Origin of the sequence: Domibacillus antri, from assembly GCF_001936625.1 — a bacterium.
GTDB lineage: Bacteria > Bacillota > Bacilli > Bacillales > Domibacillaceae > Domibacillus > Domibacillus antri.
In genome coordinates, this window is the sequence record NZ_MSDU01000026.1 from 1 (window position 1) to 47,865 (window position 47,865).

General features: G+C 40.9%; 59 protein-coding genes, 1 other RNA gene and 3 pseudogenes. 46 read left to right on the top strand and 17 right to left on the bottom strand.

The genetic code is table 11. The features are described from left to right. The first annotated feature begins 91 nt into the window (after positions 1-91). The 9 genes from BTO30_RS11695 (at position 92) to BTO30_RS11725 (ending at position 4,863) form a co-directional block, all read left to right on the top strand. Positions 92-697: a hypothetical protein gene (locus BTO30_RS11695; RefSeq protein ID WP_075398913.1), complete on the top strand. Its 606-nt coding sequence runs from the start codon at positions 92-94 to the stop codon at positions 695-697. Between the two features lie 20 nt (positions 698-717). Then, positions 718-849, top strand: a complete 132-nt coding sequence (locus BTO30_RS17870) for a hypothetical protein (RefSeq protein WP_281248613.1) — start codon at positions 718-720, stop codon at positions 847-849. An 87-nt stretch (positions 850-936) separates the two neighbouring features. After that, complete coding sequence (locus BTO30_RS11700) at positions 937-1,302, top strand: hypothetical protein (RefSeq protein WP_143331955.1); 366 nt, start codon at positions 937-939, stop codon at positions 1,300-1,302. Between the two features lie 14 nt (positions 1,303-1,316). After that, on the top strand, positions 1,317-1,559 hold the full coding sequence (locus BTO30_RS11705) for a phage holin (protein WP_075398915.1): 243 nt from the start codon (positions 1,317-1,319) through the stop codon (positions 1,557-1,559). After that, positions 1,556-2,362 (top strand): N-acetylmuramoyl-L-alanine amidase, encoded by an 807-nt coding sequence (locus BTO30_RS11710; RefSeq protein ID WP_075398916.1) that lies wholly within the window; start codon positions 1,556-1,558, stop codon positions 2,360-2,362. Before BTO30_RS11705 ends, BTO30_RS11710 begins: the two co-directional genes overlap by 4 nt. A 144-nt stretch (positions 2,363-2,506) precedes the next feature. Further along, positions 2,507-3,370 (top strand): ATP-binding protein, encoded by an 864-nt coding sequence (locus BTO30_RS11715; RefSeq protein ID WP_075398917.1) that lies wholly within the window; start codon positions 2,507-2,509, stop codon positions 3,368-3,370. Between the two features lie 71 nt (positions 3,371-3,441). Further along, entirely contained in the window at positions 3,442-4,002 is a 561-nt protein-coding gene (locus BTO30_RS11720) for a helix-turn-helix domain-containing protein (RefSeq protein ID WP_075398918.1), read from the top strand. A 221-nt stretch (positions 4,003-4,223) separates the two neighbouring features. Beyond that, positions 4,224-4,388 carry a hypothetical protein gene (locus BTO30_RS17245; RefSeq protein ID WP_158023595.1) on the top strand — a complete coding sequence of 55 codons (165 nt, stop codon included), beginning with the start codon at positions 4,224-4,226 and terminating at the stop codon, positions 4,386-4,388. 55 nt (positions 4,389-4,443) lie between these two features. After that, a complete protein-coding gene (locus tag BTO30_RS11725) occupies positions 4,444-4,863 on the top strand; it encodes a hypothetical protein (RefSeq protein WP_075398919.1) in 420 nt (139 codons plus the stop codon). 595 nt (positions 4,864-5,458) lie between these two features. Here BTO30_RS11725 and BTO30_RS17690 read toward each other — a convergent pair. Both BTO30_RS17690 and BTO30_RS11735 read right to left on the bottom strand, forming a co-directional pair. Continuing rightward, a complete protein-coding gene (locus BTO30_RS17690) occupies positions 5,459-5,842 on the bottom strand; it encodes a tyrosine-type recombinase/integrase (protein WP_075398920.1) in 384 nt (127 codons plus the stop codon). 9 nt (positions 5,843-5,851) lie between these two features. After that, positions 5,852-6,295: a cell wall hydrolase gene (locus BTO30_RS11735; RefSeq protein ID WP_075398963.1), complete on the bottom strand. Its 444-nt coding sequence runs from the start codon at positions 6,293-6,295 to the stop codon at positions 5,852-5,854. 755 nt (positions 6,296-7,050) lie between these two features. On the opposite strand from BTO30_RS11735, the gene sstT reads away from it, so the two are divergent. Continuing rightward, entirely contained in the window at positions 7,051-8,286 is a 1,236-nt protein-coding gene (gene sstT, locus BTO30_RS11740) for a serine/threonine transporter SstT (protein WP_075398921.1), read from the top strand. A 188-nt stretch (positions 8,287-8,474) separates the two neighbouring features. On the opposite strand, the gene BTO30_RS11745 is transcribed toward sstT, so the two are convergent. Further along, complete coding sequence (locus BTO30_RS11745) at positions 8,475-9,299, bottom strand: methyl-accepting chemotaxis protein (protein WP_075398922.1); 825 nt, start codon at positions 9,297-9,299, stop codon at positions 8,475-8,477. A gap of 166 nt (positions 9,300-9,465) precedes the next feature. Between BTO30_RS11745 and BTO30_RS11750 the strand changes: the two genes are divergently transcribed. The 3 genes from BTO30_RS11750 (at position 9,466) to BTO30_RS11760 (ending at position 11,271) form a co-directional block, all read left to right on the top strand. Further along, positions 9,466-9,825 (top strand): hypothetical protein, encoded by a 360-nt coding sequence (locus BTO30_RS11750; RefSeq protein WP_075398923.1) that lies wholly within the window; start codon positions 9,466-9,468, stop codon positions 9,823-9,825. Between the two features lie 520 nt (positions 9,826-10,345). Then, positions 10,346-10,762 (top strand): DUF1648 domain-containing protein, encoded by a 417-nt coding sequence (locus BTO30_RS11755; RefSeq protein WP_281248614.1) that lies wholly within the window; start codon positions 10,346-10,348, stop codon positions 10,760-10,762. A gap of 215 nt (positions 10,763-10,977) precedes the next feature. Then, entirely contained in the window at positions 10,978-11,271 is a 294-nt protein-coding gene (locus BTO30_RS11760; RefSeq protein ID WP_075398925.1) for a hypothetical protein, read from the top strand. Between the two features lie 58 nt (positions 11,272-11,329). Here the strand turns inward: BTO30_RS11760 and BTO30_RS11765 are convergent, their stop codons facing one another. From BTO30_RS11765 to sspK, 3 genes are read right to left on the bottom strand one after another with little or no spacing between them, the layout of a single operon-like run. After that, positions 11,330-11,518, bottom strand: a complete 189-nt coding sequence (locus BTO30_RS11765) for an H-type small acid-soluble spore protein (RefSeq protein WP_075398926.1) — start codon at positions 11,516-11,518, stop codon at positions 11,330-11,332. Between the two features lie 28 nt (positions 11,519-11,546). Then, positions 11,547-11,720 (bottom strand): YfhD family protein, encoded by a 174-nt coding sequence (locus BTO30_RS17400; protein ID WP_169829353.1) that lies wholly within the window; start codon positions 11,718-11,720, stop codon positions 11,547-11,549. 18 nt (positions 11,721-11,738) lie between these two features. Continuing rightward, complete coding sequence (gene sspK / locus BTO30_RS11770; protein ID WP_075398927.1) at positions 11,739-11,894, bottom strand: small, acid-soluble spore protein K; 156 nt, start codon at positions 11,892-11,894, stop codon at positions 11,739-11,741. 178 nt (positions 11,895-12,072) lie between these two features. On the opposite strand from sspK, the gene BTO30_RS11775 reads away from it, so the two are divergent. Next, on the top strand, positions 12,073-12,198 hold the full coding sequence (locus tag BTO30_RS11775) for a DUF4023 family protein (protein ID WP_075398928.1): 126 nt from the start codon (positions 12,073-12,075) through the stop codon (positions 12,196-12,198). Positions 12,199-12,281: 83 nt separating this feature from the next. On the opposite strand, the gene BTO30_RS17405 is transcribed toward BTO30_RS11775, so the two are convergent. After that, positions 12,282-12,443, bottom strand: coding sequence for a hypothetical protein (locus BTO30_RS17405; RefSeq protein ID WP_169829354.1), 162 nt, complete (start codon positions 12,441-12,443; stop codon positions 12,282-12,284). A 287-nt stretch (positions 12,444-12,730) separates the two neighbouring features. Here BTO30_RS17405 and BTO30_RS11780 point away from each other — a divergent pair, with 287 nt between their 5' ends. Further along, positions 12,731-13,045 (top strand): DUF3892 domain-containing protein, encoded by a 315-nt coding sequence (locus tag BTO30_RS11780; RefSeq protein ID WP_075398929.1) that lies wholly within the window; start codon positions 12,731-12,733, stop codon positions 13,043-13,045. 127 nt (positions 13,046-13,172) lie between these two features. On the opposite strand, the pseudogene BTO30_RS11785 reads toward BTO30_RS11780, so the two are convergent. Beyond that, positions 13,173-13,538, bottom strand: a pseudogene (locus BTO30_RS11785) (hypothetical protein); the annotation flags it as partial. Positions 13,539-13,978: 440 nt separating this feature from the next. Here BTO30_RS11785 and BTO30_RS11790 point away from each other — a divergent pair. After that, on the top strand, positions 13,979-14,677 hold the full coding sequence (locus tag BTO30_RS11790; protein WP_075398930.1) for a TerC family protein: 699 nt from the start codon (positions 13,979-13,981) through the stop codon (positions 14,675-14,677). A gap of 452 nt (positions 14,678-15,129) precedes the next feature. On the opposite strand, the gene BTO30_RS11795 is transcribed toward BTO30_RS11790, so the two are convergent. Further along, positions 15,130-15,825, bottom strand: coding sequence for a YetF domain-containing protein (locus BTO30_RS11795; protein WP_075398931.1), 696 nt, complete (start codon positions 15,823-15,825; stop codon positions 15,130-15,132). A 237-nt stretch (positions 15,826-16,062) separates the two neighbouring features. On the opposite strand from BTO30_RS11795, the gene BTO30_RS17250 reads away from it, so the two are divergent. The 4 genes from BTO30_RS17250 (at position 16,063) to BTO30_RS11805 (ending at position 18,166) form a co-directional block, all read left to right on the top strand. Beyond that, positions 16,063-16,221, top strand: a complete 159-nt coding sequence (locus BTO30_RS17250) for a hypothetical protein (RefSeq protein ID WP_158023597.1) — start codon at positions 16,063-16,065, stop codon at positions 16,219-16,221. 37 nt (positions 16,222-16,258) lie between these two features. Beyond that, entirely contained in the window at positions 16,259-16,849 is a 591-nt protein-coding gene (locus BTO30_RS11800) for an STAS domain-containing protein (RefSeq protein WP_075398932.1), read from the top strand. A 67-nt stretch (positions 16,850-16,916) separates the two neighbouring features. Next, positions 16,917-17,060 carry a 3-methyladenine DNA glycosylase gene (locus BTO30_RS17060; RefSeq protein WP_143331957.1) on the top strand — a complete coding sequence of 48 codons (144 nt, stop codon included), beginning with the start codon at positions 16,917-16,919 and terminating at the stop codon, positions 17,058-17,060. Positions 17,061-17,278: 218 nt separating this feature from the next. After that, complete coding sequence (locus tag BTO30_RS11805) at positions 17,279-18,166, top strand: TRM11 family SAM-dependent methyltransferase (protein ID WP_083632399.1); 888 nt, start codon at positions 17,279-17,281, stop codon at positions 18,164-18,166. Between the two features lie 316 nt (positions 18,167-18,482). On the opposite strand, the gene BTO30_RS17945 is transcribed toward BTO30_RS11805, so the two are convergent. Next, the gene (locus BTO30_RS17945) at positions 18,483-19,037 is read right to left on the bottom strand and encodes an AAA-type ATPase lid domain-containing protein (RefSeq protein ID WP_425429464.1); all 555 of its coding nucleotides are present in this window, start codon (positions 19,035-19,037) and stop codon (positions 18,483-18,485) included. Continuing rightward, positions 19,023-19,934 (bottom strand): annotated as a pseudogene (locus BTO30_RS17695) (sigma 54-interacting transcriptional regulator); the annotation flags it as partial. The gene BTO30_RS17945 and the pseudogene BTO30_RS17695, both read right to left, overlap by 15 nt. 260 nt (positions 19,935-20,194) lie before the next feature. Between BTO30_RS17695 and BTO30_RS11815 the strand changes: the two are divergent. The 11 genes from BTO30_RS11815 (at position 20,195) to BTO30_RS11865 (ending at position 30,192) form a co-directional block, all read left to right on the top strand. Further along, positions 20,195-20,827 (top strand): GntR family transcriptional regulator, encoded by a 633-nt coding sequence (locus BTO30_RS11815; protein WP_158023598.1) that lies wholly within the window; start codon positions 20,195-20,197, stop codon positions 20,825-20,827. 59 nt (positions 20,828-20,886) lie between these two features. After that, positions 20,887-21,303 (top strand): riboflavin kinase, encoded by a 417-nt coding sequence (locus BTO30_RS11820; RefSeq protein ID WP_075398935.1) that lies wholly within the window; start codon positions 20,887-20,889, stop codon positions 21,301-21,303. 292 nt (positions 21,304-21,595) lie between these two features. Beyond that, positions 21,596-22,447 carry a 3-isopropylmalate dehydratase large subunit gene (locus tag BTO30_RS11825; RefSeq protein ID WP_083632395.1) on the top strand — a complete coding sequence of 284 codons (852 nt, stop codon included), beginning with the start codon at positions 21,596-21,598 and terminating at the stop codon, positions 22,445-22,447. After that, the gene (locus BTO30_RS11830) at positions 22,448-22,945 is read left to right on the top strand and encodes a LeuD/DmdB family oxidoreductase small subunit (RefSeq protein WP_075398937.1); all 498 of its coding nucleotides are present in this window, start codon (positions 22,448-22,450) and stop codon (positions 22,943-22,945) included. Positions 22,946-22,968: 23 nt separating this feature from the next. Then, positions 22,969-23,862: a hydroxymethylglutaryl-CoA lyase gene (locus tag BTO30_RS11835; protein ID WP_075398938.1), complete on the top strand. Its 894-nt coding sequence runs from the start codon at positions 22,969-22,971 to the stop codon at positions 23,860-23,862. Positions 23,863-23,971: 109 nt separating this feature from the next. Continuing rightward, on the top strand, positions 23,972-24,994 hold the full coding sequence (desA, locus tag BTO30_RS11840) for a Delta(5) desaturase DesA (RefSeq protein ID WP_075398939.1): 1,023 nt from the start codon (positions 23,972-23,974) through the stop codon (positions 24,992-24,994). Between the two features lie 96 nt (positions 24,995-25,090). Continuing rightward, entirely contained in the window at positions 25,091-26,224 is a 1,134-nt protein-coding gene (locus BTO30_RS11845; protein WP_075398940.1) for a sensor histidine kinase, read from the top strand. Further along, on the top strand, positions 26,221-26,820 hold the full coding sequence (locus BTO30_RS11850) for a response regulator transcription factor (protein WP_075398941.1): 600 nt from the start codon (positions 26,221-26,223) through the stop codon (positions 26,818-26,820). The genes BTO30_RS11845 and BTO30_RS11850 overlap by 4 nt, the downstream gene beginning before the upstream one ends. A gap of 407 nt (positions 26,821-27,227) precedes the next feature. Then, positions 27,228-27,614, top strand: a complete 387-nt coding sequence (locus BTO30_RS11855) for a sporulation protein (RefSeq protein WP_075398942.1) — start codon at positions 27,228-27,230, stop codon at positions 27,612-27,614. 38 nt (positions 27,615-27,652) lie between these two features. Next, a complete protein-coding gene (locus BTO30_RS11860; protein WP_075398943.1) occupies positions 27,653-28,420 on the top strand; it encodes a TerC family protein in 768 nt (255 codons plus the stop codon). Positions 28,421-29,322: 902 nt separating this feature from the next. Next, the gene (locus tag BTO30_RS11865; RefSeq protein WP_143331960.1) at positions 29,323-30,192 is read left to right on the top strand and encodes a VCBS repeat-containing protein; all 870 of its coding nucleotides are present in this window, start codon (positions 29,323-29,325) and stop codon (positions 30,190-30,192) included. Between the two features lie 115 nt (positions 30,193-30,307). Here the strand turns inward: BTO30_RS11865 and BTO30_RS16890 are convergent. Next, positions 30,308-31,182 (bottom strand): annotated as a pseudogene (locus BTO30_RS16890) (potassium transporter TrkG); the annotation flags it as partial. 121 nt (positions 31,183-31,303) lie between these two features. On the opposite strand from BTO30_RS16890, the gene BTO30_RS17410 reads away from it, so the two are divergent. The 4 genes from BTO30_RS17410 (at position 31,304) to BTO30_RS11900 (ending at position 33,878) form a co-directional block, all read left to right on the top strand. After that, positions 31,304-31,477, top strand: coding sequence for a hypothetical protein (locus tag BTO30_RS17410; RefSeq protein ID WP_169829355.1), 174 nt, complete (start codon positions 31,304-31,306; stop codon positions 31,475-31,477). A 154-nt stretch (positions 31,478-31,631) separates the two neighbouring features. Further along, positions 31,632-32,465 carry a GDSL-type esterase/lipase family protein gene (locus tag BTO30_RS11890; protein ID WP_075398947.1) on the top strand — a complete coding sequence of 278 codons (834 nt, stop codon included), beginning with the start codon at positions 31,632-31,634 and terminating at the stop codon, positions 32,463-32,465. A 257-nt stretch (positions 32,466-32,722) separates the two neighbouring features. Then, complete coding sequence (locus BTO30_RS11895) at positions 32,723-33,370, top strand: TerD family protein (protein WP_075398948.1); 648 nt, start codon at positions 32,723-32,725, stop codon at positions 33,368-33,370. Positions 33,371-33,401: 31 nt separating this feature from the next. Beyond that, complete coding sequence (locus BTO30_RS11900; RefSeq protein WP_075398949.1) at positions 33,402-33,878, top strand: glutathione peroxidase; 477 nt, start codon at positions 33,402-33,404, stop codon at positions 33,876-33,878. 130 nt (positions 33,879-34,008) lie between these two features. Here BTO30_RS11900 and BTO30_RS11905 read toward each other — a convergent pair whose 3' ends face one another. Beyond that, positions 34,009-34,425 (bottom strand): hypothetical protein, encoded by a 417-nt coding sequence (locus tag BTO30_RS11905; RefSeq protein WP_143331959.1) that lies wholly within the window; start codon positions 34,423-34,425, stop codon positions 34,009-34,011. A 157-nt stretch (positions 34,426-34,582) separates the two neighbouring features. On the opposite strand from BTO30_RS11905, the gene asnB reads away from it, so the two are divergent. From asnB to ppnP, 3 genes are all read left to right on the top strand, one after another. Beyond that, positions 34,583-36,418, top strand: a complete 1,836-nt coding sequence (asnB, locus tag BTO30_RS11910; protein WP_075398965.1) for an asparagine synthase (glutamine-hydrolyzing) — start codon at positions 34,583-34,585, stop codon at positions 36,416-36,418. Between the two features lie 58 nt (positions 36,419-36,476). After that, positions 36,477-36,776: a hypothetical protein gene (locus BTO30_RS11915; protein ID WP_075398951.1), complete on the top strand. Its 300-nt coding sequence runs from the start codon at positions 36,477-36,479 to the stop codon at positions 36,774-36,776. A 136-nt stretch (positions 36,777-36,912) separates the two neighbouring features. After that, positions 36,913-37,227, top strand: coding sequence for a pyrimidine/purine nucleoside phosphorylase (gene ppnP / locus BTO30_RS11920; protein ID WP_075398966.1), 315 nt, complete (start codon positions 36,913-36,915; stop codon positions 37,225-37,227). Between the two features lie 93 nt (positions 37,228-37,320). Here ppnP and BTO30_RS11925 read toward each other — a convergent pair whose 3' ends face one another. Next, positions 37,321-38,304, bottom strand: a complete 984-nt coding sequence (locus tag BTO30_RS11925) for an LLM class flavin-dependent oxidoreductase (protein ID WP_075398952.1) — start codon at positions 38,302-38,304, stop codon at positions 37,321-37,323. A gap of 108 nt (positions 38,305-38,412) precedes the next feature. Between BTO30_RS11925 and ssrS the strand changes: the two genes are divergently transcribed. From ssrS to BTO30_RS11940, 3 genes are all read left to right on the top strand, one after another. Beyond that, positions 38,413-38,611: non-coding RNA, 6S RNA (gene ssrS, locus BTO30_RS11930), on the top strand. Between the two features lie 117 nt (positions 38,612-38,728). After that, the gene (locus BTO30_RS11935; RefSeq protein ID WP_075398953.1) at positions 38,729-38,968 is read left to right on the top strand and encodes a phage holin; all 240 of its coding nucleotides are present in this window, start codon (positions 38,729-38,731) and stop codon (positions 38,966-38,968) included. 349 nt (positions 38,969-39,317) lie between these two features. After that, entirely contained in the window at positions 39,318-41,009 is a 1,692-nt protein-coding gene (locus BTO30_RS11940) for a methyl-accepting chemotaxis protein (RefSeq protein WP_075398954.1), read from the top strand. 310 nt (positions 41,010-41,319) lie between these two features. Here BTO30_RS11940 and BTO30_RS11945 read toward each other — a convergent pair whose 3' ends face one another. Next, positions 41,320-41,487, bottom strand: coding sequence for an aspartyl-phosphate phosphatase Spo0E family protein (locus BTO30_RS11945; RefSeq protein ID WP_075398955.1), 168 nt, complete (start codon positions 41,485-41,487; stop codon positions 41,320-41,322). Between the two features lie 210 nt (positions 41,488-41,697). Here BTO30_RS11945 and BTO30_RS11950 point away from each other — a divergent pair, with 210 nt between their 5' ends. Next, positions 41,698-42,951, top strand: a complete 1,254-nt coding sequence (locus BTO30_RS11950) for an ATP-binding protein (protein WP_075398956.1) — start codon at positions 41,698-41,700, stop codon at positions 42,949-42,951. Here BTO30_RS11950 and BTO30_RS11955 read toward each other — a convergent pair. Next, positions 42,941-43,318, bottom strand: coding sequence for a nucleotide excision repair endonuclease (locus tag BTO30_RS11955; protein WP_075398957.1), 378 nt, complete (start codon positions 43,316-43,318; stop codon positions 42,941-42,943). The two genes, BTO30_RS11950 and BTO30_RS11955, sit on opposite strands and share 11 nt — an antisense overlap. Before the next feature lie 69 nt (positions 43,319-43,387). On the opposite strand from BTO30_RS11955, the gene BTO30_RS11960 reads away from it, so the two are divergent. After that, on the top strand, positions 43,388-43,870 hold the full coding sequence (locus tag BTO30_RS11960) for a DUF456 domain-containing protein (RefSeq protein WP_075398958.1): 483 nt from the start codon (positions 43,388-43,390) through the stop codon (positions 43,868-43,870). Between the two features lie 148 nt (positions 43,871-44,018). Here BTO30_RS11960 and BTO30_RS11965 read toward each other — a convergent pair whose 3' ends face one another. Continuing rightward, a complete protein-coding gene (locus tag BTO30_RS11965; protein WP_075398959.1) occupies positions 44,019-44,249 on the bottom strand; it encodes a cold-shock protein in 231 nt (76 codons plus the stop codon). Positions 44,250-44,547: 298 nt separating this feature from the next. On the opposite strand from BTO30_RS11965, the gene BTO30_RS11970 reads away from it, so the two are divergent. From BTO30_RS11970 to BTO30_RS11980, 3 genes are all read left to right on the top strand, one after another. Further along, complete coding sequence (locus BTO30_RS11970) at positions 44,548-45,555, top strand: LacI family DNA-binding transcriptional regulator (RefSeq protein ID WP_075398960.1); 1,008 nt, start codon at positions 44,548-44,550, stop codon at positions 45,553-45,555. Positions 45,556-45,736: 181 nt separating this feature from the next. Continuing rightward, positions 45,737-46,552, top strand: a complete 816-nt coding sequence (locus BTO30_RS11975) for a sugar phosphate isomerase/epimerase family protein (RefSeq protein WP_075398961.1) — start codon at positions 45,737-45,739, stop codon at positions 46,550-46,552. Positions 46,553-46,577: 25 nt separating this feature from the next. After that, complete coding sequence (locus tag BTO30_RS11980; protein WP_075398962.1) at positions 46,578-47,741, top strand: substrate-binding domain-containing protein; 1,164 nt, start codon at positions 46,578-46,580, stop codon at positions 47,739-47,741. The last annotated feature ends 124 nt before the right edge of the window (positions 47,742-47,865 follow it).

A 47,865-nucleotide genomic window follows, 5' to 3' on the forward strand; every position in this document is an offset into this window, starting at 1 on the left:
AGGTCGCTATAGGACCATAATACGTCGTAACTTGATCTTACAATAATAAGCAGTAAGTGCTAAAATAAGAAAAAAACAGGAGAAATGGCGAATGAATGAAGATGGCACTGAACTGTATAAGGAGTTGTATTACAAAGAAATGGAAAGGAAAGAACAAATTAATGCTAGGGTCCAAATTCCTCTAGGACTCATTGTAGTACTGATTAGTGGAATTTTTTATTGTGCTAATAGTATGCACCAAGTTCCCGAATCCGGAAGAATTGCATTCTTGTTCTTTCTATCTGTTTCTTTAATTTCTCTATTTGTTGCAATTTTTTTTATTAACAAATGTATTTTTAGGAATAAATTTGGCTATTTTCCTTTACCTTCAGAAATTAAAACCTATCAAGATAGTCTTTACGAACATTATCAAAAAATTAAAGAGAAGTGCGATGTAGATGCTGAAACTTATGTTAATCAGAAAATATCAAAGTTTTTAATAGAATCTTATATTATTGGAACAGACAATAATATCCGAACTAACGATAGTAGAACTAAATTTTTGCAAAAAAGTTCTTTAGCTGTAAGTGCGTCTGTTATTTTTTTAGTGATAAGTTTTTGTTTTTTCATTCCTGATTTGTTAGCTGGAAAGGAACCAACGCAAAAAATAGAAATAATCAACGACAAAATCCAAATAGAAGATACTCAATTAAAATGATATTAAAAGGAGGTGTTATGATGTCTGATCAGGAAAAAGATACTCAGAAAAAAGATACTCAACTAGTTGAGCCGAAACCACCAGAGCTAAGGTGGATATATGAAGGGTTTTCCAGAAAACCAAAAGACACTGATAAGAAGAATAATGATTGAAATGCCTAATTAGAGCATCCATACGGGTGCTCTTTTTTATATAGAAATCCAGGAGAGCGAGGGGGCAAACCATTGGAGGCGTTAAATGTGGAAGAAAAAATTCAGAATCATGAAGAACGCATTTCAAAGCTTGAAACAAGCTACGCAAAAGTAGATGAAAAACTAAAAGAAGTAACCGATCAGCAGCAAAAAACTCATTCAGCGCTTGAAAAAGTAAATAGTAACGTATTGGCAGAAAGTAACTCACAGAAGGAGTTGCTGGGCCGGCTAATCGATCACCATTTCAGTCTGAAAGCTCAAGAATTAAATGGAACAAATGAAGTGAGAAAGCAAGAAATCACAGGGAAGCTTGAAGTCAGCAAAATTAGATGGCAGACCGTGACAGGGCTGCTCGGTACTGGCGGTGGGCTAATTTTAGCTCTACAGTGGATCTACGACACTTTTTTGAGATGAGGGAGGAAAACATCATGCAAATCAATTGGAAAGTACGAGTACGGTCGCTGCCATTTTGGGTGGCGATTTTTGCGTTGGTCGGATTTATTTTAGGTGAGTATGGCGTGTACGATGCAGGCCGGTACCAACTGCTTGTGGATTTGATTCTTGGTATCTTGATCACAGGCGGTATCATTATTGATCCGACTACATCGGGTGTGGAAGACAGCAACCGGGTTATATACTATCAAAAACCACGAAAGGATGAAGAGCGATGAGTATTAAAGGAATTGAACTTCATCCAGGGCACTGGAAAAATCCCGGTTCAGGCGCAAGCAGTATCATTAATGAAGTCACGGAAGCGCGGCGGGTAACAAAGCGTGTGTACGACATTTTGAAAGCGTACAAGGTGCCTGCCGCGTATTTTGAGGATAATACATCAAGCAACCAGGCGCAGAACTTAAACACCCTGGTTAAACATCATAATCAGGACCGTGACGACCTGATTGTCTCCGTACATTTTAACGCATCAAAAGGCGTGACAGACAGCGATATCGGCACGGAGGTACTCTACTATAACCAGGAGACGTTAGCGGCTAAAATTGCAAAGGCTATCAGCGACGCAAGTGGCTTAAAAGATCGAGGAGCGAAGCAACGGACGGGCCTGGCCGTGCTGTCAAAAACGTATGAGCCGGCTGTTTTGATCGAGGTATGCTTTGTCAATTCCCGGTCGGATGTGGACAAATATCGGAAGCATTTTGAAAAAATCTGCTTTGCGATTGCACAGACCTTAGCGGCGCATGTCGGGTATACAATTAAAGCAGCAGGGAGTACTTCATCCACAAGTACTGCACCAAAAAAGGAGGAACCTACATTGGCATCTGAATTGTATCAGCCATCAAATACAGCAATTAAAAATTCAACGCGGACCGTCTTAAATCGTCTTGTGCAAAAAGATCCGGGTGGGATTGATCCGTCCTGGATTAAAAAACTGGATGAAGGCACGCTTACTGAATCCGATGCACTGGGTTTGATCTTTGTGGCTATTGAGCGTGGATTGATTCAAGGTCAAAAAGAATAAACAGAAAAAATCCCCGGTTTTGGACGGGGATTAAACTTCAATATTAGTCATTTTCAACCACTATATTTGCAATATTAAATGTTAAGTTTTACAATTAAATTGAATTTTTTGATCTATCAATTTAATTGAACATGGGGTATGGCAATGAATTTAATCTTTCCGGAGTATTTAAACTGTAAATCGGTTGAATCCTTATTATCTTTTTTAAATAAGTGTGATGGCAATTTTGAAGCTATAGATTTAAGTAATATAAAATTTGTATTTCCATACGGACTGAATATGATGCTTCATGTTTTAGAACAAGTAGAGCATTTTGAGGATATTATATTTCCAAGTGATAAAATAATGTCTTATTTGATTAGAATGGATTTTTTCAAAAGACTTGAAGATACATGGGAACTACCAGAAGAAATTTTATATGATATATCGCTTCATGATTATGGCAAAAATGAAGATAATAAAACATTGCTAGAATTAACTAAAATAGAGCATTTCACTCATGTTTTCCCTGTGTTGCAAAAGGTCGACGAAAAAGTGGGAGTAATTTTAAAAGCTCAGTTGGGATATACAGATAGAGATGTGAAAAAATTCAAGGATATATTAGATGAACTTTGTCAAAATATTAGTAGGCATTGTCAATCGCATGGCTACGTTTCAGTTCAGTATATCCCTTACTACTTTTCTCAATCACGAAGAAAATATGATTGGCCAGTAAAAATTGGGATAACAGACACTGGAATTGGTTTTGCAGCAACATATAGTGAAAACTTTGATGATGAAACAGCCCTTAAAGAAGCAGTCATCGAAAATAGATCCAGCAAATTAAAAGGAGGGATGGGCCTAAAGTACATTAAAAATTATATTAAAGAATTTGAAGGAGAATTGTTTATTAGATCAGGTACCGCTTGTTATTATCAAGAAGGGAAAAAAGGATATTCTACACTAGAGACTAATATGCCTTTTTTCAAAGGTAGCCAGATAGATATTACTCTCCCATCAAAAAAATAATTGACAGCCAATTCACACTATATTATTCTAGACATAGGGTTTTTATTTTTTTTATAAAAGGGGTGTGGTGCATGAGAGAAATTGACATTTTAGCGATTACTGAAGAGATGTGCTCTACTAATCTTTTTGTAACGCGTGAATTTGGTCAAATCTTAACACCACGATTTGAGGAGATTTTAAAAAACTCAACTGAAAAAGTTTTTGTTTTCAATTTTTCAGATGTTCTCTATGTAGACTTTTCTTGTCCCAATGAGGTTTTTGGAAGTTTGATACCTAAATTAAAAAACGATGCTGATATGTTTATTTTCTTAAAAGGTCTAAACGAAAGTAAACGCGAAAACATCGATATTGCTTTATCTGAAGATAAGTTAACTATGCTTGAAATAGAGCAAGATGAAATTCAGATAAGGGGTCACTTACCCGAATACTTATCTGAAATATTAGAACGTATCATTCACAATGAAGAGAAACTGACAGCGCGTCAAATAGCTGATGAGACTGGTACAAAAATAAGTACTGCAAGTTCGAAATTGCTAACTTTATGGAAGCAAGGACTGTTAGATAGAGAAGAAGAAGTAACGGAAGAAGGTAAAAAATACATTTACACTTCCGTACTACCGCTTATAAAATAAGAGGCATTGCCTCTTTTTAAAACAAAGGGTTTTTAGAAAAAAAATAAAAAAGGGGGGTAAAAATGAACGAAAAAAATAGCCCTTGCAGAGGGCCGACGTAAAGTGTAGCAAAACAAGAGTGTTGCCGCTACAGAAATATAAAATCCTGAGAAAATTTAATATTACTGTATCACTCTTATCGGTCCTTTGCAAGAGAAAATTATGCGAAGGCGGTAATAATGATGGAAAAAACTAATCTAAAATGGTCTGAATATCATCAAGCATATGGGATTTTTCGTGCTTGGAGGAAGCATCCTAAAACTCAGCAGATTTTGTGGGCAAAAGCCTATGGAAAAAAAGCATGGTTCATCCCGTTGGATGAATTAGAACAGGAGCAAGCGAATTAAAATTTGATAAAAGAAACCCGCGGCAGGTTTCTCATTAATTTCAGGAGGTAATCCAATGGGTATTTTATCAGTATATAGAAATCGGCCATTGCTAACTTTTATTACCATAATTTTCTGTATTATTGGTGTTCTAACATTGTTCTTTTTTCAAGAATTTGAAATGCCAAAACTGACGACTTTTATTGAGTATCTTATGAGTGGGCAGGACAACACCCAACTATACTCTACATGGGGAATGAATTTAGCAAGCGGTGTTATGTTATTCGGTAACGGGATTGCATGGATCAAAGGTGCTGTACAAGGTAGCAGTTTTTATGATGAAGACGATATAATATCTCGAATCGTTTGTTTAATCACTGGAATTGCATTGATTTTCTTGTCTATGGTGTTTGTGAATTTTGTTTTAACTAAATTATTGGGTATTGCAATTGCGGTTATTATAATATGGGCTTGGATAAATAGTGATAAAAGATAAAGACCAAAAATGCACTCGAAATTAGCGGGTGCATTTTTATTTTGAAAAAGACCGGCCGCAGCCAGTCTTAAATACTTCTTTGCCATCTGTTTAAAATCCCCTTGATCAATCACAGACTCACCCGATAATGGCCACGCCCCGCAGTAAAGATGTACGACGGAATGAATTTGCGATATACCGACGTACTCATCGTCTTTGATAATGTTCCCGCAGGAAGGGCATGTCATTTTGATTTCAGTCACTTCATCACTCCTGTTCCTTTTGGGGACGCGGGGGACGGATTGGGGACGCAATTCCTCAGAACGTCCCCAATTTTGCCCGAAACGTTCCTATTTACACCTTGATAAAACATTGATGTATCAACGTATTTCAGATAATTTCCCGAACGTTCCGGAGGCGGAATTCACTTTGACAGGGTAGAGGTCGCTGGTTCGAACCCAGTAGGAATCATAGGGTGCCAAACCCACGGAAACCCTTATGGAACAAGGGTTTCGACGGAAAAGACCACTTCTTCGGAGGTGGTCTTTTTTAAGTATTAAAGTAATAAAGCGGGTTTGGTGTCGAAACCAGTTATTTTGATTTTGAGAACAGCGCATCAATTTGATTTCAGTCTCTTCCTGCATGTTAGGAAGCACGTACGAATAAAAATGTCCAAAGTCGCTTTGATGTTACTGTGACCTAGCCTTCCAGAAATTTCTTTCGCGTCTATCCCCTGTGATAGGAGCCTAGCAGCACGAGTTTGACGCAAATCATGGAAGCGGATTTTTGGAACACCAGCTGCTTGAATTAGCCGAACATAAGACTTTTTCAAGTTTTCAGGATTAACAGGATTTCCTGCCTCTGTGCAAATAATTAAATCATAATCCTGGGATGAAGGACCAGTTTTTAGCTTTTCTATTGCAGCTGCCGCTTTATGGATGAATCTGCAACTCCAGAGAAGGTACTTGATCCTGGCTGGAAAGGTTAAAAGCTTACTCAAAGAGTAAGCTTATCTTCCAATATAAACACTATCACATGTTCCAGGTTTTGGTTCATAAAAACAATGACTTTTAAATTGACCAGAAAAAGGTTGATCGTACCATGTTGGAGGGCACGGAGCATATGGATTAAAATACCAAAGAGCATATTTCGCTGGGTGTTGTCTCCAATAATCCAAATTCTGTTTTGCTAATCTTTTTTCAGCAGTTCTCGCTTTTTGATAAAATAAAGTTCCTTTTTGAACAGCTTCAAAGGAATAATTGCTTCCTTGTATTTGATAAATAACATGGGGAACTGTTCTTAAATTTTTAAAGTCAAGACAATTTGCATTAAGACGATTAACAATTACATTTCCAACATATAACATCCCCTGTTTTCCTTCTCCTTCGGCTTCTGCTCTCATCATCCTTGCCATTAAGTCAACGTCCGAACTTCGGTAACTAACTCTTGGCATTTTTTCACCCCAAAAATATAGTATGAAAAAAAGCCTGCATTGGTGTAGCCTTTTCTCAAATAAAATCACCTTTCATCCGACGTCTAAATATTTTTAGGATGCCCTTCTTGTTATACTATTTCCTTACTAAATAAAGCACTGTAGCTATCGTAATAAAAAAGCACGGTCGGAAACCTGGATTGACTTGAAGCAGCTCGATATTTTGTTCCATTTCAAGTGGATCTGTAGTTGCTTCGTACCACTTAATGACGTTTCCTTTTTTATCAACAAGAAACTTCGTAAGTTCCATTTAATCGAGTCGCAAAATAGATAATCTTCATGTTTTTCTTTTAATCTTATGATGGGTATTTTCACCAAGATAGGGTAATATATTTTAGTTATCTTATTCATAATGGTGATGCGTCTAACTTATAGTTACATTTTTTTAAAAAAATTATCATAATGGAAGAAATTTTTGATATGTATGTCTAATCTTATTTTTATGGGAATGTTCTAATAATTACAAAGTTTTTTAATAACAGACTAAGTATTGTAATATATCAAAAACGTATTATAATACTACTTAGTAGAAAGACAGTTGTCTTTGTCAGGTGGAATATAATGAGAAATAAATCATCTTAAAACTAATTTCTAATAGTTGTGTCTTTGGAAAGATTATATGGCTCGATCGTATCTACTTGTATTCGGCTTCATTCTATCGCCTGGTTATAAGGAAAGCAATGTGATTTTCATCTTAAACTAATGGGGGAACATCTATGAAAAATATACTGCAGAAGTGGAATCAGGTGAGCCTGGTCAAACAAATCATTGTCGGTTTGATGATTGGCATTATCCTGGCTGTCACGATTCCAGAAGCAGCAAAACCGCTTGCGATTTTAGGCACTTTGTTTGTCGGTGCTTTAAAAGCTGTGGCGCCTGTTTTGGTACTCGTCCTGGTGATGTCGGCCATCGCTCAGCATAAAAGCGGCCACAAAACGAATATGAAATCGATTATTGGCTTATATCTTTTAGGAACGTTTTTAGCAGGTTTAATCGCCGTTATTGTCAGTTTTATTTTTCCTGTTAGCTTATCGCTTGCTGACGGTGCTGAAGGTGTCACGCCTCCTAGCGGTGTGACAGAAGTGTTGAAAACATTATTGCTGAACGTTGTCGATAATCCGGTAAATGCCATCGTGAATGCGAACTATATCGGGATCCTAGCTTGGGCGATTGTTCTTGGTTTGGCGCTAAGAAATGCCGCTGACACAACAAAAACGCTTATTTCGAATTTTTCGGATGCGGTAGCGAAAATGGTTGCATGGGTGATTATGTTTGCCCCGCTGGGAATCATGGGTCTAGTGATTGAATCGATTACAACAAACGGACTTGAGTCGCTGCTCAGCTATGGAAAACTGCTAGCCGTTTTGATTGGCTGCATGGTTTTTGTGGCGCTCGTTGTGAATCCAATCATTGTGTTCGCCATGATCCGTCAAAACCCTTACCCGCTTGTTTTTAAATGCTTAAAGGAAAGTGGGATTACCGCGTTCTTTACACGCAGCTCAGCTTCCAATATTCCAGTTAACATGAGATTATGTGAAGATTTAGGCTTGGATAAGGATAATTATTCCGTGTCCATTCCATTAGGTGCAACGATCAATATGGCTGGTGCCGCTGTTACGATTTCTGTATTGACACTTGCAGCAGTTCATACGCTAGAAATTCAAGTAGATCTTCCAACAGCAATCCTCCTTAGCGTAGTTGCAGCTATATGTGCTTGTGGTGCTTCAGGAGTTGCTGGTGGATCCTTATTACTGATTCCGCTGGCATGCAGCTTGTTTGGAATCCCGGCTGATATTGCGATGCAAGTCGTTGGGGTAGGATTTATCATAGGTGTTTTACAAGATTCGTTTGAAACATCACTTAACTCATCCACAGACGTTCTTTTCACGGCAGCAGCTGAATATAAAGAGTGGCGTAGAGAAGGGAAGGAAATAAGTATTCATAGAGCGTGATAAAAAGAAATCCTTTGATCTGTAATTGAACGGCCCCACCAACTGTTTGTTTAACAATTGGCGGGGTTATTTTTGGAAAAAAATAACATCTTTCTTCACGACAATCTCTGTATGTTTCTTAATGCCGACAACTGCCGACCAAATGATGTTATTTACTTATACAGGTTGAGGTTCTACTTGTTAGTTAACTATTTAGTAACCCCTTCAAATACTTCCATCGTCTCATTAATTTTAGATTCGGTTGAAATGACACTTTTTTGTGAACTTTCGGTTAACTCACTAACTTTCCTTACGTCTTGTGTGATGTTTTCTACGTTTATATTCATTTTTTTAATTGCTTCGTCAACATTACTCGCTAATTTACGAACTTCATCAGCAACAACCGCAAATCCTTTTCCGTGTTCACCAGCTCTTGCAGCTTCAATTGCTGCATTCAATGCCAATATATTCGTTTGTGCGGAAACATTTCGTATAGATTTAGATAGTTCACTTATTAAATTGGTTTGTTCCTTCAATGATTGAATGGCTATTAAATTCTCATTAGAGTTATCCGTAACCATTTTCCCTAAGTCTTCAGATAAATTTTTAAGTTGAGAAACAATTTCTATTGTTTTATTTTCACGTTCCGTAACGTCTGTTGCAATTTTAAGCACAGCATTTACTTTACCTTCTTCGTTTAGAATAGGAATATAAGTCGCTTCAAGCCAAATTAAATTCCCCGCTTTACCAACCCTTTGAATTTTCTCTTGAAACTTGTTCCCTTTCTCTAGATTATTCCATAGTCCAGCATATTCCTTGCTGTTTTGAAATTCCAAGGTGCAAAATTGCTTATGTATCATATTTTTCATTTCGTTAACGCTATACCCTAAAGTCTGTGCAAAATTTTCATTTACCCATATAACTTTCCTATCCAGATTGAATTCTATCATGGCTAAATTAGACTCTAGTGAAGCTAAAACACATCTTTCATCCAATACTTGGGTGCTCATATTAATATTTGCATTAATGTTCATGTACCACTTCCTTTTTAATAAAGATTTTTTTCGGTTCTTATAAAACAAATTCAAATTCCCTAATAGTGTTATAAATTATACCATGTTATTCAACTGTCCTGCTCCATTAGTTGAATAAGGATCTGTTCCTCAACTCAGAAGTATTGACACCGATTTTGAACTATATATGAGCGGAGGGAATGGCAATGGGGTCGTGTGGGCGATCCCGCAAGATCGGGAACTGCCGCCGCCGGCTGAAAGCATCGTTTTAAAAGACCGTTTTTTATCTCCTCCCAAACCGCTTTTTGCATTGGATGATTTTATGAAAGAAATTGACGGAGACCACATGCCGATGTCCTATTTGCAAGCGGCCATTGCCTTTCACGAGCTGCATGAATTTGGAGCGGTGTGGCACGGGGTTTCCTGGGGAAGAGACACGGTTTTGCCGGCAGAAGGTGGTGAAGAGACAACCTTTCCGGCTGGAGAGTGGGCTATGATCGAAGAAGAACCGGAGATCCTCGAACCTCACTTTTTTTACATTCAGTAAGTACGCGTACACGTTACATGTAGAACGGATCGTGATTGCGGAAGGAGGTCCGGGAATTATTTTTTAATGGAATGAAGAGACGGAAAAGCGCAGGGGCTGTCCCGCATGTATGGGGGGAAGGCCGGATTCTGAACCGTTTAGGCCAATTTATCCATATGAGAGCCGGATTTAACCTCTTGAAGACCGAATTTACAGGAAACCGGCCCAAAGTGCAAGAAATCCGGCCATAGAAATGAAAAGGGGTATCATATTAAGCTTTTGAGACATCAGCTAAATATATAAGTCATTCGATGATAAAATGATCGTCATAATTCTTGATCCGGTGCTCCTTGTTACTGAATAAAAACAGTTGAAAAAACGGGCAAAATACGAAAGGAAGCTGCCGGATTGAACTCATTCACTGGAGGATAAATACGGTTAAGCAGAAAGGAAGCGAACGTATGATTGACCAACGTCCAAAGTATAACCTGAAGAAGACGAATCTTGAAAAAAACTGGATGCGGCGGCTATTGTTTCTTTTATAGCGAGTGTAATGTATTTGGCCGTTCAATATGTCTCTCTGCCGGAACGTGTGCCGACTCATTTCAATGCGTTTAATGTGCCGGACGGCTGGGGGCCGAAGTGGATGATGTTGATTCCGCTTGTGATCGGCTTTGCCATCTGGATTGGATTGCATGTGCTGGAGAAGTTTCCGCACATACATAATTACCTTTGGCTGACGGAAGAAAACGCCCGGCGGCAATATAAAAATTCTCAGCTGCTTTTAAATTCGATGAAAAATATCATTCTCGTGTTCTTTTCATTTATGACAATTGAAACGGTTCGAATTTCGTTCGGTAAGCCGTCTCTGCTCGGTGTGTGGGAAATGCCGATTTTTCTTTTTGTCTTGTTTGGCACAATGGGCTGCTTTTTGTTTCGCTCCTATCGTTTGAGATGAGCGGACAGGATATTCCACATTTTTTTGAGCGCCTGCAGCTAGACCATTCGGCTATTGGGAGCCGTACAGCGGAAATGATGACATCGAGACGATTGACCGGTATGCACGGAAACTGGAGTTATGTGCCGAATCAAAATGGAGGCTTTTAAGGGTTTTGGTGGGCGAGGAATCCAAATAGTCCATATTATCTCCAAATTGAAGAAGCACGTCTCTGCATGAAATTTGTCGAAGAACAGAAGGGAAAACAACGGACCCCCCGCAAAAATGCGGTTGAATTTTTACTGAGTCTGCCTCAAGTAAACGCTTTGTCGTTTTGGAAGCCATCTAGAGCAGGCATCGGGAAAACGATGACTGTCCTTGTTACAGACGACTACTTGCAGATAGACAAAAAAGGCATGATTGACATCCAAAAAACAATTGAGCTTTTAAAAGAGCTGTCTGTTTGTTGTTTCTTTATAGAAAAAGGAGATGTCTTAAGCGTTTATCGAGACACATCCTTCTTATTTTGATGGCCGGATTTTCACTTAATCCGGCCATCAGCAGCCAATGGGACAGCCATTTTATTTCTTAATGAGTCACTTCTTGAAGATCGGCAATCCCCACTTCAGTCCGTTCTTCCCACGGTCCGCGTAAATGGACAGTGGCCGTTTTCCCATCGTTATGGACTTTATCAATCCATACGGAAACACCGTTAAATTGGACTTCCACATCAGATGATGGCGTTGAAACAATTTGTTTTGCCCGTTTCCATTCCATGAGATTACCTCCTGAAGATGGCTTTATTTTATTTTTTTGGCTGTTGATTTCGCTGCATCCGTTTTTGTCTCAGGATGGCAAGTTCAGCCAGCTCACGGGCATATTCTTCGTTTACGGTGTCCGGAGTAATTTTTGAATTTTTGGGTGTTTGCGGCAAAGAATTTGTGCTGCGGCTGCCTGTTTTATGCTCATCTCTTCCCATCATAAAACCCCCTTTCCGTTAATTCGTTCTTTCTGTTGACGCTCTCATTCGTTCCTGAGGATGAGTGTTGATGGTGCCATCTGCCCGCTTGGAAGCATACTCTGCTTTAGCTCTTGCTTTTCCGGCTTCCCCTTTCATCGAGGTAATCGGGAAATCCTTTGCTTTGTTTCTCATTATTTTTCCTCCAGACACGTATGAGATACACGCGTTTTACGTGCATGATTAGTATGGGGAAAAGAAACAAAAATATCATGGGCCGTCTTGTGAAATATTTGGAAAAAAACGTATGTGCATGTTTGTAAAGATTTTGGCTACATTAACATTATTCTTCATAAGCAAGGAGGCCAAAGTGGTGAAAAATGAAAGCACACATGAGTTTGTCGAGAAATTAGCTGAGACAAAGAAAAAAGATGAGCAAAATAAAAAGAAGCAGGGGAACGGTCATCCTGAGAAAAAATTACCGAATCACCAGCACTGATCTTTTACAAAAAGCGACCACTTCCAAAAAAGTGGTCGTTTTTATACGGAAATGAAAAGGAAGTTTTCATCCAATTTGCTTTTTTATTCGTTTAGATGGCTCCGCGGAACGGGTTTATTTTTAAACGTTCGTAAATACCCCATCGACGCAGCAAATGCGGCTGTTCTGGCTGGAACTCCTTTTTTCATTAATTCGTCCACCGCATATTGAATCTTCTGGCCAGCATCTTCATTAAATTGGTTCAACAAAAACGCCTCCTTTGTTAAGATCACTGCCTGTGTATTTTGCCGTCGAAGCAATGGGACTATACAAAATGGCTTTCATTTGTTTTTTACATGCATAAGAAGGATTTACTTTGAAGGTAAAAAAAGAACAGCATAATCATCCGTAGAGCTTGTAAAGATAATGAAGAGGCGGGTGAGGGGAAATGAAGCGAACAGAAAAGCAGCAATTGTTTTATGATGTGGCAGATTCTACTTATTTCATCCCATTTTAAAATTGAATGACGCAATACGGAAAAGGAGATAACCGCATGACACAAGACCGATTTGAACAGGCCTACGCTCAGTACAAGCAGCAAAGCCAGTTACAGACACTTCACGAAAGCGGCATACAGGAGACAGCCAATCAAGAACAGATCATTGCTGTCCGTAAAAACAATGAGGGAGATATTATTGCCTTTAAAACAAACAGTGGCAGAGAACTCGATTACTTAGAAGCATTGAGCGAGGCCAAACAAGGGAAACTTGCCTGCGTGGATGTGTTCCATCGTTATGGACGGGAGATTCTTCGAAGTGAACCGGACGGTAATAAAGAAAATAATTTGGATAATCTGGACACTTTTTAGCGCCTGACTGTTACTCTTTTGTAAACACTGTCTCATAAAGAGTTATTCTTGATAATTTTTGGCCGGATTCATCAAAAAATCCGGCTATTGAAATAAGAAGGGAACATTTCCTTTGCTCCATTTTAAATTAAAACATCGCCACAATCGTTGTCACTATTAACCCGATGGTCACAGGCTTTACATTTCGTCTGGCGACTTCAAATGGATCGACGCCGCAAATTGCCGCAGCCGGAATTAATGCCCATGGGACGAGTGTTCCGCCGCCCACCCAGATGGCTGCAATTTGCCCGAGCGCCGTAAGGGTTGCTGCACCTGCACCAATGGCTGTACCAAATAAATTGGCGATGGAACCCATCAGTGAAATTCCTGAGAAGCCGGAACCATCAAGCCCTGTAATGGCACCAACAGCTGTTAAGGTGATAGCGCCGATTTCCTTGCTTAATGGGACAACAGAGGCCAGTGCCACCCCGAGGTCATTTACGATTCCAAGCGAATCCTTATTTTTAAAATAGGTAACTATCCCTCGGGATGTAATACAGAATATGTACAGAATAGAGAGTGGTGAAGGGAATTTTTGATTGGTGAAATAAATATAACCACAGCCGGAAAGCCTGATTCTGGCCGGTTGTGTTCATACCTGTCTTTTTCTGATCTTAAAGCATGTTACGATCAAATTTGTCGATACTTGTCGAACGATTTTGAGTGCGAAAAGAGAAGGGAAGATATATAATAATAAAAGCTTCCATCAAAAACAATTTCATATTCCTTAATCCCGTAAAGGGGAGTAGCGTCAGGAATATCCTGAAATAAAGTCGTCATGACGTGGACTGAATCCACCGGCTTTATTGGCCTAATTATTTAGTGTTCAGCGAGACCTTTGCCATTTATGGCGGAGGTCTCTTTATTTTTTGATAAAAAGAAGGAGGATGTAAAATGGAATTTTTATCAGCGGAATTTTTTACAGCTTTATTTGCCATTATTATGATTGATTTAGTTCTCGCTGGCGACAATGCGATTCTTATTGGTCTCGCAGCAAGAAAACTTCCAAAAGAGCAGCAGAAAAAAGTCATTTTGTGGGGAGCAATCGGAGCGATTGTCATCAGGATTATCGCAACACTTCTCGTTGTCTGGCTTTTAGAAGTACCAGGCCTGCATTTAATCGGAGGTTTGCTGCTTGTATGGATTGCGTATAAGCTCCTTTTGGACGAAGAAGAGCATGAAGTAAAAGCGGCTGATTCCATGTGGGCAGCCATTAAAACAATTATTATTGCGGATGCCTTAATGGGATTGGATAATGTGCTGGCGGTTGCAGGAGCTTCTCATGGTAATTTCGTCTTGGTTGTCATTGGATTGCTTGTTTCCATTCCGGTTGTGATGTGGGGAAGCACGCTGATCCTTAAATTGATCGAGCGTTATCCGGTTATTATTACCGTGGGTGCCGGAATTTTAGGATGGACCGCTTCTAAGATGATTGTGGGAGAGCCTTTCATGCATGACTATTTCGCAAATCCATTTGTCAAATATGGTTTTGAAGCATTAGTCGTCGCATTAATTTTGCTGGCCGGGAATTTGAAGAAGAAAAAAGTAGAGCGTGAGAAAAATAAAGTCACGCTGGAACAAAAGGTTCTTTAAATTGCACGAGAGTGGCTGTTCCATCAGTTTATAAAATGGTGGTGGCGGGTCGAATTCTGCACCATGCAGTCCGGATTCACCGAAATGAAAAGGAAATGTCTCGATGTACTTTTGAGACGTTTCCTTTTTTTATTTAGCTGAAACATGACACTCTCTTGCCTTTGAACCATTGTTGTATCACCTGATTTTTCTTAGGAAGAGGGCTTAGGATAATATTATTTAATAAAGTTGAGAATTAGGAAATGAAATGTAAAGACAAGCTGTCCGAACGAAAGCAAGGTGGACATAATGCTTACAAAGTGCCCGATTTTCCTATAGGGCTGTCAAAGCGATCGGCACAGCCACAAGTGATGCAGATGAGACGCCCGATTTATTCTGCAATCTGAATACGGACTGATGACGATGCATGCATTATGGCGGGGAAGACGAGTTCTTATGCATGCGCCAATTCGTCATGAATGTTCCTTTTTATAGTCAATAAAAAGTGTACCATCTTGCTGAACTTCCGCATAAAAGACATCTGAAATTGCTTTGACACCGGCTTGTTGTAATTGCTGGTTGAGCCACTCTTTCGTAAGGTTCAACTGTACTAAATTATTCATGTTGATTATGCCGTCTGACACGACCTCCGTCATAATAGGAGATAGCTGCTTTTGTGCATGTGCGATTTTCAAATCCTCTTTTGTCACCGGCAGCTTGCTCTCTTTTTTCATCACGGAAAGTTTACCGGTAGTTTCAAAAATGGCATACTCAACCTCCGTAATGGAAAAGATGTTTTTTTGTCTCAGCAAAGCGTTAAGCGCATCTAAATCTAAACTTGCCTTTTGAAGAGGCTTTTTCATTATCTTTCCATTTTGGATGACGATTAATGGTTCGCCATTAATGATTTTCCGTGCTTTCTTTGATTTGATGACAATCAGGCCAATGATAATGGTCAATAAGCTCCATGCAACTAATGAAATTAATCCGTTACGAATGCTCTGATGCGGATTGGAAACGAGATTTCCGGCTATGGAACCGATCGAAATGGCCGAAGAAAAGTTAAAAAAGGTCATTTGTGCAATTTCTTTTCTTTCCATTAGTTTGGTTAGACATAGTAAGCTTAGGAATGATACCAAGACCCTAATAATGACTTCAAAAATCCCCAATTTTATCCCGCCTTTTCAATTTATTATTTCCTGAGATAGGAGTAATATTCTGTATCGATAGAGACTGAAATATAGACGTTTAATTTCTTTGAAAAACGGGTAGTGGATAGCTAAAAATTTAGAATGGTTAATCGATTTTGTGGCTTACATGGATATAGAAGCGACAAAAAATATAGAAAAGAGAGGGAGCTTACAAAAGAGGCGATTGAGCAGCTTTATTAAGCAATGGAGGGTATCATGTTTTCTTTTCAGACAATAGGACAGTTCATTATTGAAAAAAACATTGATTTATCAGGAAATATCAGTCAAAAACTGGCGGGGGATTATACAGCTTTTCTAAATAAGAGCGGTCTTGAGGATGAAAGCTTATTCAATATGTGGGGGAAGCTGTTTTAACACAGGGTGAGACTGCTGGATTGGAGCAGGTAACAGATTGGACCAGGAAGGGGCCGTTCAATTTGGGATTGAGATTGTTGAGTTGATGAAAACTATTAGATTGTATCGGGAAGTTATCTGGGAATTTGTTGAAAAAGAACTGGAAATAGACAACATGGTCTCATCATCTATTTTGAAAATCAACCGAATCATTGATGCGGTTCTTGATCAAACAACGTACGTATTCTGTGTTTCATACGTAAAGCATCATGCAAAAACAATCGAAGCCGCACAAAAAGCGGTTCATGATATATCATGTCCGGTCGTTGCCATCTCAAACGATGTCGCTGTCCTTCCATTAATCGGAGAACTGACGGAAGAACGAGCGGGCATATTAATGGAGACAGTCTTGCATAAAAGTGTAGGTTTAAGGATTCGTGAGTTGATTATCGACTTATCCGGTGTTCCGGTAGTTAATAGTATGGTCGCCAATGCCCTTAATCTTATTGGAGTAGCCGCAACCTTTACGGGCATTCGGCCGGATATTGCCCGGACGATGTTCAGTTTAGGGATTGATTTCGAAAAGTATCGTGTCAAAGGCACATTGAAAAACGCCCTTTTAAAGAGTGATATTCATGTCATCAATTGATTATGTTTAAATTTGGCTGAAAGCGGCAAGTATGAATACATAACAACCATTGTCAGGAGGTCTATACATGTTTCAGGAGAATAAAGGGAAAAGCAACGATTCGATCGAGCAGGAGGAAAAGAGGAAAAAAGGACAGGATATTGAACCGCAGAGGGCACAGGATAAAAAAGAGCCCGAGCCAAAAGACAAAAATCCCGATGATCTTGAGTAACCGGCCGTAACCCATCCGTGAAAACACCTGTCAGAATAGACGATTCACTCTCTAGTCTGACAGGTGTTTTTTTTCTCACACATATCAAGTGAGTCAATCATTGCATTTTTGTCCTTTTCCATATATGGTGTGAGAGGAAAAACTTGAAAAGGGATGGAGATCGATTGACATTTATTTATACATATAATTACAGCGAAGAAGAGCGCTCCTTATGCCATATGGAGATGCGCGCCCTTTTTGGCGTCGAGCCCGAATCAGCTATTTTAAAAAGTGATGTCGAAATAGACCCGAGCCGAAGTCCGTTTATAAAGGGGCGGATTGACATCATGTATGAAGGGGAAACCGTGACGGATATCATGAACCAGGTCGGACAGATTCACTTAGTAGATGAGACATTTAAAATCATTTTCGTTAAAATAAATGATTTGGAAAAAGACAAGAAAATAAAGTATCGTGAGCGGCTTCAGATTGAACGGGATATTGGTTCGCATATTCAAGGGAAAGTGGACATTCATCATCCGGATCGTTTATTTGGAATTGCGACGATGGGCGGGCGATGGTATTTTGGGACGCATCATAAAAATAAAGCCGTTTGGCTTCATCCTTTGAAAAAACCGCGCGAATATTCCACCGCTCTCAGCACGCGGACCGCCAGAGCGATTTGCAATATTGCCGTACCTCACCCTGAGGATATTCGTGTAATCGACCCATGCTGTGGGATCGGGACAGTATTGGTGGAAGCACTTTCGATGGGCATTGATATCGTCGGCCGTGATATTAATCCTCTTGCTGTAAGCGGATCAAGGGAAAATATTGCTTTCTTTGGGCTAAAAGGCGATGTCACTTTAGGACCGATTTCAGCCGTCTCGGCACACTATAATACCGCTATTATCGATTTGCCATACAATCACTATACACGTGTTACGCGTGATGAGCAATTTGCCATTTTGCAGCACGCCCGCCGTGTTGCGGATCGAGTCATTGTAATTACCATAGAAACCATGGATGAGATGCTTGAACAAGCCGGTTTTGTCATTATGGACCGCTGTTTAGCTAAAAAAGGGGAATTAGGATTGTTTTCCAGGCAAATTCTTGTTTGTGAATAAAGAAGAAGAGCCGTTTAACTATCAGAAAAAGCGGTACGCCGGGACTGTCCCATAAATTCGGTTATCGAAATGAAGAAGGAGAGGCTGTCCCGCAAGTGTGGAGCGAAGACCGGATGTTAAGCCGGTTAGGCCGATTTATCGATAGGAAAGCCGAATTCCGCCTCTTGAAGGCCGATTTAATGAGAATTCGGCCTTCATGACAAGGAAACCGGCCCGAAATCAGAATATCCGGCCCAAAGTGCAAGAAATCCGGCTATAGAAATGAAAGGGATGTCTCAATGACTTCTTGAGCCATTCCCGTTGTTTCTCGTTTCTTTTATCGGCTGGTATATTGGGCAATCTCTTTTTCATATTTTTTTAAACGTTCATAAAAAGACTGGCGGGAGATGCCCAGCATTTTAATGGCTTTCGACCGGTTGTTATTCGATTTTGTGAGCGCTTTAACAATTAAGGCGATTTCCACTCTTTTAATGTTTTCGGAAAAATCCAGGCCATCAAAAAAAGCGCCGGATAAAGGATCATTCTCTTCTTTTTTTAATAAAGGAGCGGAAGACGGCTGTTCCATATGTCCTGCTGTTAAACTTTTTGGAAAGTCATCCATCTCAATTTCGTTTGTTTCCGCCAGCACGAAGCCATGCTCCAGCACATTCCGCAATTCTCTTACATTTCCCGGAAGAGGATGGTTGAGCAAAAAAGCATGGGCCTCTTTGCTGATGCCAACTTCTTTATTGTATTTATAGGAAAACTCTTTTAAAAAGTGTGAAATGAGAATATCGATATCCATTTTTCTTTCACGTAACGGCGGGATACTGAATGTAATACCGTTGATTCGATAATATAAATCTTCCCGGAACGTATTTTGCTGAATCATGGATTCCAGATCCTGATTGGTTGCGGCGATGACGCGGACATCCAATGGAATGATTTCTTCTCCGCCCACACGCACCAATTCTTTTTGCTGCAAGACACGCAGCAGCTTTGCTTGAAGATGGTAGCTCATATCACCAATTTCATCGAGAAAGATGGTGCCGCCATTGGCTAATTCAAATTTCCCCTTTTTTCCGCTTCGCTTTGCTCATGTAAAAGCCCCTTCCTCATACCCGAAAAGTTCACTTTCAAGCAAATTTTCCGGAATGGCTACACAATTGATTGTAATGTAAGGGTTTCCAATTCTATTGGACAATTCATGAATGTTTCGGGCGATGACTTCTTTCCCGACACCGCTTTCGCCCCGGATGAGCACGGAAATATCGGTCGGCGCCAGTTTTTTTATTTTGGATAGTTCATTTACCAGTGTGCTGTTTTTCGAAACAACGAAGCCTTTCATTTCTGAAGGAAGTACCTGAACACGATGAAGTTCATTTTCAAGAAAATGAATGTAATTATTCAGCGTAAAATGATCGAATGAGGTTTTGAGCATTTCAATTTCATCCCCATCTTTATGAGTAGAGATTGCTCCGACAAGCCTGCCTTTAAACGTTAAAGGTGAAGCATGAACAATGAATTTTTTATTGCGTACAAAACTGTGCTTATGAATTTGGGGAACTTCCGTTTTTAACGCTTCCATTATCACAGAGTTCGGCAGCAGTTCCTCTACGCTTCTGCCAATCCATTCATCGCGGGCAATATGCATATTTTTTTCGGCGGAGCGATTGATAAAAATAAATTTTCCATCCTTATCAACAATCTTAATCCCATCATAAATACTATCGAAAATCACGGATAAAAAATCTTTGTCAACATGAAAAGAAGAAAATGCCGATTCCATTTCATCACTCCTTTACAATGGATTTAAACATATTTAAAGAAAAAAGTATATGCGAAAAAATATGTCAATAAATCATATAACGGTCCAGAAAATAGACTGCTTTTTTTAAAATTATCAAGAAAATAGACAAAAAATTGCGTTAATTCCGCAAAAAGAAGTTGGCACACGAATTGCAATATAAAAAGTATACAGTTAACAGAAGGCAATATTCAGATTACTGTATGTGTGGCAGGAAAACGAAAAGGGAGGTGATCTGGAAAATGAATCAGCTGAAACGAGTGGATCCGCTGTACGAACAAATTTATAAAAATGTGGAGCAGTCCATAGTAGAAGGACGTTTTGCTCCTGGTGAGCGTTTGATTGACACAAAAATCGCATCTGAATTTGGTGTGAGCAGAGGTCCGGTCAGGGAAGCGTTTCGGAAGCTGGAACAGGATGGTCTTATTCTTAACAATGATGGAATTGTAACCGTTTTCACACCTTCGCTTCAAGATGCATTGGAGCTGTATCAAGTACGCATCGGCCTTGAATCGGTCGCTGCCTATTGGGCCGCCCGGCATATAGACGATGAAAAATTGGAACAGTTAAAGCAATTTTTGGATCTCACACAGGCGGCCATTAACGCGAAAAAAATGGATGAAGTGGTGTACTTAAATACTCAATTTCACGAATCCATTGTCACCTTTAGCGGAAATAATCGCTTAAAGGTCATGATGTACAATATTCGTACATTGATTCAACTTTGCCGGAACACAATTATTAAGCAATATAACCGGAGCGACAGCTTTTTGTCAGAACACTATGCTGTATTTGAAGCGATTCAAAGCAGAAATCCGGAATTAGCTGCCGAAAGAATGGAACAGCATATTCAAAATGATATGGAAGCATTTTAAATAGCGAATAGTGATTGGCCGCTATTCGCTTTCTTTAAAATGATAGAAGGTAAGCGGAGATGACATTTACAGGTTTAGTCGTCCACGGCAGAAAATTGGGCCGGACAATCCAATTGCCAACCGCCAATTTAGATTTTATCGAGCCGCTGGTGACAATGCCAAAAGGGGTATACGCGGTTTCCGTCTATCATAAGGAAAAGACATATATAGGTGTCATGAATGTGGGAAATCGTCCGACGATAAAGGAACTGCAGCTGTCCAAAAATACAGAACGGTCCATTGAAGTTCATATTCTGGATTTTGATCAGGACATATACGGAGAATATTTGACAGTTGAACTGATTACTTATTTACGGGTAGAAAAGAAGTTTAGCAATTTGGATGAGCTGAAACAACAAATCTCTAGAGATACTCAAATGACAAGAGACCTTTTTCTAACGCTGAACAATGAAGAGCAGAAGACCATTTCTTTGTAAAGCGAAAGCGAAAAACGCAGCGCGGATAGAAGGAGTGTGAACAAATTGAACACGAAAGCAGACATTATTCATTTACGTGATTTGCAATTCATTCAATTCTGTCATGATCAATTTGGCATAAATCGCGGCGTTTATAACACGATTGACGTATGTTTTTTTCAAGAAGGAACCACGAATATTTTAGAAAGAAGAAGAAAAATCCATCATTTTTTAACTGAATATCAGGATAAATATGTGCATGACAAAAACGGAAAAATAAAATTTGGCCACGGGAATTTAACTAAAATGCTGAATGATTGGTGTCTTATTGACTGGCGAAACGTGGATGAAAGTGCCGGAAACCATCAAGGTTGTCTGGGACGGAGAACTGCCGCATGGTGTATATGCGAAAGATATTGTCCTGAAAACAATAAAGGATATCGGTCATGCGGGTGCGACCTATCAAACCATTGAATTCTCGGGGAGTGCCATTAAAAGCTTATCGATGGACGAAAGGCTCGTTTTATCGAACATGGCGGTTGAGGCCGGTGCGAAGACCGGTTTAATTGAACCGGATGAAACCGTCGTTGAATTTTTACGGTCAAAAGGTGTCACCGATGAAATTGAAAGTGTGCGAAGTGATGACGATGCGTCTTTTGTGAAAGTGCTGCATTACAATGCATCCGAATTGGAGCCGCAAGTTGCCTGTCCGCATGAGGTCGATAATGTGCATCCAGTCAATGCGGTAGAAGGAACACCCGTGGATCAAGTGTATTTAGGTTCCTGTACAAATGGACGTTTAAGTGATTTAAGAGTGGCGGCTGAGATTTTGAAAGGAAAAAAGATCGCCAAAAACATTCGCTGCCTCGTTGTGCCGGCATCGCAGCACATTTGGATGGAAGCGAACAAAGAAGGCATTTTAGAAATATTGACGGAAGCCGGATGCATCGTCAATATGCCTTCATGCGGCGCGTGCGGCGGCTTCACAAGCGGGGTTATTGGAGCAGGGGAAGTCGTGATGTCTTCATCGAACCGTAATTTCAGAGGGCGGATGGGAAGTGCGGATGGAGAAGTGTATTTAGGTTCTCCTGCGGCGGTCGCGGCCACAGCCATTGAGGGGAAAATCGCCGATCCCCGTAAATATCTTCTTCAGGGGGTCAGATAAATGTCATATACGATTCGCGGGCGCGTATGGAAGTATGGAGACAACATCAATACGGATATTATTTCACCCGGACAATATATGAGCCAGCCTGTTGAAATACAGGCGGAGCATGCGATGGAAGCCATCGATCCTGAGTTTTCTAAAAAAGTGAAGCCGGGGGACATTTTAGTTGCCGGTCATAACTTCGGTTCGGGTTCAAGCAGAGAAACAGCTCAAATGGTCTTGAAACACCAACGGATCGGCGCTATTATTGCCGTTTCGTTTGCGCGCATATTTTATCGGAACGCCATTAATGTCGGGCTGCCGGTCGTGGACATGAAAGATACCTCGGTGATTAATGAAGGAGATGAAGTGGAGGTTGATCTTCTGGAAGGAAGAATTATTAACCATACACAAGGGACAGAGTATCAGGGGACAAAGCTTCCCGAACATTTGATTGAAATGGTGCAGCTTGGCGGATTAGAGCCGTATCTTGCGAAAAAAATAAAGTCTTCTTAAAGGACAGGAAAGAGGGAAAGAAGATGAACCTGCCGAATAAAGTGGAGATTATTGAAGTAGGCCCGAGGGATGGGCTGCAAAATGAAGCGAATTTTATTCCGACAGAACAAAAAATCGCGCTTATTCAGGCGTTAAATAAAACCGGAATTAAGAGGATGGAAGCAACGTCGTTTGTGCATCCCGTCTACGTCCCCCAAATGAAAGATGCAAAGGAAGTGCTGGAAGGAATAGAACAAGACCCGGACATTCAATACATGGCGTTAATTCCAAATGAAAAAGGATATGAACGGGCGGTTGAAAACGGTGTTCGCGCGCTGTCGCTCGTTGTTGGTGCCAGCGACAGTTTTAACATAAAAAATGTGAAAATGACCAGAAAAGATTCGATGAAAGCATTTGAAGGGGTCATTCGAAAAGCAAAAGAAAGAGATATATTTGTTCGATATAATATCGCCACTGCTTTTTGGTGTCCATATGAAGGGAAAGTGGATCTGGAGACGGTGCTGGAAATGGTCGGCCTCATTGATGAGCTGGGCGCGGATGAAATCGTCTTTTGTGATACGATCGGCAGAGCCAACCCAAAACAAGTATCCGATTTATTTCAACAAGTGCTGGACCGCAGGCCGAATGCGATGATCACTGCTCATTTCCATGATACATATGGTCTCGCTCAAGCGAATGTATTAGCAGCCCTGGATGAGGGAATTACCCGATTCGACACGTCCATCGGGGGATTAGGAGGGTGTCCGTTTGCGCCGGGGGCGGCGGGAAATGCATCAACAGAAGATGTTGTATTTATGCTGCATGAGATGGGCATTGAGACAGGTATTGACCTTTCGGCTCTGCAATATTGCGTAAACCTTATAAAACCGTTAACAGAACGTGATCTGACAGGTCACTACCATAAAATAACGGGGTGAATGAATCCTATATGACACTTGTCATACTCTGGGCGTGACGGGTGCTACTGCACAAGTGAAATTCCCTTCGATATAATGAGATACATCAAATAACGAAGGGAAATACACTATGAGTAAAGAGAACTCAAAAATTTTGAGGAAACAAGTTGCCCCTTATGAAAAATCAAATACAAAAAAGAGCATCTTTCAGCTGATAAACACCATTGTGCCATTTATTTTTATCTGGTATCTCGCGTATCAAAGCCTGTCTGTTTCCTACTTTTTGACGTTAGGTCTCGCCGTGATCGGAGCAGGATTTATTACGCGGATCTTTATTATTTTTCACGACTGCTGTCATCACTCGTTCTTTAAAAATCGGAAATGGAACCGCATTGTTGGAACGATGACAGGCGTGTTAACGTTTTTCCCTTACGATCAGTGGCAGCACAGCCATAATGTGCATCACGCGACGAGCAGTAATTTAGACAAACGCGGAACGGGCGATATGTGGATGATGACGGTCGAAGAATATTATGCGGCTCCGTTCAAAACGAAGCTTGCGTACCGCTTATACCGGAACCCATTTGTGATGTTCGTGATCGGCCCGATTTGGGTGTTCCTCATTACGAATCGTTTTAACGTTAAAGGCGCCCGTAAGAAAGAACGCTTGAATACGTATTTAACGAACCTTTTGATTGCAGCCGGTGCTGCACTGCTTTGCTGGGCGATTGGCTGGCAGTCATTCCTGCTTGTGCACGGACCGATGTTTTGGATTGCCGGTTCAATCGGTGTCTGGTTATTTTATGTACAGCATACATTCGAGGATTCGTACTTTGAAGAAGACGAACGGTGGAGTTATGTGAAGGCAGCGGTAGAAGGGAGCTCGTTTTACAAGCTTCCGAAGCCGCTACAATGGATTACCGGCAACATCGGTTTCCACCACGTACATCATTTAAGCCCGCGGGTGCCCAATTATCAATTAGAAGCGGCACATTATAACGCGGAGCCGCTGCAAAACGTGCCGACCATTACGCTCTGGACGAGTATTCAATCGCTGAAATTCCGTTTGTGGGACGAGAAAAGTGATAAGTTCGTCACGTTTAAAGAAGCAAAGCAGCATGCTGTAAAACGTCCGTACAGCTCCATTTCATAACAAAAAACCATGTTTCCGTTTTTTCGGAAGCATGGTTTTTTTGCCTGAAGGCTGTGTTAAAATAAGAAGGAAGAATATGTTTAAAGAAGGTAGAGTATGAAAAAAAGATGGACGATGCTCCAAAAAAGTTCGGGCCTTTCTCCATACATATGGAGTATTTTAAGTTTTTTGCCTTTTTATTTTATTTTTCAATCTTCGTCGACGATTGAAATTGTTGTTGGCATTTCGCTGACCATTCTCTTTTTTATCAGTTATCGTTTTGCTTTTATTTCTAAAAATTGGCCGATTTACGTCTGGATATGCATATTGGTCGGCATTTCGATTATGATGACGATTTTGTTTCAGTTCATTTATTTTGCTTTTTATATCGCGTATTATAACGGCAGCATGAAAAGCCGGGCCGCTTTTATTACGCTTTACGTTATTCATTTAGTTGGCACGATCTTTTCGATTAATTATAATATTGTGCTGCAGGACCCGTTATTTATTCAGCAGATTCCGTTTATTGTGATCGTCTTTATCAGTGTCATTTTACTTCCGATCAATTTGTATAACCGGAAAAAGCAGGAGAAGCTGGAAGAAGAGCTGCAGATGGCGAATAATCGGATTTCGGAACTCGTCAAGCAGGAAGAACGGCAGCGCATCGCCCGCGATCTTCACGATACACTTGGACAAAAGCTTTCTCTTATCGGCTTAAAGAGCGACTTGGCGAGAAAGCTGATTCAAAAAGATCCCGAGAAGGCGAAAGAGGAATTGATAGACGTGCAGCAAACAGCCAGAACGGCGTTAAATGAAGTCAGAAATTTAGTTTCTTCCATGCGGGGAATTCGGTTAAATGAAGAAATTGTTCTTGTAAAGCAGATTTTGAAAGCGGCGCAGATCGAATATACCGGCGAAGATGAATTTGCGTTATCCAACGTGTCACTGTTTGCGGAAAACGTTCTAAGCATGTGCATGAAAGAAGCGGTGACAAATGTCGTCAAGCATAGCCAGGCTTTTTCCTGTCATATTAGCATCGAGCAGTCAGAAGAAGGGATTCGGATGACAGTAAAAGATGACGGGATTGGAATGGACCGTCATGATCTTGGAAAAGGAAGCGGTCTGCTTGGAATGAGAGAGCGCCTGGAATTTGTAAATGGGAGCTTGGATATTCGTTCAAACAATGGAACGACGGTGATAATGAACGTGCCCAATGATGTGAAACAGCGCGATGAGGAGGTAGTGAAATGATTCGGATTGTGATTGCGGAAGACCAGCGGATGCTGCTCGGTGCGCTGGGATCCCTGCTCAGCTTAGAAGAAGATATGGAAGTGATCGGGCAGGCAGCGAACGGGGAAGAAGCCGTGGAACTTGTCCGGAAGCTGAACCCCGATGTATGCATGATGGATATTGAAATGCCGTTAAAATCGGGACTTGAGGCAGCGGAAGAATTAAAGGACTGCGACTGTAAAGTAATCATTTTAACGACATTTGCCCGGACCGGTTATTTTCAGCGTGCCATAAAAGCGAAAGTGAGCGGTTATTTGTTAAAAGACAGCCCGAGCGAAGAACTTGCCAGCTCCATCCGCAGTGTCATGGCCGGCAGGCGTGTGTATGCCCCTGAACTGATGGACGATTTTTACAGCGAAGAAAATCCGCTGACAGATCGGGAAAAAGACGTATTAGCACTCGTCGCCGACGGGAAAAATACAAAAGAAATCGCGGAAGAATTGAACATCAAAACGGGCACAGTCCGAAACTATATTTCCACTATTTTTGAAAAGCTTGAAGTGAAAAACCGGATCGAAGCCATTTCCCAATCAAAAGAAAAGGGATGGTTTAAGTAAAAGACGAAAAGCTGTCTGTACGTATCGCAGGCGGCTTTTCGTCTTTGCTGATTTTCCCGGGAAAGGGGCATCATAATACTTTCAATTGATTAAAGAAACAAATTGACAATTCCATAAACTTATCATATGATTAATCCACATAGTTGAATATTTCTCCTAAAGGGGAGTAGCTTTTACAACAAAGTCGTCATTTCGGAGTTTTTTACTCTCGGCTTTGTTGGCAGCATAATGCTGTTAGCGAGACCTTTACCTCTGGTAAAGGTCTTTATTTGTAGAAAAAACCTTTACCTATGCCGGTAAAGGTTTTTTGTTCTTTATGTAAAATGTGAGGAAGACAGGCAGAACGAGGGAAAATGAAAAACCAGCTATAAAATGAATGTTTCTAATTAATGAGGAGGGTGTGTTCCATGATACTAAGAAAATATTTGTCACTGTTAGGGATTGGCTCGGCGAGAGTAGATCTTATTCTTCCTAAGGAATCATATAAGCCGGGTGAACAAATTAAAGGACATTTCTTAATCGAAGGAGGAACGATTGAACAGCATATTAAACGGGTTGAGTGTGATCTAGTCATGATTGACGAAACGGACGGGACAGAAAAAGTGGTTGATACGATAACGATATTAACATCAAAGATGATTCTCTCAGAAGAAACGAATCAAATACCGCTTACGTTCAGGCTTCCGGAATCCGTCCCGGCATTGAATAAAAAATCTTACCGTTTTAAAACGAAGCTCACGTTTGATAAAGGAATAGAAAGCAAGGATCAGGATATCATCCAAATTATTTCGTGATAAGAATATCGGTACAGTAAAAAGGAGGATTTTTTTATATGGAATGGACAGTTTTATTAGAATACGCGTGGGTGCTGCTTCTTTTAATCGCACTGGAAGGTCTTTTAGCAGCCGATAATGCGCTGGTATTAGCGATTATGGTGAAGCATCTGCCAGAAGAAGAACGAAAGAAAGCATTATTTTATGGACTGGCAGGGGCGTTTGTTTTCCGTTTCGCATCATTGTTTGCGATTTCGTTCCTCGTCAACGTTTGGCAGGTTCAAGCGATTGGCGCTCTCTACCTTCTGTTTATTGCCATCAATCATATTGTTCGAAAACTTCTGATTCATAAGGGAAAAGAAAAAACACAAGAAGCAGACGAAAAGAAAAAATCAGGCTTTTGGGGAACGGTTTTCAAGATTGAACTGGCGGATATCGCTTTTGCGGTTGACTCTATTTTGGCGGCTGTCGTATTAGCGGTTACGCTTCCGGAAACAAATCTCCCGAAAATTGGCGGTATGGACGGCGGCCATTTTCTCGTCATTTTTGCCGGAGGTATGATCGGTTTAATTATTATGCGCTTTGCGGCTCATTTCTTTGTAAGATTGCTTCAAAAGAAACCTGGTCTCGAAATTGCGGCATTCTTAATCGTTGGCTGGGTTGGAGTCAAATTAGCCGTTTTTACGTTATCCCATCCGGAGGTTTCTGTATTACCGTACGGGTTTGCAAAATCGCCTGAATGGAAAATCACGTTCTATGCTGTGCTGATCCTGATCGCTTTAGGAGGCTGGTTCTTATCAAAAGAGAAGAGTGAGCCTCAAGAATAAACAATATGCTGTTTAATACAGGAGCTGTCTCAAAAAATCATGGAGACAGCTTTTTTTGTTTCTATGGCCGGATTTCTTGCAGTTTGGGCCGGATTTTCAGGTTTTGGGTCGGTTTTTTTGACGTTTGGGCCGAATTCCCGTTAATTCGGCCTTCATGAGGAAAAATCCGGCTTTTCTGTTAATAAATCTGCCTAAATCGTTCAGAATTCGGCCTTTTCATAGAGGACAGCCTTCTGTGGCATTGTCACCATCCATAAACACTTGCATAAAATGGTTTGTTGAGAATAAATGCAAGTGAGGTGCGTGGTGTGAAGCGAACAGTGACGGATTATGTTTGTGTATTGAAGGAGTTTTTGCCTAAGGGGGCAGAGGTTTTAGAGCTGCAGCAGCCTGTCAAATGCCCTGCGGTTTTATTGTCTGATTTAGATGGAGATGGGCGGATGGAATTAGTGGGGGGCTATAAGGATCACGGTGAAAATTACGTCGTTATTTTAAAAAGATATTATCATACATGGTATCAGGTGGCTCACACGAAAGGAAGCGGGTATAACATGACCGATTTAACTGCCGCTCCTATTATTGATAGTACAATCAATACATTAATGATTGGCTGGCAGGCAGCCGGTATTTGGTCTAAGCTTGACTTGCTGCATTGGACTCCGGAAGGTTTTCGGCATGTGGCTCCCTACAAACAGCTATACAGCAAACTGGAAGTGGAAGAGATGAAAGAGGGGGCGGAAAGAGACGGCAAATATGAGATTGCGCTTTGGCAGCATGATACGGGAAATGCCTATCAAATAGATGTATTCCGCTGGAGTGAGAATGAACTTGTGGAGGCAAAAGACGTCTATCCTTATTATTTTAAGAAAGCGGCAAATTACTATACATCGCTGCTTCAAGAGATGGATTCACCTGTATATTGGTATTATTTGGCATATGCGCAAATGAAAGCAGGGATGCTGGAACAGGCGTTAACATCCATCCATAAAGCACTGTCCTCCCAAACGCCTTATCCCTCCAAAGAAAGACTGCTTGAGATGAAACGGCAGCTGCAGGCAGAACATAATACAGTCGTAGATGTGAAGCGCGGAGATGTTACAGGTGACGGCACCATTGACACGGTATATTTGACAGCAGACAAAACGCCGGACAGTCCTTTTTGGCAAAATATCACCCTTGTCATACGCAATGGCCGGACAAACCAATATGAAAAGATTTTCTTAAAAGAAAATGCCGGTTATAATCCGACCATCTTTCTTGGGGATTTTACCGGTAATAAGATGAACGATATTCTTATCGTCATTAATACAGGCGGGAGCGAGGGACTCATTTATGCGTATGTCTTTTCATTTATGAACGGCGTTTTTCAGCAAATTTTTGATTCAGAAGTATTTAACAAACAGGATCAATATGATGTGACGTACAAAAATCACTATAAAGCAAACGTGACGAGTTTGAATCAAAAGAAGAAATACGCCATTGATTTGACCTTTAAAGGCGATGACTATTTAGTGGAGATCTACAACGGTGATGGTACGCTGAAAGAGCCGATACGTGGTTGGGTATCTCCATTGTCGGGATTGTATCCTGTTGATTTTGAACGGGATGGCATTTATGAACTCAACGCGTATCAAAACATCGCCGGGAGATATAATGCAGACTGGCTCTGTTATGTGGAGAACGTGCTGAAATGGAACGGCAGAGAATTTATATCCGCACGGCAAAATGTGGCGATTTTTGGCCAGGATTTTGATGCACACAAAAGCTTTTAAATAAAATAAACAGGGATTAAAAAGAAATCGCCCCCTTCATTCTACATTCGCCAATACCGACAAATCTTCATTTTTTCCAATGACGATTAATATATCATGCTCATAAATCACTTGTTCAGCCGGAGGAGTTAAAATAATTTCTCCCTGATGCATGACCGCAATTACAGATTTTCATTTTTCCTTTCGGATAACGGAAAGCATCGGGATCTTTTTTGGCCGCAATGGCATAGGCAATTGTTAAAGACCCTAATCGTCCTGCAAACATGGCAAAAGTAATGAGAAGGCGCCCGGCTGGTGACAAATAAGGGGGTAATCCCATAGACAAGCCGACAGTGGAAGAGGCAGAAACGGCTTCGAATAAAATCAATAAAAAATCTTGTCCGCTTTCCGTAATCGTCAGCAGCATGGTGGTGACAACAAGAAATAAACTGCTTACCGTAACGGTCAGCGCTTTATAAATCGTGTCAAAAGGGATTGATACAACGCCGCCAAGATTTTTCCGTGAAAAGATAAAGGATGCAATGTTTTCGGATTTCCGAACTCCAACAGGAAAATGAAGATCATACCGCCAAGCGTTAAAGCAACGCTCGTGACGAGAACAACTTTTGTATGTAATGATAATCGGCGGGTTTCACGTAATTCGAAAAGTTCATTCATGACAATAAACCCGATACCGCCCGATATGATTAATGCACATACGATGATCGTGATAATTGGATCTTCTGCATAAAGCGTGAGGCTTCGATACTCTCCCATTAGGTCGAAACCGGCATTATTAAAGTTTGAAACCGCATGAAAAAATCCATAATAAATCGCTTTTCGAACCGGCATATCCATAGCAAAACGAATGGATAAAATGATTCCTCCGGTGATTTCAATAACAGCCGTAAAAATGACAATTCGTCTGACCAGTTTGATAATGCCCGCCGTTGATAAACTGCTGATTGTTTCCCGGAGCAGCAGCCTTTCTTTTAAGGAAATGCTTTTTCCTGCAGTCTATTGTGCCCCAGCCATCGTTAAACATTCACAAAAATGAGGGATTCCTGAATCTTCATGACGGGAAATGAATGTATAATGAAAATAAAGAATGACAGGAAAGGACGGGTTCAGGATGAAAAAATTAGGTTGGATGCTATCGGGTCTGGGGGCGCTCTCTATTTTAGGCAGTGTTCTATATCCGTTACAGATGATCAGCAAAGATACTTTTTTTATTATGTTGCTTGGGGGAGCGGGCGTGATGTTTATTGGTTCCATGATCAGAAGCTTTGCGGTCCTGAAAAAATAAAATGGCTGGCAGCTTCATCTTCATGTAAGACGAATAGGTAATTTCTTGTTACACTAATGTGAAAGAAGCTCTTTTTTGAACAACGTTTAATGTCGTGTTTAAGTGGCTATACTTTGATGTATTTATATAGAAAAGGAGGAAGAGAGCAAGGAAGATGAAGGTCTTTGCATCTATACTGGGTCTGTTGGCAGCAGTCGTGTTAGGTCTTTCTATTTGGATTTATTATCCACAGTATCAAATCAATCAGATGAAAAATGAAACAGCATCCGATTCGCCTGCATGGGCAAGCGCATACGAAGTTTCGTATCTGGAGTATTATCGATCTGTAGATAAACCAATCATTCATCATCTGGCTCTTGGCGATTCAATTATAAAAGGCTACGGTGCGAATCCGAATGACAATTTAGTTAAATCATTTTCAGTCAATCTGGAGGAGGACATACAAAAAGAAGTTTTTTATCAAAATGAGGGAATTAACGAGATCACAAGCGGCGAATTGAACGAATTGGTTCAAGAAGGGGCATTTGACGAGAAAATCAAGAATGCGGATATTATCACCATCAATATTGGCGGAAATGATATTTTGCGCCTCGGCTTTGAAAAAGGTTTTTATGAAGCGGTGAAGTCGTTTGATGCACTTCAAACGAACTTCGATCAAAATTTGTCTGGTATAATGAACCGCATTACGACACTTAATCCGGAAGCAACGGTGCTTTTATTGGAGTTGTATAACCCGCTCGATAAAAGCAGTGAGTTTTATTCGATAGCTGATACAGTCCTTCCTAAATGGAACTTGAAACTGTATCAGATGGCGGAGAAGCTGGATCATGCCGTGGTCATTGAGACAACCGCCGTTATCAATAGCGAGAAGCCGCAAAATCTGGCTTTTGACGGCGTTCATCCCAGTGCGATGGGGTACAGTGCCATTTCTAAACAAATGCTGAGTCAATTTAGAGAGGATACAAGAACATTATCTGAACAGCCTTAAGACCACCTGCACAGGTGGCTTTTTTTATGGGTTTTGGAGGTTTTTGGCTTTTCTTAAAAATGATTATGAAGTATGATCGTCTTTTATTCATCTTATGAAAATCAGGATTTGCAGCAGAAGGAACAGATGGTTTTAAAATTGAAGAGGCACCTGCTCTATGATACGATTTAATCAATGGAGGATTTGATGAGTTTTCATTTCATTTTCCGCCATTTTTCGGCATTTAAGAATCTATTCCTTATTTAGGAGGAGTCAATTTGATAAAACTCGTGAAAGGACAGAAAGTGGATTTGACGAAACAGTCTTCGATCCGGACATCTATACGTCTTGGGCTTGGATGGGATATAAGCAAAGATATGACACCCCGATACGACTTAGATATTGTGGCCTTATTAGTTGATGATGATGGCGTTGTCCGTTCTCCTGAACATATCGTTTTTTATAATCAGTTGACGGCGCTGGACGGTGCGGTTGTTTTATCAAATGATAATCAAACAGGCGCAGGAACGGGTGATGATGAAGAATTGTTCCTTCAACTGTCTCATGTACCCGGATTCATCGACAAAGTAGTGGCGGCAATTGTTGTTCATGATGCGGATGAGCGCGGCCAAACATTTGGTGAAATGAAAGATGCGTTTGTACGTATTGTAAATGAAGATACAAAACAAGAAATGTACCGATACGAATTGGGAAAGGATTTTGCAGGCGAGACAGCAATTGTCGCTGGTGAAGTGTATCGGACAAAGAATGGCTGGGTATTTTCGGCGTTAGGAAAGAGCATTGATGGAGGGCTTTTTTCTTTGTGCAGAGAATACGGTATAAATGAACTGCCAGCCTCCTTTTTTACAAAAAAAGAAGCGATGACTAAATTATCTCCGCTGCACGTAAAAAAGCCATTTTTCTAAGATTGGTTTCATGTTGATAGGAGGGCTATAGATGACAAGTGTATATGAGTTTCATGTAAAAAAACCGAATGGTGAAATGGCAGCGCTGAAAGAATACGAAGGCAAGCTGTTGATCATTGTGAATACGGCAAGTAAATGCGGATTCACGCCACAATTTGCCGGGCTTCAGTCACTATATGAAAAATATAAAGATCAGGGTTTGACAGTACTTGGATTTCCGTGTGATCAGTTTAATAATCAAGAGTTTGATGACATTGAAAAAACGACGGAATTTTGCCGTGTAAATTATGGCGTCACGTTTCCAATGTTTGCGAAAGTCGACGTGAACGGTGAAAATGCAGATCCATTGTTCAACTATTTAACGACAGAAAAAAAAGGCCTTTTATCGAAAAAAATCAAGTGGAATTTCACAAAATTTTTAGTGGACCGTGATGGACAGGTTGTTGAGCGGTACGCGCCAACAACCGATCCGGAAAAAATAGAAGCGGATTTGAAAAACGTCCTATAATTCAGTCACATTTTGTCAGAGGCAATCCGAAGAATAAGAGTGGTACATGAGTCTTAGACATGAGCTGCACTGAAAACGGAGAGAACAAATTAAAAAGCGCCGGGGCACTTTACACTCCAGCGCTTTTTTGTTATGAAATGGCTTTTTTAATGATGCGGATCTCGGTTTCAATGTCACTGACACGCGTTGATAAATCAAGAACAACCGCCCCTTGTTCAGTATTATAAGCTGTTTGCTGGTGGATCATGTCCACTTTATTTTCAAGGTTAGTCAAGCGGTCATCCATTTGTAAGAGGTGTTCATCCAATTGCGAGAAGCGCTCATCGATCTGTAAGAAACGTTCGTCAATTTGCGAGAAACGTTCATCGATTTGAGAAAAACGTTCGTCGATGTGTAAAAGCTGTTCATCAATTTGCGAAAAACGTTTTTCCATGCGTTTATCCATTTCACTAATACGCTGATCCATTATTTCCAAACGGTGATATAGCGGGTCAATAGCTTCCTTTAAGACGGATTGCAGCATAAATTTGAGGTCATTTTTTTCCATTGTGGTTTCATCTCCCGGGGATTGGATGGTTGTCCAGCGGCGCAAGATAGAAGTCCTTCACATTCTAACATGGATCGGGCAAATGTGACAGATAGAATTTTCATTGTAATGGCCGTCTTTCCTCATGAATACATTAATGCAGGAAAGGGTGATGGGCATGTGCGGAATAACCGGATGGGTGGATTATCACCGGGATTTGACGAAAGAAAAAGGAAACGTCGCAAACATGGCAGCGACTTTAAAAAAGCGCGGGCCGGACGATTTTCGTATATGGACAGCGCGCCATGCGGCATTTGGTCATACGCGTCTTGTTGTTGTAGATCCGGCGGGCGGTGCGCAGCCGATGACACGGAATCAATATACCATTGCCTACAATGGCGAGCTGTATAACACAGAAGAGATCATGAAGGAGCTGCTCACAAAAGGATATACGTTTCAAGGGCATTCTGATACAGAAGTGCTGTTAACGGCTTTTATGGAATGGAGGGAACAGTGTGTATATCATTTGAATGGAATTTTTGCATTCGGCGTCTGGGATGAAACCAGACAGGAGCTTTTTATGGCAAGGGATCGATTAGGTGTAAAGCCGCTTTTTTTTAAGGAATCGAAGGGGTCTTTTTTATTCGGTTCAGAGATAAAATCACTGCTTGCACATCGAGATGTGAAGGCGGAAGTGGACCGCGCCGGACTGATGGAGTTGATTGCGCTCGGTCCCGGGCGAACGCCGGGAAACGGGGTGATTAAAGAAATCAAGGAATTGAGGGCAGCACATGCGTTGACATATAACAAGAGCGGCTTGACTATTTGGAGGTATTGGAATGTCAAAAGCAGTGAACATACTCATTCACTCGATGAAACAGCAGAACATGTCCGTTTTTTGCTAAAGGATGCGGTTGAGCGGCAGTTGACGGCGGATGTACCGGTTTGTACATTTTTGTCCGGCGGTGTGGATTCGAGTGCTATCAGTGTTTTTGCGGCCGATTTCTTTCGTGAAAATAGCCGGGGACCGCTCCATACGTATTCGATTGAATATGAAGAAAACAGCCGTTTTTTTAAACAAAGTCTATTTCAACCTGGTGAAGACCATCCATGGATCGAAAGAATGCAAAAATATACGGGTTCCGTTCATCATACTGCGGTTATAGGTCAAAACACGCTTGCGGAAAAGCTGAAAGAAGCGATGATCGCACGTGATTTGCCGGGTATGGCAGATGTGGATTCTTCATTATTGTGGTTTTGTGAGGAAATTAAGCATGACTTTACGGTCGGGCTGTCCGGTGAATGCGCGGATGAGATTTTTGGCGGCTATCCATGGTTTTACAGGGAGGAGCTGTTAAATGCAAATGGATTTCCATGGATGAGGTCTCTGCCTGAAAAGAAACGCTTGTTGAACGAAAAATGGCAGAAAGTCCTTCCGTTAGAAGAGTATGTGCAGGAGCGGTATGACGATATGGCCGCTGAAACACCCCGGCTTGATGGAGAGAGTATGATGGAGAATCGGCGCCGGGAGATGTTTTATGTAAATATGGTTTCATTTATGGCGTCGCTTCTAGAGAGGAAAGACCGGATGAGTATGGGCGCAGGACTTGAAGTCAGAGTGCCGTTTGCTGATCACCGGCTGGTTGAGTATGCATGGAATATTCCGTGGGAAATGAAAATGGCGGATGGACGGGAAAAAGGTATTTTAAGGAAGGCTCTTAATGGACTGCTGCCTGATGATGTGCTGTACCGTAAAAAAAGTCCATATCCGAAGACGCATCATCCGGACTACACAGCATTGGTCAGCCGAATGCTGAGGGAGATTTTATCAAAAGACTCGCCGCTTCTTGAATTTTTCTCGCGTGAAATATTACAAGAAATGGTGGATTCAGGAGGAACATCATTTCAGGTTCCATGGTTTGGTCAGCTTATGACAGGGCCGCAACTGATGGCGTATTTTATTCAAATGAATATGTGGTTTGAAGAATACAATGTAAGATTATGTGACAATTAAGATGTTTTCTTCCGGCAAATCGGGGAATATAATAACAAACAAGGAAGGAGTGCTGACAATGAAAACGAACAAAATGAAGTGTGTTTATCGAAGTGGACACGGTGAGTGGAAGCAAGGCGAATTGTTCGAGGAAGAATTGAACATCGGAGAAGGCACTCACTTTCATATAAAATGCGGTGAGTCGTCAAAGTTTTATGACATGGTATCTGACCGATATTTGGCAGATAGAAAGGACCGGCAAAAGACATACTATAAATTCGAAACGCCTGATGCGGTTCAAGCGGATGACCGTTTTTACAGTGTCGCAAGCATTGACCACCGGAATCAAGATATTACATTTGATATACACAGTGAATGACCGAATAGATGTTTCAAGGGGCTCGCTTCTTCGGAAGGGGGTCTTTTTTCGTTGAGAGGAAGGGATTCGAAAATTTCTGTTTTATCTGATAATATTTTGTGGTAAATTAGGTGAATAACTGGAGAGGATGAAAGAAATGACACAATTGCAAAATGTAAGTATTATCAAGAAAGCGAATATTTATTTTGACGGAAAAGTAACGAGCCGGACCGTTTTATTTCCGGATGGGACGAAAAAAACACTAGGTATTATGCTGCCCGGAGAATATGAATTTTCAACGGATTTAAAAGAAGAAATGGATATCTTGGCTGGAAAGCTTGACTATAAATTGACGGGTCAGGATTGGAAAACGATCGAAGGAAGCGGTGTTTTTTATGTCCCGGCCAATGAGACCTTCCAATTAAAAGTACATACAACAACTGATTATTGCTGTTCATATTTGAATGAGTAATACATAAGCAGTGTATGAGAACATTTCTTCGGAAGTGTTCTTTTTCGTGTTATAAAAGAAAAAAGGAGCCGATGAAGCCGGCTCCAAAACACATTAATGCTGCAGTAAATCCGCCACAATTTCAAAAGAGTGAAGGCGCGCTTCATGATCAAATATTTGAGCATTAACCATAATTTCATCCGCTTCTGTTTCTTGAATAAATGCATCCAGTTTGTGTTTAACCGTTTCGGGGCTGCCGATGATGGCCATGGAGAATTTTTGCTGTAAAGTCGCTTTTTCAAACTCATTCCATAACTTGTCCATATTGTCAACGGGCGGCTGCAGCGGTATCGGGTTATTACGGATTAGATTAAGGGAATGCTGCTGCATTGACGTGGCTAAGTGTTGTGCTTCTTCGTCTGTGTCAGCGGCAATAATATTTACGCCGAGCATCGCATAAGGTTTGTCAAGCACGTCTGACGGCTGAAAGTGACGGCGATATAAAGAGAGCGCCGGCAGAGTGTTATCAGGTGAGAAATGGCTCGCAAATGAAAAAGGCAAACCAAGCTGTCCGGCCAGCTGGGCGCTGAAGCCGCTTGAACCCAGCAGCCAGATCGGCACGTTCAACCCCTCGCCTGGGATTGCCCGGACCGGCTTTCTTCCCAGTTCAAAATAAGCGCAAAGTTCCGCCAGCTGGTCAGGAAAATCGTGACCGTCACTCCGGCTGTCGCGTCGAAGGGCCCGCATTGTGACTTGATCTGTTCCCGGTGCGCGGCCGAGACCGAGGTCAATGCGGCCTGGAAACAAAAATTCAAGCGTTCCAAATTGTTCCGCAATCACAAGAGGCGAATGATTCGGCAGCATGATGCCGCCTGAGCCCACGCGGATTGTTTTTGTAGCCGCAGCAACATGTCCGATGACAACGGCAGTAGCGGAGCTTGCGATGCCCGGCATATTATGGTGCTCAGCGAGCCAGTATCGATTATAGCCCCACTTTTCGGCATGCTGAGCAAGGTCAGCCGTGTTGCGGAAAGAGTCGGAAGGTGTTCCGCCTGCTGTAATGGGGGACAGGTCAAGAACGGAGTATTTGATGGACATAGTGGTTACACTTCTTTCTATGTATGGTTTGTATAAGTGTAGCAGGAATACTTCGTGGGGCAAAATAAAATGACTTGATTTACATCATCAAATGGAGTAGTATACTCATACAAGCTGCGTTGTACGTAATGAATAATTAAGTTTTAACCTTTAAGCTGTAATCGGGAGTTTTAAATAAGAACGGGAATGACATGCCTCTGTCGATACGACAAGGGGGACAGGCAGGAACGTTTTTGCGGACACCCACTTTGAGGAGTGGTGGTTTAAAACTTTTTTATAAAATGAATACGGCAAAGGCGGCTTTCGTCATTATGACCTTCTAAATCAGTTCCTTTTGGGGCTGATTTTTTTGTTTTCGAAACGCTGTTCCCACATACATGTTACAAGATCGGGACTCATATATATAACAAAGAGGGGGGAACAAATGATGAAAAGGGATATTGTTACGCTATTGGGAGGTTTTCTGACTTCTCTTTTCTTGTTCCTTGGCACAATCGGTGTCTCATTTGACTGGTTTACACCAAAAAGCATCGATGCGTTTATAATGCTTTCCAGTGCAGCCGGCGCACTATTCATTAACCTGTACGCAGTTTGGAAAAATACGTATGTCAGCAAGAAAGCCCGGAAGCAAAAAGAAGTGTTGAAACAAAAAGGATTGAAGTGATAAAAGCAGCGTAATATACACGGCAGGCTCCATTCTGCTGTGTATTTTTATTATTATAAATTTCCTTTTTAAACATACGAAATATAACAAATGTAAAAAATGTTAATTATAGGTGAATGATTTTTGAATTTTAAAAATTGATTAAAGTGAAACAGAACCTAGAGGATGAGTTTGGAAAGTCATTTATTCGAGGATATTTTATCCTTCGCCGGCATCGTTGTACTTACAAAATCTTGTCAGCAAATTTAAATATAGGATGTAATAAGGTAAGAAAAGCTTGTATACTTTAAACAAGCATAGTTTGTGTCGGATGAAGTCGAATAAAAGAACAAGGAGGGCCGGATTATTTATGAATAGAAAATTAAAATTAGGCGCAAAGATCAATTTAATGGTTATTGGTATTATTTTGTTCTTATCAATAATCGTCGGAGCTGTGGTCATTCAGCAAGTTGGTGCCGGAATCAAGCAATTTGCGGTTGAAAAGGCAAAAGGAGATCTTAGCCTGGCATATCGTTACATTGACAATAAATTTCCGGGAGAATGGGCCATTAAAGACGGCCAGCTTTATAAAGGCGATACGGTTATGAATGAAAATTTTGAAACGGTTGATAAAATCGGGGAAGATACAGGCGATACGGTCACTATTTTCCAGGGAAATACCCGCATTGCAACCAATGTTATGACGGACGGGGAAAGGGCGATCGGAACAGCAGTTTCACCAGAAGTGGAACAGGCGGTGCTCGAAAAGGGTGAAAATTATTATGGTGAAGCAGAAGTTGCGGGAAACTGGTATCAAACAACCTATATGCCGTTAAAAGACAGCGCCGGAGAGGAAATCGGGATCTTTTATGTGGGCGCATCGCAGCAAATTATTGATCAAACCATTTCCGGTTTCTTAAAAATATTTTTGGTTGTCTTGTTGGTGATTATTCTCTTAGCATCTCTCGTCATTTTATGGTTCACACGAAGATTAAAAAAGCGGTTAACAGCCATTTCAACAGCGCTCGACAAAGCTGGAAACGGGGATTTTACCACAGAGGTGAAGGATCATGCAGGAGATGAACTGACGGATCTTGCCAACAGTTACAATTCGACGAGGGAAAGCTTGCGGACAATGATTATGGAAGTGTTACAAACATCCGAACAGGTAGCGGCTTCATCCGAGCAACTAACTGCCAGTGCGGAGCAGACAAGCCGGGCGACGGAAGAGATTACGGAATCTGTTCAGCACATTGCGAACGGTGCTGAAAATACGACATCCAGTTTAGAAGAAAGCGCGAAATCACTGGAAGAAGTGTCACTCGCAGTCGGCAGCATTGCTGAAAATTCAAATACGATTGCAGAAGCGGGTTCAAAAACGGCGGAACAGGCAAAAACAGGAGGAGAATTTGTCGGGAAAACAGCTCTTCAAATGGAAACCATCGATCGTTCGGTTAACGAAAGCGGAGAGGCGATCAAGCTTTTGGATACACGATCGCAGGAGATTGGTGAAATTTCCAAAGTGATTACCGATATTGCGAATCAGACGAATTTGCTGGCGCTCAATGCCGCCATTGAAGCGGCACGGGCAGGGGAGCAGGGAAAAGGATTTGCAGTAGTGGCGGATGAAGTTCGCAAACTGGCCGAACAATCGCAGCAGTCCTCTACGCAAATTTCTGAGCTGATAAAAGAAATTCAAGTGAATATGGGCCGTTCCAATCTGGCCATTAATCGAGTGAAAACAGAAGTAAAAGAAGGTCTGGATATCGTCGGGGAAACGGAAAAAAGATTTACCGAAATTATACAGTCCATGGATCAAATCGGTACTCAAATTGATGATATGGCAGCAACAGCCCAGCAAATTTCCGCCAGTGCACAGGAATTATCAGCCACGGTTACGAACATTACGACAGTTTCAAAAGAAGCTTCGATTCATACGCAAAGTGTAGCGGCCTCCACAGAAGAGCAGATGGCTTCGATGGAAGAAATATCATCCGCATCAAATGTGCTGGCTGAAATGGCGATGAATTTACAAGCGCTGGTCAGCAAATTTAAAGTGTAAAAAAGGGAAACACAGCATGAACGTGATTTTCATTGACTGATTGTCCAATTTAGCAAATTATTCATGCCTGATCTTCGTTTGTATGGCATTTATATCAATTAAGGAAGGAGATGTCTCAAGAATATATCGAGACATCTCCTTTTTATTTCGATGGCGGAGTAATCCGTCCTAAATGAAGTTGAATTCAGTTGAGATATTCGTTTATCCAGCCAAAATGGTGAAAAATCTGACCCTACATTGGCAACTTATGGGCCCCCTCCTTTTTTATCTCAAGAAATCATTACCAATTCAATGAAACAAACTATTTGAATTAAAGCTTATTTTGGAATTGATACTGATTCATTAACTTGTCAAGCCGCTGACTATGTTGAATAGTCTCAATATGATCAAGTCCTTTTGTTGTTCCGGTGGAAATCATTAACTTGCGTACTGTTTTGATTTGCACCATTAATTCATCAAAGCTTTCATGATTATTCATGAATAAGAACCTCCAAAAATATAATATTCATACTGCTTGAAAACGCAACAGGGAGTAGTATAGGAGATTTTACACGATCAAGAAATAGATTCGACAAAAGTTCTTATAACCATACATACTTGTCGAGATTTCGGGGACGGAATTGATTGGCTTCGCTTTTTAAGTGCAGTAAAATAATAAAGAATTATGACAAATGAAAAGGGAATGACGATGAAAAAAACAGGGAGAATTGCGACGGGAATCATTGCTGTGATCTATACATTTTTTCAAATACAATTTTTTGATGATCCATTTCAGAAAGAAATAGTAGATGTTTTATCGTTTACAATGGTTGTTTTCTTTTTAGGCTGGCAGTATGATCGGGCTAAATTCGATGTAAAGCTGCGAAAGGAAAGTGCGGAAAGCTATAAACAGCTTGTGGAGCTGCTGCCGGAAGCAGTGATGATTTATACAAATGAAAAAATTCTTTATGTAAATAAAGCAGCGGAAATCATGCTGGCAGCTCAAGAAAAAAATGAAGTAATCGGACGATCTGTTTTTTCGTTCATTCTTGCCGATTATCAGCAGCTGTCGACACAGCATATTGAAGAAGTATATAAAGAAAAGCAGCCGGTTATGCAATCAGAAAAAGAGCTAAAAAGGCTTGATGGGAAGGTCATTGCTTGTGAAGTGTCATCACTTTATATCGTTTTTGAAGGGGGAGAGGCCGTATTATCTATTATAAAAGATTTGACGGAACAGAAAGAACAAACGGCACGTCTTTTGCAAAAATCAGAAAAGCTGGCTATTGTAGGACAGCTTGCGGCCGGGATTGCCCATGAAATCCGAAATCCGCTTACATCATTGAAAGGATTTATTCAGTTATCCCGCATGCAGGATGAGCACAAGCAGGAGTATTTTGATATTATGCTGACGGAGCTCGACCGGATTAATCTGATCGTCAGCGAGCTTTTAGGACTGTCAAAGCCGATTGACGTTTTGTATAAAGAACAGGATTTAAAGCCGTTGCTGCAGGATGTTGTCGCACTGATCAATTCACAGGCGGTGATGGAAAATGTCCTTATCTCAGTGGCGTTTGAACCAGACATTCCAACCGTTTTTTGTGAAGAAAACCAATTAAAACAAGTGTTTATTAACTTGTTGAAAAATGCGATTGAAGCGATGCCGGCCGGCGGCGATATTAAAGTCGATATGAAACATAAAGGTGGTAAAGTAGCGCTTTATGTTTTAGACGAAGGGATCGGTATCCCCGAAGACAGGATGCCAAAGCTTGGTGAACCATTTTATACGACAAAAGAAAAAGGGACAGGGCTCGGGTTAATGACATGCTGCAAAATTATTGAAAATCATGGAGGGGAATTAAATATTTTCAGCAAAGTAGGCGAAGGGACGACTGTGGAAATCGTTTTGCCAACACAAAAAAACCCGGCTGTTGACATGCCGGGCACTGCCATTATGATTTGAAAAATGCTTTTTCCGTGTTATATTTCGCATGTAGGGTATTAATGATATACGTTTCGTAAATGTCACGTTCCATCGGGCTGTCCACTATGCAGACGACAATTTTATGTACATCATCGCGGTGATTTTTAATGTCAGACACGTTGTCTTCAAAATGTTTGCGGATGCGCATGCGTAATTTGCGTGCTTTTCCGACAAACAGCAGGTTATCGTCTGCATCATAAAACATAAAAATCCCTGCTTTATCTCGCGGAATTTTATGATAATCCGTAAATCCGTACTCTCGGGCAATCGGGGCTTCGCTCGTATCTTCCGGATTTCGTTTTCTTGTTAAAATGAAGTCGGCATTCGGCATGTCAATTTTAATCAAATTCAATCACTTCCTATTCTTTCGCATAATGATACAATGCTATCATAACAGAGAAAGGGGAGATGGTGGGTGTCTATTTTAGTTTGGACGGGAATTATTTTATTATTCATTACCAGCTTCATTGGGTTTGTTTTTCCGATTGTGCCATCTGTGCTTGTTTTATGGGCGGGGTTCGCTCTTTTTTATTTCGGCATCAGCAAAGAAGAACTGTCTGCTATTTTCTGGATCGGCATGCTTCTATTTACTGTTCTCATTTTTGCTGCTGATTTCCTTGTCAACAGCTATTTTGTAAAAAAGTACGGTGGATCACAATGGGGAGAATGGGTGGGAGTTATAGCGATTATCGCCGGCTCTTTTATTATTCCGCCGTTTGGGATTATCGTTGTTCCTTTTGCAGCTGTGCTGGTGACGGAATTAATCATTCAAAAAAATGTGAAAAGAGCATTTCTGGCGGCTTACGCAACGCTTGTTGCTTTTTTAAGCGGGACACTGGCAAAAGTCGTTATTCAACTAATCATGATATGCTGGTTTTTTATTGAAACGTTCATGTAAATGACGTTAGGATTTTTATGATCAGATCTGTCCTTTCCTTCATTTGTACAATCAATTGCTTCAAAGAATAATTTGCGTCCTGGATTTTTCGAGAAAAAAATGGCTGCAAGATGTGAAAAGCAGAAAAAGCGGATTCCCAAGAAGGGAATCACGCTTTTTTTTGTTCGGCTTCAGCCGGTTTACGAAATGTATTGTTTTGCAGGGAATTCGTGAAACGGGTTCCGTTTTTCATCTCACTTCCACAAAATGGGCACGACGGCGAATTATCTTCTGAAAAGTTCTTTCTCATCCAGCCATTGCAGTCGTCCGATGAACACTCCCACGTCTCAATATCGACGTTTGGCAATGGCTCGGTGCGATTTTTGCTGTAATAAGACATAACGTCACCCCCGGGTTAAATTTGTCATTCGTTCCTATTGTCTCACATTTTAGGCAGGAATAATACAGGAATATTAATTTTTTGGGAAGTTTAATTAAAAACAGCTAAGAAAATGAATTGCCTTTTCATTTGTAATCGTATACAATAATTTTTGCGCGTTATCCAGATGTATAGGCAAGTCCATTTTCTCCGGGTCCTCTTTTCTAAAAATTTTTTCACTTAAGTATTGATATTTAGAATGTAATCGATTACAATCAGGTTACAAACTAAATATTAATTAAGAAATGAGAGAGCCTCTATGGTGAGCATTAAAGATGTGGCGAAGAAAGCGAATGTTTCGACTGCAACAGTTTCGAGAGTCATCAGCAGACCTGAGGCTGTCAAAGAAGAAACATCGATGAAAGTTATGAAAGCGATTCATGAATTAAAATATCAGCCGAATGTTTTAGCCCGTCAGCTCAGAAAATTGGAAACAAAAACAATCTTGGTAATTGTGCCGGATATTACGAATACCTTCTTTTCCAAAGTATTAAGAGGTATTGAATATGTTGCCGTGTCAAAAGGGTATAAAGTACTTCTCGGAGATGCCGGCAATGACGTGGCGCGGGAGGGTGAGTTTTTAAATGTCTTACGACAGAAACAGGCGGATGGAATCGTCCTGTTGACCGCAAGAATGGAGACCAGCCTGATTGAAGAGTTCGCGCTTGATTATCCGCTCGTCCTTGCATGTGAGTACATTGAAGGTTCAACAATCCCGACTGTATCTATTGATAATATCAGCGGTGCAAGGAAAGCAACGGAATATTTAATTTCTTTGGGACATAAAAAAATCGGCATGATTACAGGACCGTTGAATGTTGTCCTCGGACGGGATCGATTGAAAGGCTTTTCACAGGCGATGGCGAGACACGACCTTCCTGTTGAGCCATCTTTAGTCCAGGAAGGAAACTTCACTTATGACAGTGGATATAACATGATGCTGAAGTTTTTGGCATTAAGCAATCCGCCGACTGCGGTATTTGCAGCAAATGATGAGATGGCATTCGGTGCAGTGAAAGCGGTTAAAGACAGAAGGATGCGCGTTCCTGAAGATATTTCGGTCATTGGTTTTGATGATATCGAATTTTCGTCGATTTTTGAGCCGCCTTTAACAACGATTTCACAGCCAACGTTTGAAATAGGAACAACAGCGATGGAATTACTCTTGAAATTAATAAATGAAGATGAACTAACACGAAATCAGTATATATTGGAAGACAAACTGATTGAGCGTCAATCATGCGTAAGCAATAATAATCCTCTCTAAGCGATCATTTCGAGTTGAAGATATACACAGCGTTAAGAGAGGAATCTTTTTAAGGAATATATGTAATCGATTACAAATAATAGGCTTTTTCCACCAGGAATATTTGAGGAGGTGATGGGTTTCCATCATTGACAAACCGATTCAAATAGACATTATACTTTCGAAACGGAGGCAATTAACAATGAAACTTGGCTATCAAACCAATACATGGGGCGGAGTGGTTGGTCACCCTGCCGGCGTTACGTCAATTAAAGATCTTTACTACCTTGCAAATGGATCTACTGAAGAAGCATTGAAAGAAATCTCCGAAGCGGGATATAAAGGATTTGAAATTTTCGATGGGAACCTGATGCAATATCAAAATAATAAAGAAGGTTTTAAAGCGTTATTGACGCAATACGATTTAACTTTAATCGGAGTATATACAGGCGGAAATTTCATTTATCCTGATGTTTTGGAAGAAGAATTAGCCAAAATTGAAGAAGTGGCTGCACTTTCTGCAGAGTTTGGAGCGAGACACTTAGTGATTGGCGGAGGAGCTGTTCGCTCTGGTGGTATAAGAGAAAGCGATTACAAGGATTTGGGAGAAGCGTTGAATAAGGTGAAAGCGATTGCGGAAAAACATAATCTTATTCCAACATACCACCCGCATTTGGGTACTTGCGTTCAGGCACCGGATCAATTGGACAAGCTTATGCCTCTTACAGACATTGGCTTGTGTCCGGATACAGCTCATATTGAAGCAGGCGGAGGTGATCCGGTTGAAGTTATCCGTAAATATGCAGACCGTATTCATTACATTCATTTTAAAGATTACAAAAACGGCGAGTTTCTTCCATTAGGGGAAGGAAATCAAAAATTTGATGAAATGATCCGCCTTCTTGATGAAGCTGGTTACGATGATTGGATTGTCGTTGAGCTTGATAGTTACGACGTTCCGAAAAAAGGAGCCGAAATCAGCCGCAGTTATTTATCTGCTTTTGAAAATAAAAAATAAACATCATGAACAGGGGGAAGGTTATATGAAAAGAAAATCTTCGTTATTAACAGCTATGCTGTTAAGTGGAAGTCTTGTGCTGGCAGCTTGCGGAGGACAAAATGCTTCAAATGATGCAGAGCCGGCAAACAAGCCGGTAGAAATTCCGGATACCGGTTCATTAACGATTAATCCTGAAATTGAGGATAAGGAAATTTTAGGTACTGGACCATTTGGTGAAGATGCAGTTTCAGCTAAAACATTGGAATTAACAGAAGACGATATTGCCAAGATAAAAGAAGGTAATTATACAGCTGCACTTGTCATGCATTACTCTGGAACGGATTACATGACAGCACAGACAGATGCATTGAAAGCGAGCTTTGAGCGGATGGGTATCGAAGTCATTGCGACAACAGATGCGCAATTTAAAGCAGAAAAGCAAGTGTCAGATATCGAAACGGTTATTGCAAAAAAACCGGATGTTATTGTCAGTGTTCCGGTAGATCCGGTTTCAACAGCATCTGCCTACAAAAAAGCAGCTGATGCAGGAATTAAATTAGTCTTTATGGATGGAACAGCGGAAGGGCTTGAACCTGGAAAGGATTTTGTCAGCATTGTTTCTGGCGATAACTATGGCAATGGCGTAGAAGCGGCCGAAGTAATGGCGAAAGAGCTTGACGGTAAAGGAAAAATCGGAGTTGTGTTCCACGACGCGGATTTCTTCGTAACAAAACAGCGTCAAACTGCTTTTGAAGAAACAATAAAAACGAAATATCCTGACATTGAAATTGTTGCACATGGCGGCATAACAAGCCCTAATGATGGAGAAAAAGTAGCGTCTGCGATGTTGACACAGCATCGGGACCTGGATGGAATATTTGCCATTTGGGATGTGCCGGGTGAAGGTGTTGTAGCTGCTGCCCGTACAGCTGGAAGGGATGACCTTGTCATTACGACTACAGACTTAGGGACAAATGTCGGATTGGAAATGGCATCTGGTGGCACAGTAAAAGGGCTTGGTGCACAGCTTCCATATGACCAAGGAATTGCGGAAGCGATACTGGCCGGATATGCTCTGCTTGGAAAAGAAGCACCATCCTATGTGACAACTCCAGCTGTACAAGTAACAAAAGATAACTTGGCTGAATCATGGAACCTCGTCTACCGGCAAGATGTGCCAGAGCTTATTCAAAATGCAATGAAATAATTCACTACACAAATTATAGGAGGACTATAAAATGAAAAAGTTAAACGTAGGAATGATCGGCGGAGGATTTATGGGGAAAGCACATGCACTGGCTTATGCGGGTATGCCAATGTTTTTCTGGCCA

Excerpts from the sequence above, each read along its gene's own strand:
- BTO30_RS11695 (WP_075398913.1), top strand. The coding sequence starts at position 92 with ATGAATGAAGATGGCACTGAACTGTATAAGGAGTTGTATTACAAAGAA.
- BTO30_RS17870 (WP_281248613.1), top strand. The coding sequence starts at position 718 with ATGTCTGATCAGGAAAAAGATACTCAGAAAAAAGATACTCAACTAGTT.
- BTO30_RS11705 (WP_075398915.1), top strand. The coding sequence starts at position 1,317 with ATGCAAATCAATTGGAAAGTACGAGTACGGTCGCTGCCATTTTGGGTG.
- BTO30_RS11710 (WP_075398916.1), top strand. The coding sequence starts at position 1,556 with ATGAGTATTAAAGGAATTGAACTTCATCCAGGGCACTGGAAAAATCCC.
- BTO30_RS11715 (WP_075398917.1), top strand. The coding sequence starts at position 2,507 with ATGAATTTAATCTTTCCGGAGTATTTAAACTGTAAATCGGTTGAATCC.
- BTO30_RS11720 (WP_075398918.1), top strand. The coding sequence starts at position 3,442 with ATGAGAGAAATTGACATTTTAGCGATTACTGAAGAGATGTGCTCTACT.
- BTO30_RS17245 (WP_158023595.1), top strand. The coding sequence starts at position 4,224 with ATGGAAAAAACTAATCTAAAATGGTCTGAATATCATCAAGCATATGGG.
- BTO30_RS11725 (WP_075398919.1), top strand. The coding sequence starts at position 4,444 with ATGGGTATTTTATCAGTATATAGAAATCGGCCATTGCTAACTTTTATT.
- BTO30_RS11735 (WP_075398963.1), bottom strand. The coding sequence starts at position 6,295 with ATGCCAAGAGTTAGTTACCGAAGTTCGGACGTTGACTTAATGGCAAGG.
- sstT (WP_075398921.1), top strand. The coding sequence starts at position 7,051 with ATGAAAAATATACTGCAGAAGTGGAATCAGGTGAGCCTGGTCAAACAA.
- BTO30_RS11745 (WP_075398922.1), bottom strand. The coding sequence starts at position 9,299 with ATGAACATTAATGCAAATATTAATATGAGCACCCAAGTATTGGATGAA.
- BTO30_RS11750 (WP_075398923.1), top strand. The coding sequence starts at position 9,466 with ATGAGCGGAGGGAATGGCAATGGGGTCGTGTGGGCGATCCCGCAAGAT.
- BTO30_RS11760 (WP_075398925.1), top strand. The coding sequence starts at position 10,978 with ATGAAATTTGTCGAAGAACAGAAGGGAAAACAACGGACCCCCCGCAAA.
- BTO30_RS11765 (WP_075398926.1), bottom strand. The coding sequence starts at position 11,518 with ATGGAATGGAAACGGGCAAAACAAATTGTTTCAACGCCATCATCTGAT.
- BTO30_RS17400 (WP_169829353.1), bottom strand. The coding sequence starts at position 11,720 with ATGGGAAGAGATGAGCATAAAACAGGCAGCCGCAGCACAAATTCTTTG.
- sspK (WP_075398927.1), bottom strand. The coding sequence starts at position 11,894 with ATGAGAAACAAAGCAAAGGATTTCCCGATTACCTCGATGAAAGGGGAA.
- BTO30_RS11780 (WP_075398929.1), top strand. The coding sequence starts at position 12,731 with ATGACACAAGACCGATTTGAACAGGCCTACGCTCAGTACAAGCAGCAA.
- BTO30_RS11790 (WP_075398930.1), top strand. The coding sequence starts at position 13,979 with ATGGAATTTTTATCAGCGGAATTTTTTACAGCTTTATTTGCCATTATT.
- BTO30_RS17250 (WP_158023597.1), top strand. The coding sequence starts at position 16,063 with ATGTTTTCTTTTCAGACAATAGGACAGTTCATTATTGAAAAAAACATT.
- BTO30_RS17060 (WP_143331957.1), top strand. The coding sequence starts at position 16,917 with ATGTTTCAGGAGAATAAAGGGAAAAGCAACGATTCGATCGAGCAGGAG.
- BTO30_RS11805 (WP_083632399.1), top strand. The coding sequence starts at position 17,279 with ATGGAGATGCGCGCCCTTTTTGGCGTCGAGCCCGAATCAGCTATTTTA.
- BTO30_RS17945 (WP_425429464.1), bottom strand. The coding sequence starts at position 19,037 with ATGATTCAGCAAAATACGTTCCGGGAAGATTTATATTATCGAATCAAC.
- BTO30_RS11815 (WP_158023598.1), top strand. The coding sequence starts at position 20,195 with ATGAATCAGCTGAAACGAGTGGATCCGCTGTACGAACAAATTTATAAA.
- BTO30_RS11820 (WP_075398935.1), top strand. The coding sequence starts at position 20,887 with ATGACATTTACAGGTTTAGTCGTCCACGGCAGAAAATTGGGCCGGACA.
- BTO30_RS11825 (WP_083632395.1), top strand. The coding sequence starts at position 21,596 with ATGATTGGTGTCTTATTGACTGGCGAAACGTGGATGAAAGTGCCGGAA.
- BTO30_RS11830 (WP_075398937.1), top strand. The coding sequence starts at position 22,448 with ATGTCATATACGATTCGCGGGCGCGTATGGAAGTATGGAGACAACATC.
- BTO30_RS11835 (WP_075398938.1), top strand. The coding sequence starts at position 22,969 with ATGAACCTGCCGAATAAAGTGGAGATTATTGAAGTAGGCCCGAGGGAT.
- desA (WP_075398939.1), top strand. The coding sequence starts at position 23,972 with ATGAGTAAAGAGAACTCAAAAATTTTGAGGAAACAAGTTGCCCCTTAT.
- BTO30_RS11845 (WP_075398940.1), top strand. The coding sequence starts at position 25,091 with ATGAAAAAAAGATGGACGATGCTCCAAAAAAGTTCGGGCCTTTCTCCA.
- BTO30_RS11850 (WP_075398941.1), top strand. The coding sequence starts at position 26,221 with ATGATTCGGATTGTGATTGCGGAAGACCAGCGGATGCTGCTCGGTGCG.
- BTO30_RS11855 (WP_075398942.1), top strand. The coding sequence starts at position 27,228 with ATGATACTAAGAAAATATTTGTCACTGTTAGGGATTGGCTCGGCGAGA.
- BTO30_RS11860 (WP_075398943.1), top strand. The coding sequence starts at position 27,653 with ATGGAATGGACAGTTTTATTAGAATACGCGTGGGTGCTGCTTCTTTTA.
- BTO30_RS11865 (WP_143331960.1), top strand. The coding sequence starts at position 29,323 with ATGGATTCACCTGTATATTGGTATTATTTGGCATATGCGCAAATGAAA.
- BTO30_RS17410 (WP_169829355.1), top strand. The coding sequence starts at position 31,304 with ATGAAAAAATTAGGTTGGATGCTATCGGGTCTGGGGGCGCTCTCTATT.
- BTO30_RS11890 (WP_075398947.1), top strand. The coding sequence starts at position 31,632 with ATGAAGGTCTTTGCATCTATACTGGGTCTGTTGGCAGCAGTCGTGTTA.
- BTO30_RS11900 (WP_075398949.1), top strand. The coding sequence starts at position 33,402 with ATGACAAGTGTATATGAGTTTCATGTAAAAAAACCGAATGGTGAAATG.
- BTO30_RS11905 (WP_143331959.1), bottom strand. The coding sequence starts at position 34,425 with ATGGAAAAAAATGACCTCAAATTTATGCTGCAATCCGTCTTAAAGGAA.
- asnB (WP_075398965.1), top strand. The coding sequence starts at position 34,583 with ATGTGCGGAATAACCGGATGGGTGGATTATCACCGGGATTTGACGAAA.
- BTO30_RS11915 (WP_075398951.1), top strand. The coding sequence starts at position 36,477 with ATGAAAACGAACAAAATGAAGTGTGTTTATCGAAGTGGACACGGTGAG.
- ppnP (WP_075398966.1), top strand. The coding sequence starts at position 36,913 with ATGACACAATTGCAAAATGTAAGTATTATCAAGAAAGCGAATATTTAT.
- BTO30_RS11925 (WP_075398952.1), bottom strand. The coding sequence starts at position 38,304 with ATGTCCATCAAATACTCCGTTCTTGACCTGTCCCCCATTACAGCAGGC.
- BTO30_RS11935 (WP_075398953.1), top strand. The coding sequence starts at position 38,729 with ATGATGAAAAGGGATATTGTTACGCTATTGGGAGGTTTTCTGACTTCT.
- BTO30_RS11940 (WP_075398954.1), top strand. The coding sequence starts at position 39,318 with ATGAATAGAAAATTAAAATTAGGCGCAAAGATCAATTTAATGGTTATT.
- BTO30_RS11945 (WP_075398955.1), bottom strand. The coding sequence starts at position 41,487 with ATGAATAATCATGAAAGCTTTGATGAATTAATGGTGCAAATCAAAACA.
- BTO30_RS11950 (WP_075398956.1), top strand. The coding sequence starts at position 41,698 with ATGAAAAAAACAGGGAGAATTGCGACGGGAATCATTGCTGTGATCTAT.
- BTO30_RS11965 (WP_075398959.1), bottom strand. The coding sequence starts at position 44,249 with ATGTCTTATTACAGCAAAAATCGCACCGAGCCATTGCCAAACGTCGAT.
- BTO30_RS11970 (WP_075398960.1), top strand. The coding sequence starts at position 44,548 with ATGGTGAGCATTAAAGATGTGGCGAAGAAAGCGAATGTTTCGACTGCA.
- BTO30_RS11975 (WP_075398961.1), top strand. The coding sequence starts at position 45,737 with ATGAAACTTGGCTATCAAACCAATACATGGGGCGGAGTGGTTGGTCAC.
- BTO30_RS11980 (WP_075398962.1), top strand. The coding sequence starts at position 46,578 with ATGAAAAGAAAATCTTCGTTATTAACAGCTATGCTGTTAAGTGGAAGT.